Genomic DNA, 54,833 nt, shown 5'->3' on the forward strand with positions numbered 1-54,833 from the left:
ACGGCACCGTGTCGCTATGCCCGGCCAGCACCAGCCCACCGGGGCCGCTGCCGAAACTGGCGAGCAGGTTGAATTTTCCGGGGCTGACCTGCTGGATATCGCAACTGAAGCCCAGATCACCCAACCATCCGGCGAGCAAATCGATCACGGGCCGGTTGGACTGATCCAGGCTCGGTTGCGTGCAGCTGACCGACGGCGCAGCAATCAGCGCGGCGAACTGGTCTTTCATGGACGGCAAAGGCATCGCTGACTCCAACTCCCGAATTGAGGTCCATCATAGAACCATCCGGCGCCAGGAATAAACCGCCGCAGGGCGTAGGACGAATCAGTCCTGTACACTGCACGGCCTTGGCAGCCACACATTCCCCCGGCTGCGCTCCCGATCCTGGATTTTCCGGCCATGCAGAAAGAAACCGAAATCAAACTCCGCGTCAGCCGCGAAACCCTCGCTGCCCTGCGCGAGCACCCGTTACTGAAAAAACGCAACAAAAATGGCTGGGAACGCCGTGAGTTGATGAACCAGTACTTCGACACTCCAGAGCGTGACCTGGCCCAGGCCAAAGTCGCCCTGCGCCTGCGCAAGGATGGCGATGAGGTGATTCAGACCCTCAAAACTCGCGGCCAAAGCGTCGCCGGTCTGTCCGAGCGTAACGAGTACGACTGGAAATTGCCCAAAGCCAAACTCGACGTGAAGAAACTCGACGGCGAATGCTGGCCCGAGTCGCTGGCCGAGCTCGACAAGAAAACCCTGAAGCCGATCTTCACCACCGATTTCGTCCGCGAGCGCGCCGAAATCGCCTGGGGCCGCGGCAAGGCCAAAGTGGTCATCGAAGCCGCTCTGGATCTGGGCCACGTCGTGGTCGGCAAACAGAAAGAAGAAATCTGCGAGCTGGAACTGGAATTGCGCGAAGGCGAGCCTGCCGCGCTGCTGGAACTGGCTGCCGAACTGGCTGAAACCCTGGCCCTGATGCCGTGCGACATCAGCAAGGCCGAGCGCGGCTATCGTCTTTACGACGCCAACAGCTACTCGCTGAGCCTGCCGGCGCCACAACTGACGACCGAAACCCAGCTGGACGATGCATTCGCCGCCCTATGCTGGCATTTGCTCGGTAGCAGCCAGCGTCTGGCTGAGCAATACCGTTTCAACGGTCACTGGCGTCTGCTGCTGGACTGGGTCGAGAACCTCGCCGAAATGCGCGCCCTGCTCAGCAGCCTCGGCCAGGCCGCACCGCGTCCGTCGACCCACGACCTGCGTGTGGCCCTCGATGCACTGCTGGAAGACTGGCGCCCGCTGGTTCAGGCCGGTATCGAAGATGAAGACGTGCGCAAAGCCGCGCCGGAGCAATTTCTCGAAGAACTGGAAGACCCACGCTGGGGCCTGTTCTCGCTGAACGCGTCCCGCTGGTTACTGGCTCGCACCTGGACCGCCGAGCGCAACACTCGTGGCAACCGTCAGGGCGCCGCACAACTGCACAGTTGGTTGCCGCGCATGCTGGGCGAAGAAGCCACCTCCCTGCAATTGCAGCGCTATCAGCAGCAGCCGGAAGATCTGGCTGAGCAACTGCCGCGTATCGAGCGCATTCAGGTTTGGCTGCACCACGCGCGTAACGTGCTGGAGATCCCGGAAATGGATCGCCTGTACGGCGAGCTGAACAAACTGGCGCAACTGGCCAACGAGCCGACGATCACTGACGAACTGCTCGATGCGCGCAAGCAGCAGGCGATTGCCGTTTATCAGAATCGTGCGTGGAAAATGCTGCTGCGTATGTGATTACTTTGTGGTGAGGGGATTTAGCGAAACGTCGCACCGCCCCGATGGGTCGCGAAGCGGCCCGCTTTTATTAGAAAGCTGGGACTGCTCCGCAGTCCATCGGGGATAAATCCCCTCACCACAGTAAATCCCCTCACCACAAAGGCTTTCAGCGCAGTACCGGCAAACTGGTGGTCGACTTGATCTCCGACAACGCCACAATCGAATTCACTTCCTGTATCCCCGGCACCAGCGACAGCTTCTCGAAGAAGAACCGCTCATACGCCTCGATGTCCGCCGCGACGATGCGCAACAGAAAATCCACCGCGCCCATCAGCACATAACACTCCAGCACTTCCGGAAACCCACGAATCGCCTCGGTGAATTCGGTGAAGTTCGAACGCCCATGCGCATTGAGTTTGATCTCGGCAAAGATCTGCGTATTCAGGCCGATTTTCTTGCGATCCAGTAACGTCACCTGCCCGCGAATGATCCCCTCTTCCTTCATCCGCTGAATCCGCCGCCAGCACGGCGATTGCGACAGTCCCACCTGCTCGGCGATCTGCGCACTCGAAAGAGAAGCGTCCTCTTGCAGCAGGGCGAGAATCTTGCGGTCGTAGCTGTCCAGCTCGCTATGCATAGAAAAACCCCTAATCAAATATCCTGCGAATTGATCAATTCGATCATTCGCCAATAACGCCCATCATAGATAAGAAATACCCGGCACCGAATGTAAAAATTCCTCCAGTGATTTTGGAGACCCGCCATGCCCCACCTCGAAGCCGTCAACAGCAGCCCGACCCGCGCCGATGTCTGGAACGTCAGCAACCCCCACTGCCTTGCGCAGTATCAGATCCTCGCCGAAGCCGAGCCGGATGTGCTGGTGCGGGTGCTGAATTTATTCGCGCTGCAATTCCTCACGCCCGAGCAGGTCAACGTGCAGCGAATGGACGATCTGCTGTCTATCGACTTGGTCATGAGTGGCCTGAGCTGGCACCGCGCCCAAGTGATTGCGGAAAAACTTCGTAACCTGATCAGCGTCTGCTCGGTAAATCTGCAAAGCGCCGACACGGCGTGGGACGCGCCGGCGCAAGCGGCCGGCTGAAAAATCCGGCAACGGCTTCGTCGGGTAGTGGCCCAACGGTCTGCGGGGCCACGACTATCCTTTGCGCAATGTCGCTCAAAAGGAAGCCCGCATGTCCGTTCAACTCGCCACTCAGGACCGCTGGCTGGAACTCAACGATGTATTGCGTGAACTGGTCGCCCAAGGCTTTATCAGCCAGGACTCGGCGGAACAGGCGCTGAATGCCCGTCGTCGCCACGCCGCACATGGCCAGAAGCATCCGCTGGAGTTCATCGCCGGCCAACAACTGGACGACCTCAGCCGACCGGGCAAACACCTCGATCTGGAAAGCCTGACCCTGTGGCTGGCGCAACAGGCCGGGCAGCCGTATTTGCGCATCGACCCGCTGAAGATCAACGTCGCCGCCATCACGCCGCTGATGTCCTATGCCTTTGCCCAACGCCACAAGATTCTCGCCGTCGCCGTCGACCGCGACTCGGTGACCGTGGCCAGCGCCCAGCCCTACGTGAATGGCTGGGAAGCCGACCTGACTCACGTCCTGAAGCTGCCGGTCAAGCGGGTGGTGGCCAACCCGGCGGACATACAGCGTTTCAGTGTCGAGTTTTTCCGCTTGGCCAAATCGGTCAGCGGCGCCAGCAACGCCGATCAGCAGAGCGGCAATCTCGGCAACTTCGAACAACTGCTCAACCTCGGCGCCAGTGATCAGGAGCCGGACGCCAACGATGCGCACATCGTCAACATCGTCGATTGGCTGTTCCAGTACGCCTTTCAGCAACGCGCCAGCGATATCCATATCGAGCCGCGCCGCGAGCAAGGCACCGTGCGTTTTCGCATCGACGGCGTATTGCACAACGTCTATCAATTCCCGCCGCAAGTGACCATGGCGATTGTCAGCCGCCTGAAAAGCCTCGGCCGGATGAACGTCGCCGAGAAGCGCAAACCCCAGGACGGCCGGGTCAAGACCAAGACCCCGGACGGTGGCGAAGTCGAGCTGCGCCTGTCGACCCTGCCCACCGCGTTCGGCGAAAAAATGGTCATGCGGATCTTCGACCCCGAAGTGCTGCTCAAGGACTTCGATCAGCTCGGGTTTTCAACTGACGACCTGCGCCGCTGGCAAGACATGACCCGCCAGCCCAACGGCATCATTCTGGTTACCGGCCCCACCGGTTCGGGCAAGACCACCACGCTCTACACCACGCTGAAAAAACTGGCGACGCCGGAGGTCAACCTCTGCACCATCGAAGATCCGATCGAGATGGTCGAACCAGCCTTCAACCAGATGCAGGTCCAGCACAACATCGACCTGAGCTTCGCCGCCGGAGTCCGCGCACTGATGCGGCAGGACCCGGACATCATCATGATCGGCGAGATTCGCGACCTCGAAACCGCCGAAATGGCGATTCAGGCGGCGCTGACCGGTCACTTGGTGCTATCGACCTTGCACACCAACGACGCCCCCTCCGCGATCAGCCGCTTGCTGGAACTCGGCGTGCCGCACTATCTGATCAAAGCCACCGTTCTCGGGGTGATGGCGCAACGACTGGTGCGCACCTTGTGCCCGCACTGCAAGGCACCGCTGACCCTGGACGAAGAAGACTGGCAAACCCTGACCCGTCCTTGGCAGGCGCCGTTGCCGAACAATGCACAACGCGCAATCGGCTGCGTGGAGTGCCGCGACACCGGTTATCGCGGCCGCGCTGGGGTCTACGAAATCATGCAACTGAGTGACAGCCTCAAGGCCTTCATCACCCCCGACACCGACCTCACGGCGATCCGCCGCCAGGCGTTCAAGGAGGGTATGCGCAGCTTGCGTCTTTCGGGTGCACAGAAAGTTGCGGCCGGGCTGACGACGATTGAGGAGGTGTTGCGGGTGACACCGCAAAGCGAGCAGAAATGAGCAGAAACGGGACGGCAGGGAACCGGATCGGGGAACCACGATCCAACGCCCTAGTTAACCCCCAGGAGTCATCTCATCATGCGTCTCAAACTTGCTGTCGCCACCCTGGCCTTGCTGTCCCTTCCCGTTGGTTCAGCCATGGCCGACAGCTTTTGGCGTAACGTCATTTCGTCCGGCGCCACCACCGGCTCGACCTACCTGACCTTCAAGGATCACAAGCTGATCGTCGCCGCACAGGATGACGCCGGCAGTTTCGTTGCCAGCGACGGTGGCATTCGCGGTCCGTACCTGGAAGCGGCAATGCAGAAAGTCCGCGCCGACAACCCGGGCCTGCAAGCCACGGACATGGAACTGGCGAACGCGATTCTGGCGAAGAACGCGGTGGCTTCCGAATAACAAAAAATGCCGCTCAAACGAGCGGCATTTTTTTGCCCGATATTTCAAATCCACCACATAACCCTGTGGGAGCGAGCCTGCTCGCGAATGCGGTGGGTCAGATACACTTATGTTTTCTGACACGACGCTTTCGCGAGCAGGCTCGCTCCCACATTTGGATTGGAGCCCCCGGGGATATCAGCGGTAATCGTCCACCGGCACACAAGCGCAAAACAGATTGCGATCCCCGTAAACGTTATCCACCCGGTTCACCGCCGGCCAATACTTGTGAGCCTTGGTGTGCGCATCCGGCGTGATGCCTTGCTCGATGCTGTAGGGCCGCTCCCAGACTCCGGTGACATCCGCCAACGTGTGCGGCGCACGTTTGAGCGGGTTGTCTTCCGCCGGCCAGTTGCCGTTCTGAACTTCGGTGATTTCTGCACGAATGCTCAACATGGCGCCAATGAACCGGTCCAATTCAGCCTTCGATTCACTCTCGGTCGGTTCGACCATCAATGTCCCCGGCACCGGGAATGACATGGTTGGCGCATGGAAACCGTAATCCATCAAACGCTTGGCGACGTCCTCTTCGCTGATGCCGGTCTGTGCCTTCAACGGCCGCAGATCAAGGATGCATTCATGGGCCACCCGCCCGTTGCGCCCGGTGTAAAGCACCGGGAACGCTCCAGATAAATGCTGCGCCAGATAGTTCGCCGCCAGAATCGCCACTTCACTGGCGTCCGCCAGTTGCGGGCCCATCATGGCGATGTACATCCAGCTGATCGGCAGAATACTTGCGCTGCCCCACGGCGCTGCGCTGACTGCGCCGTTCTGCGCCAGCGGCCCGTCGATCGGTACCACCGGATGATTGGCGACGAACGGAGCGAGATGCGCGCCAACCCCGATCGGCCCCATCCCTGGCCCACCGCCGCCATGAGGAATGCAGAAAGTCTTGTGCAAATTCATGTGTGAGACATCGGCGCCAATATCGGCCGGGCGCGCCAGCCCGACTTGTGCGTTGAGGTTGGCGCCGTCCATGTAAACCTGACCGCCGTGCTGGTGGATAACCTCGCAGATTTCGCTGATGCCCTCCTCGTACACGCCGTGGGTCGATGGATAGGTCGCCATCAGGCACGACAACCTGGCCCCGGCCCCGGCGGCTTTGGACTTCAAATCCTCCAGATCGACGTTCCCCGCTTCATCGCACTCGACGATCACCACACGCATCCCCGCCATCTGCGCCGAGGCCGGGTTGGTGCCGTGGGCCGAGGACGGAATCAGGCAGATGTCCCGCGTACCCTGCTGGCGGCTCTCGTGATATTTGCGGATCGCCAGCAACCCTGCGTACTCACCCTGTGCGCCGGAGTTTGGCTGCATGCAGATCGCATCGAACCCGGTGATCGCGCACAGCCAACGCTCCAGTTCTTCGATCATCAACGTGTAACCGACCGCCTGCTCTCGCGGCGCAAACGGATGCAGATGGGCGAACTGCGGCCAGGTGATCGGGATCATCTCGCTAGTGGCATTGAGTTTCATGGTGCAGGAGCCCAGCGGGATCATCGACTGATTAAGCGCCAGATCCTTGTTCTCCAGCTGCTTGAGATACCGCAGCATCTCGGTTTCGCTGTGATGGGCGTTGAACACCGGATGGCGCAGATAAGGCGTCTTGCGCTGGAGGTTTTCGGGAATGCCGCAAACCAGTGCCTCAGCGTCAAGATCGTCGACGATCAGCCCATGATCAGCGCCGAGCAACACATCAAACAGCTTCACCACGGTGTTCTCATCGCACGTTTCATCGAGGCTCAGGCCGACTCGACCACGGCCCGGAATTCTCAGGTTGATCTGTGCGGCTTGGGCACTTTCGATAATCGCAGTTTGCGCGCCGCCAACCTCCAGCGTCAGCGTGTCGAAAAACTGCGCGTTGACCCGTTTGATGCCGTGGCGCTCAAGACCGGCAGCCAGAATGCAGGTCAGCCGATGCACGCGCTGGGCGATGCGTTTCAAGCCTTCCGGCCCGTGATAGACCGCATAGAAACTGGCAATGTTGGCCAGTAAAACCTGCGCCGTGCAGATGTTCGAATTGGCTTTTTCGCGGCGAATATGTTGCTCGCGGGTCTGCAGGGCCATGCGCAGCGCCACGTTGCCCCGAGCGTCTTTCGACACACCGATGATCCGCCCGGGGATTGCCCGTTTGTATTCCTCGCGACTGGCGAAAAACGCTGCGTGCGGCCCGCCGTAGCCCATCGGCACGCCAAAGCGTTGGGATGAACCGAACACCACATCCGCACCCAGTTCGCCCGGTGGTGTGAGCAACAGCAAACTCAGTAGATCGGTGGCAACACAGGCCAGCGCTTGCTGCGCATGCAAATGATCAATCAATGGCCGCAAATCCCGGATCTCGCCATGGCTGTCAGGATATTGCAGCAGCGCACCGAACACCTGGTGCTGCCTCAAGTTATCGACAGCGTCGACGATCACTTCGAAACCGAAGCCTTCGGCGCGGGTCTGCACCACGGAAATGGTCTGGGGATGGCAGTTCTCATCGACGAAAAACAGATTGCTCTTCGACTTGGCAACGCGCTTGGCCAGCGCCATGGCTTCGGCGGCGGCGGTGGCTTCATCGAGCAGCGAGGCGTTGGCCAGTTCGAGGCCGGTGAGGTCGATGGTCAGTTGCTGGAAATTGAGCAGCGCTTCGAGCCGGCCCTGGGCGATTTCCGGTTGGTAGGGCGTGTACGCGGTGTACCAACCGGGGTTTTCCAGCACATTGCGCAGGATGACGGTCGGCGTCAGGGTGCCGTGATAGCCCATGCCGATCAGGCTGGTCCAGACCTGATTCTGATCTGCATACCCGCGCAGTTTCGCCAGCGCGGCTTGCTCATCCAGCGCTGGCGGCAGATCCAGTGCGCGATTGAGGCGGATGCCCGGCGGTACCGTTTGCTCGATCAGCTCGGCCCGGCTGCCGAGGCCGAGGCTGTCGAGCATCGCCTGTTGCTCGGCGGCATCGGGGCCGAGATGACGGCGCAGGAAGGCTTCGGGATCACGTAACTGGCTCAGGGACGGCAACTGGGACATGACGGGCTCTCTCTAGGCTGGCGCTCGGCGTCAATGCAACACGGTCAAACCAGCATAGCAGCCACCCAAAATCCGAAACTCCCGGGCATAAAAAAGCCCCGACAGGTCGGGGCTTGGGGGCGCAGCGTTCGGCTTACTCGCCGATGGCAGCCTTGTAGGCGGCGGCGTCGAGCAGTTTTTCCAGATCAGCGGTGTTGCTTGGCTTGAGCTTGAAGATCCAGGCGCCGTACGGGTCGGAGTTGAGCAGCTCCGGGGAGCCGCTCAGCTCTTCGTTGACTGCAATGACTTCACCGGCGATTGGCGAGTAGATATCGGAAGCGGCTTTCACCGACTCGACCACACCGGCCTGATCTTCAGCAGCAAACACTTTGCCCACTTCGGTCAGCTCGACGAACACCACATCACCCAGCGCTTCCTGCGCGTGATCGCTGATGCCCACCGTGACGGTGCCGTCGGCTTCCAGACGTACCCATTCGTGACTTTCGGCAAAACGCAGTTCGGCAGGGATATCGCTCATCTTCGGTGTCCTCGAGAAATTGTCAGCGGTCGTGCCCGCCGGGAAAGGTTAGATCAAAGTTTTGCCATGGCGAACGAAGGTCGGTTTGACCACTCGTACCGGATACCACTTGCCACGGATTTCCACTTCGGCGCGGTCGGCGGTTGCCATCGGAACACGCGCCAGAGCAATCGATTTGCTTAGCGTAGGAGAGAAACTACCACTGGTGATCTCCCCTTCGCCAACATCGGCGATGCGAACCACTTGATGAGCGCGCAAAACACCCCGCTCTTCCAGCACCAGACCGACCAGTTTGTGCGCAACGCCGGCGGCTTTTTCCGCCTCTAGCGCGGCGCGGCCGATGAACTGACGCGAGACTGGCTCCCAGGCAATGCTCCAGGCCATGTTCGAAGCCAGCGGCGAAACATCCTGATGAATGTCCTGACCGTAGAGGTTCATCCCGGCTTCCACCCGCAGGGTGTCCCGAGCGCCGAGACCAATCGGGGAAATGCCGGCACCAACCAGATCGTTGAAGAACGCCGGCGCCTGATCGGCCGGCAGGGCGATTTCCAGACCATCTTCACCGGTGTAGCCGGTGCGGGCAATGAACCAGTCGCCGTCGGCGTGGGCTTCGAAAGGCTTGAGGTGCTGGATCAGCGCGGCGCGGGACTGGGTCACCAGCTCGGCAATCTTGTGCCGGGCCTGCGGCCCCTGGATGGCCAGCATCGCCAGCTCAGAGCGCTCGTGCAATTGCACGTCGAAACCGCCGAGCTGCGCCTGCATCCACGCCAGATCCTGATCGCGGGTGGAGGCGTTGACCACCAGGCGATAACCGTCGTCGAGGCGGTAGACGATCATGTCGTCGACGATGCCGCCACGCTCGTTGAGCATGGTGCTGTACAAGGCACGGCCGGGGCGGTGCAGGCGTTCGACGTCATTGGCCAGCAAATGCTGGAGCCAGGCTTTGGCCTGGGCACCGGTGACGTCGATAACGGTCATATGGGAAACATCGAACACCCCGCAATCGCGGCGCACTTCGTGGTGCTCCTCGACCTGCGAGCCGTAATGCAGTGGCATGTCCCAACCGCCAAAATCGACCATCTTCGCGCCAAGGGCGAGATGCAGGTCATACAGAGGCGTACGCTGTCCCATGGGTTTCTCCTTCCGGGCGTGGCGAGGGTGCGGACAGCCGCTGCACGGGTGAAAGCCTTGAAATAGAGGGCTTTCAGCCAATCCCAGCGAACAGATCTGTCAGACGAACCGCACCGAATGCCGCGCATTGTAGCCGCATGATTCAGGACTGACGACTAAGTGTTTCGATGCGCCGAGCGGCGGATCAGGCCAATGACCGGCAATAGTCCGACCAAGACAAGCGTCAATGCCGGCAGCGAAGCCCTCGCCCACTCGCCTTCGCTGGTCATTTCAAAGATGCGCACCGCCAGCGTGTCCCAGCCAAACGGGCGCATCAGGAGGGTCGCAGGCATTTCCTTGAGCACATCGACGAACACCAGCAACGCCGCACTCAGGGTGCCGGGTAGCAACAGCGGCAGATACACTTTGAAAAACAGTCGCGGCCCACTGACACCCAGGCTACGTGCCGCTTCGGGCAAAGACGGCCGTATACGCGCCAGACTGTTTTCCAGCGGGCCATATGCAACGGCAACAAAACGCACCAGATACGCCATCAGCAACGCCGCCAGACTGCCGAGCAGCAGCGGTTTGCCGGCACCACCGAGCCAGCCGGAAAGCGGGATCACCAGTTCGCGATCCAGATAACTGAACGCGAGCATGATCGACACCGCCAGAACCGACCCCGGCAAGGCGTAGCCAAGGTTGGCCACACTGACGCCTGAGCGGATCGCCCGGGTCGGCGCCAGCCGTCGGGCGAAGGCCAGCAGCAACGCGACGCTGACGGTGATCAGCGCAGCCATCCCGCCCAGATACAAGGTATGCAGGATCAACCCGGCGTAGCGCTCGTCCAGATCAAAGCGACCGCGCTGCCAGAACCACACGATCAGTTGCAGCAGCGGAATGAAGAATGCGCAGGCGAATACCAATCCGCACCAGCTCATTGCCGCGAACGCCTTTAATCCGCGCAGGTGATACAACGCCTTGACTCGCGGCCGCTCGTTGCTAGCCCGATTGGCCCCGCGCGCGCGACGTTCGCCGTAGAGCACCAGCATCACCACCAGCAGCAACAGGCTGGCCAGTTGCGCCGCGCTCGACAGGCTGAAAAAGCCGTACCAGGTTTTGTAGATCGCGGTGGTGAACGTGTCGAAGTTGAACACCGAGACCGCACCGAAATCCGCGAGGGTTTCCATCAGCGCCAGCGCCACACCCGCACCAATGGCCGGACGCGCCATCGGCAACGCCACACGCCAGAACGCTTGCCACGGTGACTGGCCAAGCACCCGCGCGGCTTCCATCAGGCCTTTGCCTTGAGCAAGGAACGCAGTGCGCGCCAGCAGGTAGACGTAGGGATAGAAAACCAGCACCAGCACCACGATCACACCGCCGGTGGAGCGTACGCGTGGCAGGCGCAGGCCAGTGCCGAACCATTCGCGCAGCAGGGTTTGCACCGGGCCGGCGAAGTCCAGCAGGCCGACGAAGACAAACGCCAGCACGTAGGCAGGAATGGCGAACGGCAGCATCAGTGCCCAGTCGAGCCAGCGTCGGCCGGGGAATTCGCAGAGGCTGGTGAGCCAGGCGAGGCTGACACCGAGCAGCGTCACACCGATGCCGACGCCGAGTACCAGCGTCAGAGTGTTGCCCAACAGGCGCGGCATCTGGGTTTCCCACAGGTGCGACCAGATCTGTTGATCGATGGTTTGCCATGAGAGCAGCAGAACGCTCAGGGGCAACAGCACCAACGCGGCGATGGCGAAGACGATGGGGTACCAGCGGCGTTGGGCGGGGTAGGCCAAGGAAACTATCTCGTTCAAATGATTGTGCCCACGCTCTGCGTGGGCACACATCCTGTGACGCTGCTCGTCACGGTTTCAGCGAATAGACGCGGAGCGTCGAGGGATGCGTTCCCACGCGGAGCGTGGGAACGATCAAATTATACGAAAAGCCTCAGTTCCAACCCGCCCGATCCATCATCCGGATCGCCTCGGCCTGACGCTTGCCCGCCACTTCCACCGGCAAGGTGTCGGCAATGAACTTGCCCCACGCTGCCACTTCTTCCGAAGGCGCAACCTTCGGGTTGGCCGGGAACTCCTGGTTCACGTCAGCGAAGATTTTCTGCGCTTCGGGCGTGGTCATCCACTCGACCAAAGCCTTGGCCGCTTCAGGGTGCGGTGCATGTTTGGTCAGGCCAATGCCCGATAGATTGACGTGCACGCCGCGATCCGCCTGGTTCGGCCAGAACAGTTTCACCGGCAGCTCCGGCTTCTGCTTGTGCAGGCGGCCGTAGTAGTAAGTGTTGACGATGCCGACATCGCACTGCCCGGCGTTGATCGCTTCCAGCACCGCGACGTCGTCGGAGAACACATCGGTGGACAGGTTGTTGACCCAGCCCTTGAGGATTTTTTCCGTCTTCTCGGCGCCGTGGACTTCGATCATGGTCGCGGTCAGCGACTGGTTGTAGACCTTTTTCGCCGTGCGCAGGCACAGGCGCCCTTCCCAGTTCTTGTCGGCCAGCGCTTCGTAGGTGGTCAACTCGCCCGGCTTCACGCGCTCGGTGGAGTAAGCGATGGTACGCGCGCGCAGGCTCAGACCGGTCCAGCCGTGAGTGGACGAGCGGTATTGCGCGGGAATGTTGGTGTCGATGGTTTTCGAGGTGAACGGCTGAAGAATGCCCATTTGCTCGGCCTGCCAGAGATTGCCGGCGTCGACGGTCAGCAGCAGGTCGGCGGTGGCGTTTTCGCCTTCGGCCTTGATGCGCTGCATCAGCGGCGCTTCCTTGTCGGTGATGAACTTGATCTTCACCCCGGTCTTGGCAGTGTAGGCATCGAACACCGGTTTGATCAGTTCATCGATACGCGAGGAGTAAACCACTACCTCATCGGCGGCCTGGGCGGCGGTGCTGCCAATCAGGGTCAGGGCCAGTGCGGTCAGAAGACGCTTGGGTGCCAACATGGGAGTGGTCTCTCGGTCGGGAAATGTGGGTCAAATGATAAGGACTCACATTTAGCTTCTCAATCGAACACTTTCCAAAGGAGTTACCAGATGTTGCACAAATGCAGACCTCAGGGTTTAGCGAGCGCCGGAAGGTCGCCGGTCAACCCGAGGGCTTCGCGCACAAACAACGCCTTGGCCTCAGGCATTTGCTCCACCAGCTTCAACCCGGCATTACGCAACCAGCGCACCGGCAGCGGATCAGCCTGGAACAAGCGCTCGAAGCCTTCCATCGCCGCCATCAGCGCCAAATTGTGCGGCATGCGCCGACGCTCGTAACGGCTCAGCACCTTCACATCCGCCAGTCGCTCGCCACGCTCGGCCGCTTGCAGCAGCACTTCCGCCAGCACCGCCGCATCGAGGAATCCAAGGTTCACCCCCTGCCCCGCCAACGGGTGAATGGTGTGCGCCGCATCGCCGATCAGCGCCAGCCCTTCGGCCACATAACGCTTGGCGTGACGCTGACGCAGCGGCACGCACAGTCGCGGATCAGCACTGATGACTTCGCCGAGGCGACCCTCAAAGGCACGCTCCAGCTCACGGCAGAAGTGCGCCTCATCCAGCGCCATCAAACGCTCGGCTTCGCTCGGCGTGGTCGACCAGACGATCGAGCACCAATCCTGCTGCCCGTCGCGTTCCAGCGGCAGAAACGCCAGCGGCCCGTGATCGGTAAAGCGCTGCCACGCAGTCATCTGATGCGGCTTGCTGCTGCGCACGCTGGTGACGATGGCGTGATGCAGATAATCCCACTCGCGGGTGGCGACGCCGGTCAGGCGACGCACTGCCGAGTTGGCGCCATCCGCCGCGATTACCAGCGGCGCGCGCAATTTGCGACCATCGGCCAATGTCAGCAGCCAGTCGTCACCGGAGCGGCGCATCTGCTCCAGCCGCGCGTTGGCCAGCATGCCGAGATCACAATCGTGCAAACGATCGAGTAAGGCATCCTGCACCACGCGGTTTTCGACGATATGGCCGAGTACCTCGGCATGCACACTGCTCGCCGAAAAGTGAATCTGCCCGGTGCCGCTGCCGTCCCAGACGTGCATGTCGGTGTACGGACTGCTGCGTCGCTGGGCGATGCCGTCCCACACGCCGAGGCGTTCGAGAATGCGTTGGCTGGCCGCCGACAGCGCACTGACACGCGGCTCAAATGGCGCTTGAGCATCGAACGGTTTGACGCTCAAAGGGCTGCCGTCGAGCAGCAGGACTTCCAGCCCGCTGTCCTGCAACGCCAGCGCCAGGGCGCTGCCGACCATTCCGGCTCCGACAATCAGCAGATCTGCGCGCATTTCCATGCTTTAAGCCTGTCTCGCTTGCGGCTTGAGCCGCACGTAAAGGGTTTTACCGACCCGCGCGACAAGGTTGCCGGCGCCGTCATGAATATCGACCTGCAACTGCGGCAGGTATTTCTCGCCATTGGCGGTCTGCCGGCGGATCTCGTCGAGCAAGGTCTCGTCGATGTTGAATCGGGCGAACACCGGGCCTTTGCCCGGCGCGATGAAATCGATGTCGGCGGCCTTGTCCCAGACGATGTAACGCGACCCGAGGTTTTCCATCAGCATCAGCATGAAAAACGGATCGACCATCGAGTACAGGCTGCCGCCAAACTGGGTGCCAACGTAGTTGCGGTTGTACAAGCCCAGGCCCATCGACACCTGTACATCGCGAAAGTCATCACTGATGTGCCGCACACGCACACCGGCGCCGAGGTAAGGCGGATAGAACGTCATGATCCAACGCATCAACCGCGCCTTGCCGAACGTACGGATCAGCCAGTTACGCATCCGGGCGTGTTCCCAGGCCCATGGCCTGACGGGCGAACCAGCGCTTGGCCGGCGGCAGCAGATCGAGACCGAGCAGGCCGATGTTGCGACCCAGCGAGACCAGCGGCTGGGTGCTGCCGAACAGGCGCGTAACCTGATCGGAGAAGCCCACGGTGAGGTCTTGATCCAGACGCTGACGCTCGCGATACGCCTGCAACGTGGCGAAGTCGCCGGGCGGTTTGTCGCTGGCGAGCAACGCGGCGGCCAGAGCATCGGCATCGCGCAGGGACAGGTTGAAACCCTGCCCGGCAATCGGGTGCAGGCTGTGCGCAGCGTTGCCGAGCACGGCCAGATGCGAACGCACTTGCTCTTCAGCTTCCACCAGCGACAGCGGATACAAATGCCGCGCGCCGACTTGTTTCAGGGTGCCGAGGCGGTAACCGAACACGCCCTGCAATTCACTGAGAAAATCGCGCTCACTCAAGTCGGCCAGACGTTGCGCGTCCATGCCCAAACGGGTCCAGACCAATGCGCAGCGGTTTTCCGGCAGCGGCAGCAGTGCCATCGGCCCGTCGTCGGTGAAGCGCTCGAAGGCCATGCCGTTGTGCGCTTCGCTCGGGGTGATGTTGGCGATCAGCGCACTCTGGTTGTACGGACGTTTGCGCACGTTGATGCCTAACTGCTCGCGCAGCCCCGAACGGCCGCCATCAGCGAGCACCGCGAGGTCGCACTCAATGGCGGTTTCATCGTTGAGGGTCAGGCGATAACCGTCAGGCAGCGGCTCCATGCGGGTGACTTCTGCCGGGCAGCGCCAAGTGATTACATCTTTATCAATGTGTTGCCACAGGCACTGGCCGAGCCAAGCATTCTCCACCACATAGCCAAGCGCCGGCACACCCTCTTCCATCGCCGACAAACGCGCGGTGGAGAAGCGGCCACGGTCGGAGACGTGAATCTGTTTGATCGGCTCGGCGCGGCGGGAGATTTCCTGCCAAACGCCCAACCGCTGATAGATTTGCCGCGAACCAAAGGACAGCGCCGACGAACGCGCATCGTAGCTCGGCTGCCAACTGTTGCCGGGGGCGAACGGTTCGATCAAGACGATTTTCCAGCCACGGGCCTTGGCCCCGGCCTGCAAGGCCAACGCCAGACTGGCGCCGACCAGACCACCACCGATGATTGCCAGATTGACTCGACTCATGCCGCGTGTGTCCGCGCTTGCGCCATCAGTGCTTCGATATCGGCGACGGTTTTCGGTACGCCGTTGGTCAGGATTTCACAGCCAGTCTTGGTCACTACCACGTCGTCCTCGATGCGCACGCCAATGCCGCGCCATTTCTTCGCTACGTTCTGATTGTCCGGGGCGATGTAGATGCCCGGCTCCACGGTCAGCGCCATGCCGACCTCGAGCACGCGCCATTCGCCGCCAACCTTGTACTCGCCGACGTCGTGTACATCCATGCCCAGCCAGTGGCCGGCGCGGTGCATATAAAAGGCTTTATAGGCTTCCGTCGCGATCAACTCGTCGACGTCGCCTTGCAACAGCCCCAGTTTCACCAACCCGGTGGTGATCACTCGCACCGTGGCTTCGTGCGCCTGGTTCCAGTGTTTGTTCGGGGCGATTTCGGCGAATGCGGCTTCCTGCGAAGCCAATACCAATTCATAGATCGCTTTCTGCTCGGGCGAAAACTTGCCGTTGACCGGCCAGGTGCGAGTGATGTCGCTGGCGTAGCAGTCGATCTCGCAACCGGCGTCGATCAGCACCAGATCACCGTCCTTGAGCAACGCGTCATTCTGCTGGTAATGCAGGATGCAGCTATTGCGCCCGGCAGCGACGATCGAGCCGTAGGCCGGCATTTTCGCGCCGCCCTTGCGGAACTCATAGTCGAGCTCCGCTTCCAGACTGTATTCGTAGAGCCCGGCGCGACTGGCCTGCATCGCGCGAATATGGGCCTGGGCCGAGATCCGTGCGGCTTCGCGCATCACCTTCACTTCTGCCGCCGATTTATACAGGCGCATGTCGTGCAGCAGATGATCCAAAGCAACGAATTCATTCGGCGGCTGGGCGCCGAGATGCGCTTTGGAGCGGATCACGTTGATCCAGTCCATCAGGTGCCGATCGAATTCCGGGTTACTGCCCATCGCCGAATACACCCGGTCGCGGCCTTCGATCAGGCCCGGGAGGATGTCGTCGATGTCGGTAATGGGGAAGGCGTCATCGGCGCCGAAGTCGCGGATCGCGCCTTCCTGGCCGGCACGCAGGCCGTCCCACAATTCGCGTTCGGCATTGCGTTCACGGCAGAACAGCACGTATTCCCCATGCTCGCGGCCGGGCATCAAAACGATGACGGCTTGCGGCTCGGGGAACCCGCTGAGGTACTGAAAATCGCTGTCCTGACGGTAGACGTGCTCGACGTCGCGGTTACGGATAGCAACCACGGCGGCGGGCAGGATCGCGATGCTGTTGGGTTCCATCTGCGCCATCAGGGCCTTGCGGCGACGGCTGTATTCCGCTTTCGGGATATGGGTCATGGGCAGATGGCTTTCCCTGGCTCGCGATTAATGCAGCGACGGCTTGGCGGCTGGCGGCACGTCGGCTTTTTTGGTTTCCGAGAACAGCAGCAGCGGCGCGACGCGCAGGTACTCCATGACTTCCATGTAGTCGGTTTCGCCGTCTTCGGATTCTTCCAGGGCGTCTTGCACTTGGGAAATTGCTGCCAGATCCTGCAGCACTTCGGTAGCTTCGGTGCTGAGCATGCTGCTGTCGCGGCAGTTCAGGCCGAACCCGCTGAGGAAGCCCTGGCACCATTCGCCCAGTGCAGCGGCGCGGTCAGCAAGAGGCGCGTCATCGGTTGGCAGCAGCAGGACGACAGTGACGTCGTCGCCGGTCAGCTCGCCTTTGACCATCTCTTGCAGGCCGATCAGGGCGTTGCGGACGTTGTCCTGGATGTCGCCTTCGAGCAGTTCGGCGGCGTCGATCAGCCAGCCTTCGTTATCGAAGCCGGCACCGGCGCAACTGCGTCCGAGCAACTGGCCATGCAGTTCGGCAGGCGAGACGTTGTGGCCGCTGGAGGTCAGCAGGGTGGCAAAGGCTTGGTACGGGGAATTCGCAATGGTCATGGGCAGCTAGGCGCCAGACGGCGCTATGTCTAGAATGAAGGCCTTGTATCCTACATCGACAGACTCGCCAAGACTATTAAAGGCTGTCCGCCAGCTAACCCATCAGACAGTGAACCCAATGGAAGACAACGACCTGCAAGCGCTGATGGCCAGACTCGAGCTGCTGATTGGCCGAGTCGAGCAACTAAAGAGTCAAAACGCACTCTTACTAGCTCAGGAAAAGACCTGGCGCGAGGAACGCGCTCACCTCATTGAAAAAAACGAAATCGCCCGGCGTAAGGTCGAATCGATGATTTCGCGCCTCAAGGCCCTGGAGCAAGACTCATGAGTTCAAGCAATAGCGTTACCGTGCAGATCCTCGACAAAGAATATTCGATCATCTGCCCGCAGGAAGAGCGCAGCAACCTGGTCAGTGCCGCGCGCTACCTGGACGGCAAGATGCGCGAGATCCGCAGCAGCGGCAAAGTCATCGGTGCCGACCGCATCGCCGTGATGGCCGCGCTGAACATCACCCACGACCTCTTGCACAAAGAAGAGCGTCCGGACATCCAGGCCAGCGGCTCGACCCGTGAACAGGTGCGCGACTTGCTTGATCGTGTCGATCTGGTCCTCGCCGACGATCCGGACATCAGCAAGGGCTGATTCGCCAGACCGCTTGAGGTATACTCGCGGCACTCCCTGGGGTGCTTGCCAGTTGACGATGTCCCTGAGCCGATTCGCACTACCCTGGAAGTTGCACGTTGGGCTGGTGTGCATGTCCGCCAGACGGAAAGCCTTAAAGTCTACTGCATCTTCCACCTTGAACTTTCGGGTTCAAGGGCTAAGTTGACAGCGGTTCATCCGGGGAGCCTGATTCGAATCCGATGTCGGTGAATGCCGACATCGGATTTTTTATGCGTACGTTTTTGCACCCACCCTGCCGAAGCCGAACCATGACCGAACCCTCGCTGCTGCCCCGCCCGCAACTCCGCCGCCTGCTGCGCAAGGCGCGCCGCTCACTGACTCCCGGTGAACAACGTCAGGCCGCCAAAGGGCTGTTTCGGCAATTGGCGCAAGACCCGCACTTTCGTCGGGCCAAACATATCTCCCTGTACCTGCCTACCGACGGTGAAATCGATCCGCGCTTGCTGCTGCGTGAAGCGCAGCGTCGGGGCAAGGCCACGTATCTGCCGGTGCTCAGCGCCTGGCCGCGAACCAAAATGGTCTTTCAGCGCATCCATCCAGGCGAAAAACTCAAACCCAACCGTTTCCGCATTCTCGAGCCTCGCGCCAATCTGGCTCGCCAGCGCAAGATCTGGACGCTGGATCTGGTGTTGTTGCCGCTGGTGGGATTTGACGACGTCGGCGGACGGCTGGGGATGGGCGGCGGTTTCTATGATCGTAGCCTGGCGTATCTGGCGCGGCGCAAGAACTGGCGCAAGCCGACGCTATTGGGCCTGGCCCATGAATGTCAGAAGGTCGAACGACTGGCGCAGGCGAGCTGGGATGTGCCGTTACAAGGCACGGTCACTGACAAGGCGTGGTATTTCGCGGGATAGACGCCGCAGGGTACAGCGGCGTCTGGAGAGCAGTTTCAGCGCTTGAAGGCTGTCGACTGTTGAACCTGTTGCGCCACTTCAATCGGCGCGTCGGTCTTGTTGGACCACAGGCTCTGCGCATAACCGGTGGTCACGACGCCCAAGCCGAACAAAATAACCAAAGTCCATAGCAAATCCGGTTTGCGTTTCATCGATTGCCCCCCTCAAGGCACATCATCACGATGACAGCAGCGGTTTCCGTTCGTAGGCCGTGCAGCAGCGTCAAGCTTTAAAGGCCGGCATTTTGCGACAACGTGAACCTGCGCGCAAACGCTGACGTCAACCGACTGTCGGTTTGTCATAAAATTGCCCGACAACTTGCCCAAAGAACGCTTCAGGAGCAAAGACCATGGCCTATTGGCTGATGAAATCCGAGCCGGACGAACTCTCGATCAAAGGTTTGGAAAAACTCGGTAAAGCGCGCTGGGACGGGGTTCGCAACTATCAGGCGCGCAATTTCCTGCGGACGATGGCGGTTGGCGATGAGTTCTTTTTCTATCATTCCAGCTGCCCGGAGCCGGGGATTGCCGGGATTGGAAAAATAATCGAAGCGGCGTACCCGGATCCCACCGCACTGGAACCGGAAAGCCACTACTTCGACCCGAAGGCTACCCCCGAGAAAAACGCCTGGAGTGCGATCGATGTGGCGCATGTCGAGACGTTTGGGCGGGTATTGAAGCTCGATTACCTGAAGCAGCAGACGGCGTTGGCGCAAATGCCGCTGGTGCAGAAGGGTTCGCGGCTGTCGGTGATGCCGGTGACGGCGGAGCAGTGGGCGGCGGTGCTGGGATTGCGGTAACGGCCACAAAAAAGATCGCAGCCTTCGTCAGCGCCTACAGGGGAACGCATTCCAATGTAGGCGCTGACGAAGGCTGCGATCTTTTGACTTTCAGAATTTGTATTACTGAATGATCAGGTTGTTGAACAACAGATCCTCGACCACCGGTTTGCCGGTCTCGTCATTCATCACTTGCTGAGTCTGCTTCAGCGCTTCCTGACGCAGCTTTTCCTTGCCCTCGATGCTGCCCATCGCCTCAGTGCTCTGCTGGGTGAACAGCGCCACCAGCTGATTGCGGATCAGCGGCTCGTTGGCCTTGACCAGTTTGGTCGCCTCTTCGCCAGTCACGCGCAGCGCCACGTCGGCCTTGTAGACCTTCAGTTTCGGCGTGCCGTCCAACCCGTAATTGCCCACGAACGGCGGGCTCAGGGTGATGTAGTTGACCTTCGGCGCCTCGCCTTCTTTGGCTTCTTCGGCCCTGCCGAATCGCTGGTGCTGGAAGACGTCGCCAGTCCTGTCGCCAAGAAGAACGAAATCCTGCTGGACGTGCACGCCGCCGGGGTCAACTTCCCGGACACGCTGATCATCGAGGGCAAATACCAGTTCAAGCCGCCCTTCCCGTTTTCTCCGGGTGGTGAAGCGGCCGGCGTGGTCAGCGCTGTGGGTGAAAAGGTCAGCCATCTGAAAGTCGGCGACCGGGTCATGGCGCTGACCGGTTGGGGCAGTTTCGCCGAACAGGTCGCAGTGCCCGGCTACAACGTGCTGCCGATTCCGCCATCGATGGACTTCAACACCGCCGCCGCTTTCAGCATGACCTACGGCACCTCGATGCATGCGCTCAAGCAGCGCGGCAACCTGCAACCGGGCGAAACCCTGCTGGTGCTCGGCGCTTCCGGCGGCGTCGGCCTGGCGGCGGTGGAAATCGGCAAAGCCATGGGCGCACGGGTCATCGCCGCCGCCAGCAGCGCGGAAAAACTCGCCGTGGCCAAGGCCGCCGGCGCCGATGAGCTGATCAACTACAGCGAAACCAATCTCAAGGACGAAATCAAACGCCTCACCGATGGCCAGGGCGCCGATGTGATCTATGACCCGGTTGGTGGCGACCTGTTTGACCAGGCCGTCCGTGCCATCGCCTGGAACGGCCGACTGCTGGTGGTCGGTTTCGCCAGCGGGCGCATTCCCGAACTGCCGGTCAACCTCGCCCTGCTCAAGGGCGCAGCGGTGGTCGGCGTGTTCTGGGGCTCGTTCGCCCAGCGTCAGCCGCAGGACAACGCGGCCAACTTCCAGCAGCTGTTCGGCTGGTTCGCCGAAGGCAAGCTGAAACCGCTGGTGTCGCAGGTGTACCCGCTGAGTAATGCGGCGCAGGCGATCAATGATCTTGGACAGCGCAAAGCTGTGGGCAAGGTCGTGGTGCAGGTGCGCTGAGTTTTCTTTTTAAAAAAGCCAGAACTGTCCGCGCGGTAGTTCTGGCCTCTCTTTAGATGCGCAGACCCGAGATCAAAGCAACTCCCGAATTTCCACCGGCAACAGGCTCATGTATTTACGTGTCGGACTGTCCCGACAGCCCCGCACAATCGCGGGCACGCGCTTGTTCATCTTGGCGATCATCGCCAGACGCTGCTCATCCGGTAGTTGTTTCTTGTGGAATACATTCGAAAGATAAGCGCGAGTCTGCGCAAACACCGGCGAATCGATCCACGAATACTCGTCAATGTTTGCAAGGTTTTCGTTAATCGCACGGCATCTCAGCGCCTTCAGCTGCTGGTTGACATGAATCGGCTGGTCCAGATCAAGCCGGAAAACCATCGGTGCGATGAGTGTCTTTTCAGCGGGCTTGCCCGCATCAACCGCCCAAGGCTTGAAACGCCACTGTGCTACCGCGACCCTGACCGCTTCGGCCATATCGGGGTGATCACTTTGCACAATGGCGATCTCGTTGACCGAGCCATCCGCCCTGACGATGAAACGGACCTTCACCTCACCCGTAACGCCCGCCCTAGACAGTGCTTTTGGATAAATCGGTACGGGATTGTTTTCGGGTATCAACAACACCTCTGAAGCCTGCGCAAAACCGGCAACCACCAACAAACACAAAGCAAAAATCCATCGCATGATCCCGCCCCTTCACTACTGAAATGCCCTTCCAGGCAACAGCTCAAAGGTTACGGAGCAATGGTTTTTAACTGAATGGCGCTGCTTCGCCTTTATGCGCAGGACATTTCCTAAACCCATACGGTAAAACGGGCAAAAACGCCTCGCGGCCGTTAGCAGGTAATTTTTCTGACGGACATTTAGCCTCCGCTGGTGGAGCCAACATCCCCCGGCAGCAGGTGTTCCTGAATCTTCTGACTGCGGGACTGCATCAGTTGTCCCTTGTCATCGAAGCGCAGCACGATGAGCCAGTCATAGGTATCCACTGGCCATTTCGCTTGGCCGATCAGTGCCGGGCCATCACCGCCGAAAGCTGCGATGAGTTTGTTGATGTGCCCATGGTGCCAGGCAATCAGCACTGTCTTGGCCTGATTGCTCTCGCGCAACAGACTCACCAGCTTATCGACCTTGCTATTGGCAAATGGCTGTTCGATCGGCAATTGCAGACGTTGTGACAGAGGGATCAGCGTCTGACGAGGGCGGATGCTTTCCGGGCTGTCGGCGGTAGCAATGAGGCGCTGGGGCGTGAGTGCCTCGCCAGCCAGTTTCAGCGGATTGAAGTAGTCGGAATAGGCGGCGGCGCGCTGTTCACCGCGGGCATTGAGCTCCCTGCCGACATCGGGTTTTTCCGCATGCCGGACGATCAGCACCGTGACATTGCGCAGCCCCGGTGCAGCAGAATCTTGCGCGAAACTCAATGCCAGAACAGAAACGGTAAGGGCTACTGCCACCAACAATCGCGGCAGCAACATGCGAACCTTCAAGTCCATTATTTATCTCGGTTGACTCAGTCGGAGTGACTGATCACGAGTCTATGACAGCCATCGTCGACCGCTTCAAAAACGCCCTGTTCTTACAGCTGAGCGACAGGTTCGTAAAGGAACATGCGAGTTCCAACATTTTCCGCTGTTTGGTCGATGCGAACCGGTGCTATTTTCGGTAACGAAACTGTAACATTCGCATCCGCAGTCAAAACAAGAAATCTGGAGCTCTTGAATGTTTGCTTTCTTTCGTCCTGCCGCACATCAGGCTCCATTGCCTGAAGAAAAAATAGACAGCACGTACCGACGCCTGCGTTGACAGATCTTCGCCGGCATTTTCATTGGCTACGCGGGTTATTACCTGCTGCGCAAAAACTTCTCCCTGGCCATGCCGTACCTGATCGACGAAGGCTACAGCCGCGGTGATCTGGGGCTGGCGATGTCGGCCATTGCCATCGCGTATGGCTTGTCGAAATTCCTCATGGGCCTGGTCTCCGACCGTTCCAACCCGCGTTACTTCCTGCCGTTCGGCCTGTTGGTATCGGCCGGGGTGATGTTCGTTTTCGGTTTCGCGCCTTGGGCGACGTCCAGCGTGACCATGATGTTCATCCTGCTGTTCATCAACGGCTGGGCCCAAGGCATGGGCTGGCCGCCGAGCGGACGCACCATGGTGCATTGGTGGTCGCAGAAGGAACGTGGCGGTGTGGTTTCGGTGTGGAACGTGGCGCATAACGTCGGCGGCGGCCTGATCGGCCCGCTGTTCCTGCTCGGCATGGGCCTGTTCAACGACTGGCACGCGGCATTCTACGTACCGGCAGCGGTGGCGCTGGGTGTGGCGGTGTTTGCCTTCATCACCATGCGCGACACCCCGCAATCGGTCGGCCTGCCGCCGATCGAGAAGTACAAAAACGACTATCCGGAAGGCTACGACGCCAGCCACGAAGACGAATTCAGCGCCAAGGAAATCTTCGTCAAATACGTGCTGCGCAACAAAATGCTCTGGTACATCGCCATGGCCAACGTCTTCGTCTACCTGCTGCGCTACGGCGTGCTGGACTGGGCGCCGACCTACCTCAAGGAAGCCAAGGGTTTCACCGTGGATAAAACCTCGTGGGCCTATTTCTTCTACGAGTGGGCAGGTATTCCGGGCACGCTGCTGTGCGGCTGGATGTCGGACAAGATCTTCCGTGGCAACCGTGGCCTGACCGGCATGGTGTTCATGGCGCTGGTGACTGTTGCGACGCTGGTTTACTGGCTGAACCCGGCCGGCAACCCGACCGTCGACATGATCGCGCTGTTCTCGATCGGCTTCCTGATCTACGGCCCGGTGATGCTGATCGGCCTGCAAGCGCTGGAACTGGCACCGAAAAAAGCCGCCGGCACCGCTGCGGGCTTCACCGGCTTGTTTGGTTACTTAGGTGGTTCGGTGGCGGCCAGTGCAGCCATGGGCTACACCGTCGACCATTTCGGCTGGGACGGCGGTTTCGTCCTGCTGGTGGGTGCTTGCCTGTTGGCGATGGCCTTCCTTGCCCCGACGCTATGGCACAAGCAAGTCGCCAGTCAGAGCCGCGAAGCCGTCGCCTGATCGGCTTGTGACTGACAGCGTTTGAGCCGCGCCTCCAGATTCCGGTCTGGCATGGCGTGGCTGCGCAGGGCGTGGGCGGTCTGCTCGACATAATCGCGAGTGGTGCCGTAACGCCCTCTTGCGCTTTCGAACACCTGGCTCAGCACATGATCCGGCAAGTTGCCGGCATAGCTGGGCAGGTGTCGCTCCAGAACAAATCCCAACGCCTGCACCTGAGTGCCATCTTCGAGCCGGCAGTTGAGCCAGTGTGGCCGATACGACGGCACCGGCATCTCGCGTTTCCACAGGGCATACAGCGCGCTATCGAGATTGTCTTCCGGCAACCGGTAGGCGAAGCCGCTGCACGAGCCGCCACGATCCAGACCAAACACCAGCCCCGGCATTTCCGGCGTACCCCGGTGCTCGTGCGACCACAGGTACAAACCGCGATGGTAGCCATGCACGCGTCCACGTACTCGCTCCACCGCTGAGCACTCCGGGCGCCAGATCAGCGAACCGTAGGCGAACAGCCACACCGGCCCGCCCTTATGGCGCGCCATTGTCGATTGCATCGAGGCGAGAAGTTGTTCGTGCGTCAGCTGCGGCCCAAGATCGAGCCGCGGAGGGTAATTCAAATTCAGAAAAGCGTTTTCAATGGCGCTCATGGCGAATAGCGTTCAGCTCCCCGCGGGTAAAGAATTACTTAATAGAACGCACCGCTGTAACAATAAGGCACATATGTTTTAAGGCAATTTAAGTGCCATGGCACAGTTCTTAATTAATTGCCTGATGGATATATAACCTACCGATATTTACGCCATTGCATAAATACCGATCGGCTATATAGGGAGTTATAAAGAATCAGCCACGCGGCTCAAGAGCGAGGTGCGTAGGCGAACACGTCGGCGCGCATTTGATGAGCATCCATCCCCGCTTCCACCAGCGCGTCCAACGTGCCGTAGACCATGGCCGGCGAGCCGCTGGCGTAGACGTGCAGAGGTTTGAGATCCGGGAAGTCTTCGCAGACCGCCTCGTGCAGCATCCCGCAACGCCCTTCCCAGCCGCATTGGTCGCTGACGACTTTGTGCAGGAACAGATTGGGCAGCTTCAGCCACTCGTCCCAATGTTCGATGTCATAGAAGTCTTCCGGACGGCGCACACCCCAATACAGATGCACCGGGTGTTTGAAGCCCGCAGCGCGGCAGTGCTCGATCAGGCTGTGAATCTGGCCCATGCCGGTGCCGGCGGCAATCAGCACCAGTGGCCCGTCGGGCAATTCGGCAAGGTGGGTATCGCCGAACGGCAGCTCGACGCGCACCATCGCGTTGCGTTGCAGCTGCTCGATCAGGCTCAGCGCACTGGCTTCGCGCGCCAGCACGTGGATTTCCAGGTCACGTCCACCGTGCGGGGCCGAGGCCATGGAGAACGCCGACTTCTCGCCGCTCTCGCGCTCGATCATCAAATACTGCCCGGCGTGATAGCGCGGAGGTTTACCGGCCGGGGCTCGCAGGCGCACACGCCAGGTGTCGCCACCCACGTCCCGGCATTCGATGACCTGACACGACAGGCTGTGCACCGGCAGTTCTCCCAACGCGAGCACGCCATCCCACAGCAGGATGCAGTCTTCCAGCGGCTCGGCTATGCAAGTGTAGAACTCGCCATGGTCATGCACCTTGCCAGCCTGTTCGACCCGGCCTTCCACCAGCAGCGCCGCACACACGTGGCAATTGCCGTTGCGACAGCTTTGCGGGCAGTCGTAGCCCAGGCGCCGTGCACCATCGAGAATTCGCTCACCGGGCTGTATCTCAAGCACCGCTCCGGAGGGCTGCAGGGTTACACGCATCAATCTATTCCTAACTGATTCCAGATGGCATCGATCCGTTGGGTGACGGCGTCGTCCTTGACGATCACGCGGCCCCACTCGCGAGTGGTTTCGCCCGGCCACTTGTGGGTGGCATCCAGGCCCATTTTCGAACCCAGGCCGGAAATCGGCGAGGCGAAGTCGAGGTAGTCGATCGGCGTGTTATCGATCATCACCGTGTCGCGCTTGGGGTCCATGCGCGTGGTGATGGCCCAGATCACATCGTTCCAGTCCCGAGCGTTGATATCGTCGTCACAGACAATAACGAACTTGGTGTACATGAACTGTCGCAAAAACGACCAGACACCCAGCATCACGCGCTTCGCATGTCCCGGATAAGACTTTTTCATGGTCACGATGGCCATGCGATACGAGCAGCCTTCCGGCGGCAGGTAGAAGTCGGTGATTTCCGGGAACTGCTTCTGCAGAATCGGCACGAACACTTCGTTCAGCGCCACGCCCAATATCGCCGGCTCATCCGGCGGACGGCCGGTGTAGGTGCTGTGGTAGATCGGCTTGATCCGGTGGGTAATGCGCTCGACGGTAAACACCGGGAAGCTGTCAACTTCGTTGTAGTAACCGGTGTGATCGCCGTAAGGGCCTTCATCGGCCATTTCGCCCGGGTGGATCACGCCTTCGAGGATGATCTCGGCAGTGGCCGGCACTTGCAGGTCATTGCCACGGCACTTGACCAGTTCGGTGCGGTTGCCGCGCAAGAGACCGGCGAAAGCGTATTCAGAAAGGCTGTCCGGCACTGGCGTCACAGCGCCAAGGATGGTCGCCGGATCGGCGCCAAGGGCCACGGACACCGGGAACGGCTGGCCCGGGTGCTTCTCGCACCACTCGCGGTAATCCAGCGCGCCGCCACGATGGCTGAGCCAGCGCATGATCACCTTGTTGCGGCCGATCACTTGCTGACGGTAAATGCCGAGGTTCTGCCGCTCTTTGTTCGGACCTTTGGTGACGGTCAGGCCCCAGGTGATCAGCGGGCCGACGTCGCCGGGCCAGCAGGTCTGCACCGGCAGCATGGCCAGATCGACGTCGTCACCTTCGATGACCACTTCCTGGCACACCGCGTCTTTGACGACTTTCGGCGCCATCGAGATGATCTTGCGGAAGATCGGCAGTTTCGACCACGCGTCTTTCAAGCCCTTCGGCGGCTCCGGCTCCTTGAGGAAGGCCAGCAGCTTGCCGATTTCGCGCAGTTCGCTGACCGACTCGGCGCCCATGCCCATGGCCACCCGCTCGGGGGTGCCGAACAGGTTGCCGAGCACCGGGATGTCGTAGCCCGTCGGCTTCTCGAACAGCAGCGCCGGGCCCTTGGCCCGCAGTGTGCGGTCGCACACCTCAGTCATCTCCAGCACCGGCGAGACGGGAATCTGGATGCGTTTCAACTCTCCGCGCTGCTCAAGTTGCTGCACGAAATCCCGAAGATCCTTGAATTTCATTGACGATGGCACCCTCAAAATAGGCGTACATCCTACCTGCTCTGACGGGCAAACAGCAGCCCGTCAGAGCCTGGCATCGCTCAATTTTGACTAGCACCCAACAGCAACGGCGCAAACAACGGGCTCAGTCGGGCGTGGATTGTCTTTGCGATCAAGCAGGAACTGCAGGTCGCCGTCTTCACGACCATAAACGTAAAGGCTCCAGTTCGCTGCCAGCACCACGTCCTTGATTCCCAGGCTGATGACGCGTTCCATATTGCGCTTATTGAAGTCTTTGCACTGCTGGCGCAGCTTGTCATCGATAATCGGCGGGCAACCCGTCAAGCTGTACAGCCACGCCGGCTGGACATTACGACCGGCGTTGCCTTCGATGGCCGGCAACAATGCGGCGGCGTGGCTGTCGCCCCAGAACAACTTTGTCGCCCCACTCTCCGGATCGCCGCCCACCAGACATGACTTGGTCAGCGCCTTGTCTGTGCTCAAGTGCATGCATTTCGACTGCCCGGCGTTCCACTCCCGGGCAGGAAGCCGGAAATGACGAAAAAGACGTCAACCCCGACAAAACCGCCACTGAATGTATTGAAGCCGAAATGAAACAGTACGACGGGGATAACCGCCAATGCCCGTAATCCGTCGATATCACGGCGATTGCCAAACGTATGTATGAAAAACCTTTCTTCTTTTGGATACAAAGTCCCTGAAAGCGCGAAAGTTATCAGCAGCGTCCATTTCAAGCCAGATACAAATAATCCGGCGCAAAAAAAAACGCCCCCTTTCGGGAGCGCTCTTTTTAAACAGCTTTCGTATTACTTGCGCTTCATCGACAAGAAGAACTCATCGTTGGTCTTGGTCGTCTTCAGCTTGTCGATCAGGAACTCGATGGCCGCCACTTCGTCCATCGGGTGCAGCAGCTTGCGCAGGATCCACATGCGCTGCAGTTCGTCATCGGCGGTCAGCAACTCTTCGCGGCGGGTGCCGGAACGGTTGATGTTGATCGCAGGGAACACACGCTTCTCGGCGATCTTGCGATCCAGAGGCAGCTCCATGTTGCCGGTACCCTTGAACTCTTCGTAGATCACTTCGTCCATCTTCGAGCCGGTTTCAACCAGCGCGGTGGCGATGATGGTCAGCGAGCCGCCTTCTTCGATGTTTCGCGCAGCACCGAAGAAACGCTTTGGTTTCTCCAGGGCGTGAGCATCGACACCACCGGTCAGTACCTTGCCGGAGCTCGGGATCACAGTGTTGTAGGCACGGGCCAGACGAGTGATGGAGTCGAGCAGGATCACCACGTCTTTCTTGTGTTCGACCAGGCGTTTGGCCTTCTCGATCACCATTTCGGCAACCTGTACGTGACGGGTCGGCGGCTCGTCGAAGGTCGAGGCAACCACTTCGCCGCGCACGGTGCGCTGCATTTCGGTCACTTCTTCCGGACGTTCGTCGATCAGCAGAACGATCAGGTGAACTTCAGGATTGTTACGGGCGATGTTCGCTGCGATGTTCTGCAGCATGATCGTTTTACCGGCTTTCGGCGGTGCAACGATCAGACCACGCTGGCCTTTGCCGATCGGGGCGCACAGGTCGATCACACGACCGGTCAAGTCTTCGGTGGAACCGTTGCCGGCTTCCATCTTCATGCGCACGGTCGGGAACAGCGGGGTCAGATTCTCGAAGAGAATCTTGTTTTTCGCGTTCTCGGGACGATCGAAGTTGATCGTGTCGACCTTGAGCAGGGCGAAATACCGCTCGCCTTCCTTCGGAGGGCGAATCTTGCCAACGATGGTGTCACCGGTGCGCAAGTTGAAACGGCGGATCTGGCTTGGCGAGACGTAGATATCGTCCGGGCCGGCCAGGTAGGAAGCGTCAGCGGAGCGCAGGAAGCCGAAGCCGTCCTGGAGAATCTCCAGCACGCCATCACCGGAGATTTCCTCGCCGCTTTTAGCGTGCTTTTTCAGCAGGGAGAAAATCACGTCCTGCTTGCGCGAACGGGCCATATTTTCTATGCCCATCTGTTCGGCCAATTCGAGCAGTTCGGTAATCGGCTTTTGCTTGAGTTCAGTCAGATTCATATAGGAATGACGTAATCATTTATGGAGGGGGGGGAAATTAAGCTTTTGGCTTAATGAGGCCGCGCCGCGGAGAAGGCGACAGGATCGCGAACTAATTCGAAAAGGAGTGCGTCGGCGACGGCTAGCAGGGGGCAATGGAGAAACCAGTGCGGGGCCGAATGTACCACCTGAATTTCGGAGCGTCTAGCCCTGAATACGCAAAAAGCCCCGCTGGTTGCGGGGCTTTTTTTCAGGCACTTTACTGCGACGCTTAGATGTTGGCGTCGAGGAAAGCCGCCAGTTGCGACTTCGACAGGGCGCCGACTTTGGTCGCTTCAACGTTGCCGTTCTTGAACAGCATCAGAGTAGGGATACCACGCACGCCGTGCTTGGCCGGGGTTTCCTGGTTCTCGTCGATGTTCAGTTTGGCAACGGTCAGCTTGCCTTTGTAAGTCTCGGCAATCTCGTCCAGAACCGGAGCGATCATTTTGCAAGGGCCGCACCATTCAGCCCAGTAGTCGACCAGTACAGCGCCTTCGGCCTTGAGTACGTCGGCTTCGAAACTAGCGTCGCTAACGTGTTTGATAAGATCGCTGCTCATGGAATTCTCCAGGTTGTAAGCAAAAAAACGTGGCCCATCATATCCGCCCTTCCCCCGTTCAGGAAGCCGCAGATGATTGAGTCTTGCTATGGTGCCCTATGAGTTTGGGTATAGCTCAAGTCACGCCGTGGCGGGGGCGATGAAGGCGATTCCGGTGCGCAACGCAGCGTTGCGCACGTGTTCCTGCATGGCTTTTTGCGCGGCACCGGAGGCTCGACGGGCCAAAGCACGAAGGATCTTGCGGTGTTCCTGCCAGGTTTCCATGGCGCGCTCGGCGCGGATGAACGGTAGTTTCTGGCTTTCCAGAAAGATTTCCGCGCTGGCGGTAAGGATGCTGAGCATCGCCTGATTGCCGCTGGCCAGCAGGATTCGCCGGTGGAATTCGAAATCCAGCTTCGCCGCCGCCTCGAAGTCGCCGGCCTTCAGTTGCTCGCGCATGGCCGCGACGTTGTCTTCCAGCGCATCCAGATCAAACGTGCTCAACGTTACTGCCGCCAGCCCCGCCGCAAAGCCCTCCAGCGCGTAGCGCAATTGAAAGATATCCAGCGGCGACGCCTGCGCTGCGAACGACCAGCCCGGCGCGCTCTCACCGCGCGACAATTCCACCGGCGACTGCACGAAAACACCCTTGCCCGGCTGAATGCTTATCACGCCGAGCGCACTCAACGACGACAACGCTTCACGCAGCGAGGCCCGACTGACGCCCAACTGCAACGCCAGATCCCGTTGCGACGGCAAGGCATCGCCCGCGCCGAAACCTTGTTCGGTGATCAGTTTGCGGATCGCTTGCAGTGCCACTTCGGGTACCGCGCGGGAGATCGAGTTCATGGTTTTTCAGACGCGCCAGGCCAATGTGCGGCTAGTTGTAAAGCTATTCGCCGAGTCCGGCAAGTCGTGCCCCAGCGGGGTTCGGCGATTTCGGCCGATGCGCCATCGCAGTGCGAAAAACAACCTGACTGTTCAGACCAGTAAGACCGAGCAAAACCGCTGAAACCGTGGCCTGCCGAGGCAACCCCACGTATTGGCACGGCCCATGCTCTGTCCGATCGCAGAAATCACTTCCCGTCGATCCGGAGATTGTCCATGACCCAGCGTTACAGCGCCCTCCTCGCTTCCCTGTTTGCCGGCCTGCTGTTGTGCCAAGCCCCCGCCCACGCCGACGGTCTGGACGACGTGGTCAAACGCGGCACGTTGAAAGTCGCCGTGCCTCAGGACTTCCCGCCGTTCGGTTCGGTCGGCCCGGACATGAAACCCCGCGGCCTGGACATCGACACGGCAAAACTGTTGGCCGATCAATTGAAGGTCAAACTCGAACTGACCCCGGTCAACAGCACCAACCGTATTCCGTTTCTGACCACCGGCAAGGTCGACCTGGTGATTTCCAGCCTCGGCAAGAACCCTGAGCGCGAGAAAGTCATCGATTTCTCCCGCGCCTACGCACCGTTCTACCTCGCCGTGTTCGGCCCACCAGACGCTGCGATCACCACCCTCGAAGACCTCAAGGGCAAAACCATCAGCGTCACCCGTGGCGCCATCGAAGACATCGAATTGAGCAAAGTCGCCCCCGAAGGCGTGACCATCAAGCGCTTCGAAGACAACAACTCGACCATCGCCGCCTACCTCGCCGGCCAAGTCGATCTGATCGCCAGCGGTAACGTGGTCATGGTTGCGATCAGCGAGAAGAACCCGAAGCGTGTGCCGGCCCTGAAAGTGAAGCTCAAGGACTCGCCGGTCTATGTCGGCGTAAACAAGAACGAAGCGGCGCTGCTGGCCAAGGTCAACGACATCCTGACCACCGCCAAGGCTGACGGCGCGCTGGAAAAGAACTCACAGACCTGGCTGAAAGAGCCGCTGCCGGCCGATCTCTGATCGACTGCGCGGGAGACCTTCATGGCTTATCAGTTCGATTTCATGCCGGTGGTGCAGAACACCGACCTGCTGTTGCGCGGGGCGCTGTTCACCCTTGAGCTGACGGCCATCGGTGCGGTGCTCGGGGTGGGCGTGGGCATCGTCGGGGCGCTGGTGCGGGCGTGGAACATTCGCCCGTTCTCGGCGATCTTCGGCGTCTACGTCGAGTTGATCCGCAACACGCCGTTTCTGGTGCAATTGTTCTTTATCTTCTTCGGTCTGCCGTCGCTCGGCGTGCAGATTTCCGAGTGGCAGGCGGCGGTGCTGGCGATGGTGATCAACCTCGGCGCGTATTCGACCGAGATCATCCGCGCCGGCATCCAGGCGATTCCCAAAGGACAACTGGAAGCCGCAGCAGCGCTGGCAATGAGTCGCTTCGAGGCGTTCCGCCACGTGGTGCTGCTGCCGGCGCTGGGCAAGGTCTGGCCGGCCCTGAGCAGCCAGATCATCATCGTCATGCTCGGCTCGGCGGTGTGCTCGCAGATCGCCACCGAAGAGTTGAGCTTTGCTGCCAACTTCATTCAGTCGCGCAACTTCCGCGCCTTTGAAACCTATGCGCTGACCACACTGATCTACCTGTGCATGGCGCTACTGATCCGCCAACTGCTCAACTGGCTCGGTCGCCGCTACATCTCCAGGAGCAGCCAATGAGCGACTTCACGTTCTGGGACATCCTGCGCAACCTGCTGATCGGCCTGCAATGGACACTGGCATTGTCGCTGGTGGCGTTTATCGGCGGAGGGCTGGTCGGGCTGCTGATCCTGATCATGCGCATCTCGAAAAACGCCCTGCCGAGCAGCATCGCGCGCACCTGGATCGAGCTGTTCCAGGGTACGCCGCTGCTGATGCAACTGTTTCTGGTGTTCTTCGGCGTGGCGCTGGCCGGGATCGAAATCTCGCCGTGGATGGCGGCAGCGATTGCGCTGACGTTGTTTACCAGCGCTTATCTGGCAGAGATCTGGCGCGGCTGCGTCGAGGCGATTCCCAACGGTCAGTGGGAAGCTTCGTCGAGTCTGGCGCTCAATCCGCTGGAGCAATTGCGCTACGTCATCCTGCCACAGGCCCTGCGCATCGCCGTGGCGCCAACCGTGGGCTTCTCGGTGCAAGTGGTCAAAGGCACCGCTGTGACCTCGATCATCGGCTTCACCGAGCTGACCAAGACCGGCGGCATGCTCGCCAATGCCACGTTTGAACCGTTCATGGTCTATGGCCTCGTCGCCCTCGGCTACTTCCTGCTCTGCTACCCCTTGTCCCTCAGTGCGCGCTACCTGGAAAGGAGACTGCATGCCTCTGCTTAGAATTTCCGCCCTGCATAAATACTACGGCGATCACCACGTACTCAAAGGCATCGACCTCAGCGTCGAAGAAGGCCAGGTGGTGGCGATCATCGGCCGCAGTGGCTCGGGCAAATCGACCCTGCTGCGCACCCTCAATGGTCTGGAGTCGATCAACGACGGGGTGATAGAAGTCGACGGCGAATACCTCGACGCCGCACGCGCCGACTTGCGCAGCTTGCGGCAGAAGGTCGGCATGGTGTTCCAGCAGTTCAACCTGTTCCCGCACCTGACGGTTGGCGAAAACGTGATGCTCGCGCCGCAAGTGGTGCAGAAAGTACCGAAGGCCAAGGCGGCGGAGCTGGCGCGCAAGATGCTTGAGCGTGTGGGGCTGGGCGAGAAGTTTGATGCCTTTCCGGATCGGCTGTCCGGCGGGCAGCAGCAACGGGTGGCGATTGCCCGGGCTTTGGCGATGTCACCGAAAGTGCTGCTGTGCGACGAGATCACCTCGGCGCTGGACCCGGAACTGGTCAACGAGGTTCTCAGCGTGGTTCGTCAATTGGCCAGGGAGGGCATGACGCTGATCATGGTCACCCACGAAATGCGTTTTGCCCGCGAGGTGGGGGATAAGTTGGTGTTCATGCATCACGGCAAGGTGCATGAGGTGGGGGACCCGAAGGTGTTGTTTGCCAATCCGCAGACGCCGGAGCTGGCGAATTTTATTGGGACCGTTGAAGCCGCCGGTTAACGATCATTCCCACGCTCCGCGTGGGAATGCAGCCCGGGTGCTCTGGATCAAGGCTTTGAGCTCTGCGCGTTGGCGCCAGCGTTTGATCGTGGCACGATGTCGGGGTTATCGACCGAGACCCCCTGACCATGCCGCAATCCCAAGCCAAGAATCTGTCCCTGATCGCCGCAATCGACCTGGGCTCGAACAGCTTTCACATGGTCGTGGCCAAGGCCCAGAACGGCGAGATCCGTATTCTCGAGCGCCTCGGCGAGAAGGTTCAACTGGCCGCCGGCATCGACGATGAGCGCAAGCTCAACGAAGAATCGATGCAACGTGGCCTCGATTGCCTCAAGCGTTTTGCCCAACTGATCAACGGTATGCCGCTGGGCGCCGTGCGCATCGTCGGCACCAACGCCCTGCGCGAAGCGCGCAACCGCCTCGAATTCATCCATCGCGCCGAAGAAATCCTCGGCCATCCGGTGGAAGTCATCTCCGGCCGTGAAGAAGCGCGCCTGATTTATCTCGGCGTTTCGCATACCCTCGCCGACACCCCTGGCAAACGTCTGGTCGCCGACATCGGCGGCGGCAGTACCGAGTTCATCATCGGTCAGCGCTTCGAACCACTGCTGCGCGAAAGCCTGCAAATGGGCTGCGTCAGCTTCACCCAGCGCTACTTCAAGGACGGCAAGATCACCCCGGCCCGTTATGCTCAGGCGTACACGGCGGCGCGGCTGGAGATCATGAGCATCGAACACGCCCTGCATCGCCTGACCTGGGATGAAGCCATCGGCTCCTCGGGCACCATCCGCGCCATCGGTCTGGCGCTGAAGGCCGGCGGGCATGGCACAGGTGAAGTGAATGCTGAAGGCCTTGCGTGGCTCAAGCGTCGACTGTTCAAGCTCGGCGATGTCGACAAAATCGACTTCGACGGCATCAAGCCCGACCGTCGGGCAATCTTCCCGGCCGGTCTGGCGATTCTCGAAGCGATTTTCGACGCGCTCGAACTGCAACGCATGGATCACTGCGAAGGCGCCCTGCGAGAAGGCGTGCTCTACGACCTGCTGGGTCGCCATCACCATGAAGACGTGCGCGAACGCACCCTGACCTCGCTAATGGAGCGCTACCACGTCGACCTGGAACAAGCGGCGCGGGTTGAACGCAAAGCCCTGCACGCCTTCGATCAGGTGGCCGTGGACTGGGAACTGGATGACGGTATCTGGCGCGAACTGCTGGGCTGGGCGGCGAAAGTGCACGAAGTCGGCCTCGACATCGCCCACTATCACTACCACAAGCACGGCGCCTACCTGATCGAACACTCGGATCTGGCCGGGTTCTCACGCGAAGACCAGCAAATGCTCGCCCTGCTGGTTCGCGGCCATCGCCGCAATATTCCCAAGGACAAATTCGCCGATTTTGGCGAAGACGGCGACAAGCTGATCCGCCTGTGCGTACTGCTGCGCTTTGCGATCCTGTTCCACCACATCCGCGGCACCCAGGCGATGCCGCAAGTGGTGCTGCATGCCAAGGGCGACAACCTTGATGTGGAGTTCCCCGAGAATTGGCTGGATGAGAATCAGCTGACTCAAGCGGATTTCGGCCTCGAAGCCGATTGGCTGATGCGGGTTGGCATCGCCCTCACCGTTCACTGATCACCCTGTGGCGAGGGGATTTATCCCCGATGGGCTGCGGAGCAGTCCCAGCATTCTTGGCGAAAAAGACCGGGGCCGCTTCGCGCCCCATCGGGGATAAATCCCCTCACCACGAATGACTGCATGCAGGTACAAAAAAGGCGATCCCATGGGATCGCCTTTTTTATTGGGCTGAAGGTCAGCTGCTCACCGGCAAAATCGGGCTACCCAACCGCTCCAGCAACGTCGCCTGCGCACTGCGCGGGTTCTGATTACCGGTTGGTGTGTTACGGATGTAACGGCCATCCGATTGCAGGCTCCAGCTGTGGGTGTTGTCGGTCAGGTACAGCTCCAGCTCCTTCTTCACACGGGTCAGCAGCTTCTTGCCTTCCACCGGGAAGCAAGTCTCGACGCGCTTGTCGAGGTTGCGCTCCATCCAGTCGGCGCTGGAGAGGAACATCTGCTCCTCGCCGCCGTTGAGGAAATAGAACACTCGGGTGTGTTCCAGGAATCGACCAATGATCGAGCGCACATGAATGTTGTGCGAAACCCCGGCAATGCCCGGCCGCAGGCAGCACATGCCACGCACCACCAGATCGATACGCACGCCGGATTGGCTGGCCTTGTACAGCGCGCGGATGATCTTCGGATCGGTCAGCGAGTTGAACTTGGCGATGATGTGCGCCGGTTTGCCTTCGACGGCGAACTGGGTTTCGCGGGCAATCATGTCGAGCATGCCCTTCTTCAGGGTGAACGGCGCATGCAACAGCTTCTTCATGCGCAGCGTCTTGCCCATGCCGATCAACTGACTGAACAGTTTGCCGACGTCTTCGCACAAGGCGTCGTCGGAGGTCAGCAGGCTGTAGTCGGTGTAGAGCTTGGCGTTGCCGGCGTGGTAGTTACCGGTGCCGAGGTGCGCGTAACGCACGATCTCGCCCTGTTCGCGACGCAGAATAAGCATCATCTTGGCGTGGGTCTTGAAGCCGACCACGCCGTAGATCACCACTGCCCCGGCCGCTTGCAGACGGCTGGCCAGTTGCAGGTTGGACTCTTCGTCGAAGCGCGCCCGCAGCTCGATGACCGCCGTCACTTCCTTGCCGTTACGCGCGGCATCCACCAGCGCATCGACGATTTCCGAGTTGGCGCCGGAGCGATACAGCGTCTGGCGCACGGCCAGAACATGCGGGTCTTTCGCGGCTTGACGCAGCAGATCGACCACCGGGGTGAACGACTCGAACGGGTGCAGCAGCAAAATATCCTGCTTGCTCACCACGCTGAAAATGTTCTCGCTGTTTTGCAGCAGTTTCGGGATCTGCGGGGTGAACGGCGTGTATTGCAGCTCCGGATGGCTGTCCAGGCCGGTGATGCTGAACAGTCGCGTCAAGTTGACCGGGCCGTTGACCTGATACAGCTCGGTCTCGCTGAGGTTGAACTGCTTGAGCAGATAGTCCGAGAGGTGTTTCGGGCAGGTGTCGGCGACTTCCAGACGCACCGCATCACCGTAGCGACGCGAGAACAACTCGCCACGCAGAGCGCGGGCCAAGTCTTCGACGTCTTCGGAATCGAGCGCCAGGTCGGCGTTTCGGGTCAGACGGAACTGGTAGCAGCCCTTGACCTTCATGCCTTGGAACAGGTCATCGGCGTGGGCGTGGATCATCGACGACAGGAACACATAGTTGTCGCCAGCGCCGCCGACTTCTTCCGGCACCTTGATGATGCGCGGCAGCAGGCGCGGTGCCGGGATGATCGCCAGACCGGAGTCGCGACCGAAGGCGTCGATACCTTCGAGTTCAACGATGAAGTTCAGGCTCTTGTTCACCAGCAACGGGAACGGGTGCGTCGGGTCGAGGCCGATCGGGGTGATGATCGGCGCGATCTCGTCGCGGAAATAACGACGAACCCAGGTCTTGAGCTTGGTCGTCCAGTTGCGGCGACGGATGAAGCGCACCTGATGCTTTTCCAGCTCTGGCAGCAGGATGTCGTTGAGGATCGCGTACTGGCGATCAACGTGACCGTGGACCAGTTCGCTGATCCGCGCCAGCGCTTGATGCGGTTGCAGACCATCGGCACCGGCCTGTTCACGGGCAAAGGTGATTTGCTTTTTCAGGCCGGCAACGCGGATTTCGAAGAATTCGTCGAGGTTGCTGGAGAAGATCAGCAGGAACTTCAGCCGCTCCAGCAACGGATAGGACTCGTCCAGCGCCTGTTCCAGCACGCGGATGTTGAACTGCAGTTGCGAGAGCTCACGGTGGATGTACAGGCTGCTGTCATCCAGGCCTGGAATCGCAATCGCCGGCACCGCCGCAGCGGGTTCGGTGACCGGCGCAGGTGGTGCAGGCTCCAGCTCCGGCGGAGTTTCGGTGATTTGTTCCACCACCGGCTGAGCTTCTTTTACTGCAACTTCAGTGAGTCCTTCGGTATTCATTGAATGTTCCTGGGAGGGCTATTTCTGCTCTCGTAACAATTGAGCGGCGCGGACAGCAAAATAAGTCAGGATGCCATCAGCACCGGCACGTTTAAAGGCGGTCAGTGATTCGAGAATCACCGCCTCGCTCAACCAGCCATTCTGGATCGCCGCCATGTGCATGGCGTATTCGCCGCTAACCTGATAGACGAAGGTCGGCACCTTGAAGGCATCTTTTACCCGGAAAAGAATGTCCAGGTACGGCATGCCCGGCTTGACCATGACCATGTCCGCGCCTTCAGACAAGTCCGCGCCGACTTCGTGCAGCGCTTCTTCGCTGTTGGCCGGGTCCATCTGATAAGAAGCCTTGTTCGCCTTGCCAAGGTTCGAGGCCGAACCCACGGCATCGCGGAAAGGCCCGTAATAGGCGCTGGCGTACTTGGCCGAGTAGGCCATGATCCGCACGTTGACGTGGCCGGCGATTTCCAGCGCTTCGCGGATCGCCTGAATGCGCCCGTCCATCATGTCCGACGGGGCAACGACCTGAGCGCCGGCCTCGGCGTGGGACAGCGCCTGGCGCACGAGCGCATCGACGGTGATGTCGTTCTGTACGTAGCCTTCCTCGTCGAGAATGCCGTCCTGACCGTGGGTGGTGAACGGGTCGAGCGCGACGTCGGTGATCACGCCCAGTTCCGGGAAGCGATCACGCAGGGCGCGAGTGGCGCGCTGGGCGATGCCTTCGGGATTCCAGGCTTCGGCGGCGTCGAGGGATTTGAGTTCTGCAGGCGTGACCGGGAACAATGCCAGCGCCGGAATCCCCAGTTCGACCCACTTGGCGGCTTCTTCAAGCAGCAAATCGATGGTCAAGCGCTCTACACCCGGCATCGAAGCCACGGCTTCGCGGCGGTTTTCACCGTCGAGCACGAAGACGGGCAGGATCAGGTCGTCGACCGTCAGTACATTTTCCCGCACCAGCCGACGCGAAAAATCATCACGGCGATTGCGACGCAGGCGGGTGGCGGGGAACAAACGGTTGGCAGGGGTAAAGCTCACGGCAGACTCCTGAGCCCGCGCAAACGGGCGAGCGTGACAGTTATAGACGGCCATTATGACGAACAGATTACAGTTGTGCGCACCCCGTGACATGTAGCCGCATTCCATTGTCTGTGTAGGAAATGTTCACGTCGAGACACATTTGGACACTTTCCTGAATGTGTTTGAAGGGTTAGGCTGCGCGTTCATTTCGCCAGCACCCAGACAATGCTCCAACAATTTCTGCATGACTTCGGCTACTTTGCCCTTTTTCTCGGCACGTTCTTCGAAGGCGAAACCATCCTGGTGCTCGCGGGTTTCCTCGCGTTTCGCGGATACATGGATATCAACCTGGTCGTGGTCGTGGCGTTCTTCGGCAGTTATGCCGGCGATCAGTTGTGGTACTTCCTGGGGCGCAAGCACGGGCGCAAATTGCTTGCACGCAAACCGCGCTGGCAATTGATGGGCGACCGGGCGCTGGAGCACATCCGTAAGCATCCGGACATCTGGGTTCTGAGTTTCCGCTTCGTTTATGGGTTGCGCACGGTGATGCCCGTGGCGATCGGCTTGTCGGGTTATCCACCGGGACGTTACCTGCTGCTGAACGGTATCGGCGCAGCGATCTGGGCCACCGCACTGGCTGCTGCCGCTTACCATTTCGGCGCTGTGCTCGAAGGCATGCTCGGCAGCATCAAGAAATACGAGCTGTGGGTACTCGGCGCGTTGCTGGTGCTGGGTGTTGGCCTGTGGCTGCGCCGCCGCTTCAAGAATGCCCGTTTGGCGAAGCAGGTTTACGCCGACGAGCAGGCAGCGAAAGCCGCGCACTTGCATCAGATCGAGCAGGCCAAAGTCGCCGACCCTAAGACGCCAAACGAGTAATTCGCTGGCGAACGCCATACAGCCCGATGCCACTGAGCAGGCTGTAACCGAGCAAGCCAGCCCAGGCCACCGGGCTGGCCGGCCATAGCCCGACCAGCGGCGCCAGCCACACCAGCGGCAGATTCGACGCCAACCGCAACAGCTCGACCTTCAGCGCCCACGGGCGATTCTCCAGGGCCACGCCCAACGCAAACAGACCGAACGCCACCGCCCCCCAACCGAGCACCAGCGCGGCGCTAGGCAGAGTGGTTTCCAGATTCATCAGGTAACTTCCCAGCGCGATATAGACGCAGAATTGCGCCGCCACGTACCACTGCTGTCGGCTCTCGAGCGGTATGTCGAATTTGCGAAACCGGGTCAGGTCCGGCTTGTTCAGCGGGTACTTCGCCGCCACATCCGCCGGACGCCAACCGGTGCGCATAAACCAGATCCGCAGCTTGTCCCACATGCTCTCCGTGCGCCGCGCGTCATCCCACAACTGCGCATAAAACTGCAGGTTGGCCCACAACGGATTCCAGCTCGCCAATGGCGTGGTCACGCCGAAAATCACCGGTTCGTTGTCGTCCTCTTCCTGGAACGAGCCAAACAGCCGATCCCAAATAATGAACACCCCGCCGTAGTTGCGATCCATGTAGAGAGCGTTCTGTGCATGGTGAGCCCGATGATTGGATGGCGTGACGAAGAACCATTCGAACCAGCCAAGCTTGGGAATGTGCTGGGTGTGCACCCAAAACTGATAGAGCAGATTCAGCGCCGCAACGCTGACGAACACCAGCAGCGGCACGCCAAGTACGGCCATCGGCAGGTAGAAGATCCAGCTCAGCAGAAATCCGGTGCTGGTCTGGCGCAACGCCGTCGAGAGGTTGTACTCCTCGCTCTGGTGATGCACCGAATGCGCCGCCCAGAGGATGTTGCGTTCATGGCCCATGCGGTGCAGCCAGTAATAGCAGAAGTCATAGAGAATGAAAGCGAACACCCAGACCCAGAGGCTCTGCGCCGGCAGCCTGAGCAACGCCAGATGTTCCAGGGCAAAGGCATAGGTCACAAGGCCGACGCCTTTGGTCAGCAGCCCGGTAGTGGTCGACAGCACACCGGTGCTGATGCTGTTCACCGCATCAGCCAGGCGATAGTGGCTGACCCCGCGCCAACGGTCGGCGATCAGCTCCACCACAATCAAAACAAAGAAAAACGGCACCGCATACAGAATGAAGTTCATGACGTGTTCCGAGCCAATTCCATGCAACAGATCGTAGGCCTGAGCGCGAATTTACCCTATGGCAACGCGCGACAAATTAGTGGACATTTAGCGCCATGAAACTGGAGAGAAACCCATGAGCAAAAAAGTTGCAGTGATCCTGTCCGGCAGTGGCGTTTACGACGGAGCAGAAATCCAGGAAAGCGTCATCACCCTGCTACGCCTTGATCAACGCGGCGCGCAGGTACAGTGCTTCGCCCCGAACATTGCGCAATTGCATGTAATCAATCACCTGACCGGCGACGAAATGCCCGAGTCGCGCAACGTGCTGGTGGAGTCGGCGCGCATCGCCCGGGGCAACATCAAGGACATTCGTGAGGCCGACGTCGACGACTTCGATGCGCTGATCGTGCCGGGTGGCTTTGGGGCGGCGAAGAACCTGTCGAACTTCGCCATCGAAGGCGCCGGCTGCACCGTGCAGCCAGACGTTCTGGCCCTGGCCGAAGCGTTTGCCGAAGCAGGCAAACCAGTGGGGCTGATCTGCATCTCGCCGGCACTCGCGGCAAAGATCTACGGCCCGGGCGTGACCTGCACCATCGGCAACGATGCCGACACCGCCACCGCGATGAACAAGATGGGCGCCACCCACGAAGAGTGCGCAGTGACCGACATCATCGAAGACAAGGCACGCAAACTGGTGACGACCCCGGCTTATATGCTGGCGCAGAACATCAGTGAAGCGGCTTCGGGGATTAACAAACTGGTCGACCGCGTCCTTGAGTTGACTCACGAGAACGACGCCTGATCCGATCATGCTGAAGAGCTTTTGTGGTGAGGGGATTTATCCCCTCACCACAGATATTCGGATGAATCAGGATTGGCGTGAAAGACGGGTGAGGATTCGGTCCAGCGCATTGGCAAACGCCTGCTTCTCGCGCTCGCCAAACGGCGCCGGGCCGCCGCTCATCTGGCCTTGTTCACGCAGATCGGTGAACAGATTGCGCACGGCCAGGCGCTCGCCCATGTTCTGCGCATCGAACTCTTTGCCTCGCGGATCAAGCGCCGCCACACCCTTTTTCACCAACCGATCGGCCAGCGGAATATCGCTGCAGATCACCAGCTCACCGGGCACGGCGTGCTCGACCAGATAATCGTCCGCCGCATCCGGGCCGCTGGGCACCACGATCAACTTGACGATGGCCAGCCCCGGTTTGGTCTGCGGCTGCCCCGCCACCAGCACCACTTCGAACTGGCGCTTGAGCGCGAACTTCACCACCAGATCCTTCGCCGCCCGTGGACAGGCGTCGGCATCGATCCATACACGCATGTTGTTTTCCTCAATTCAAAAAGCATCGCGGGCAAGCCCGCTCCCACAAGGTTAACGCTAAACCTGTGGGAGCGTGGCTTGCCCGCGAATGTGAGCGCAGCGAATGTCGTTAGGCGGCGACTCGCTTCTTCTCAGCCAGCCGACTACGGCTATACAGCACGATGATCGCCACAATCGCCACTGCCTGGGCCGTCAGCGAATAGGCATCGGCATGAATCCCCAGCCAGTCGAAATCGAAGAACGCCACCGGCCGCGTGCCGAAAATCCCCGCTTCCTGCAACGCCTTCACGCCATGCCCGGCAAACACCACCGACAGCGCGCACAGCAGCGCGGCGTTGATGCTGAAGAACAGCGTCAGCGGCAGTTTGGCCGACCCGCGCAGGATCACCCAGGCCAGACCGACCAGCAACACAAGCGCCGTCGCACCGCCTGCCAATACCGCGTTGTGTCCGGCAGGACCGGCCTGCAACCACAGGGTTTCGTAGAACAGGATCACTTCGAACAGCTCGCGATACACCGAGAAGAACGCCAGGATCGCGAAGCCAAAACGCCCGCCACCGCCGACCAGACTGCTCTTGATGTAATCCTGCCAGGCTGCTGCGTGACGGCGGTCGTGCATCCACACACCGAGCCACAACACCATCACACTGGCGAACAGCGCCGTAGCGCCCTCGAGCAATTCACGCTGCGAGCCGCTGACATCGATCACATACGCCGCCAGCGCCCAAGTCCCCAGGCCGGCCAGCAACGCCAGGCCCCAACCAACGTTAACGCTGCGCACCGCCGATTGCTGACCGGTGTTGCGCAGGAACGCGAGGATCGCCGCCAGCACCAGAATCGCTTCCAGGCCTTCGCGCAGCAAAATCAGCAGACCGGAGATAAAGCTCAGCGACCAGCTCAAACCATCGCTGCCGAGCAGACCGGCGGATTCCTTGAGTTTGGCCTTGGCCGCGTCCAGACGCTGTTCGGCCTGGGCCACCGGTAACCCGTCCTGCAACGACTGCCGATAAGCCATCAGGGATTTTTCAGTGTCCTTGCGCACATTCGCGTCGACGTTATCCAGCGAACTCTCGACCAGTTCGAAGCCTTCCAGATACGCCGCCACCGACAGGTCGTAAGCCTGATCGTGGTCGCCAGCGCGGTAAGCCGCGAGGCTCTTGTCCAGCGTTGCAGCGGTGTAGTCGAGCAACTGCGCCGGGCCACGCTTGACCTGCGGCGGCTGCGCACGCTGGGCACGGAACGTGGCGGCGGCTTGCGCGCCTTCGGCAATTTGCACTTCGGCCGGGGTCTGGCGGGCCAGATCGGCGATGTTGTAGGTCTGCCCGGATTTGGCTGCCGAGGCATTGGCGCTGAGCCCGGCGACGTATGTCGCCATGTCCCAGCGCTGGCGATCATCCAGTTGATCGGCAAACGACGGCATATCGGTGCCTTCGACACCTTGACCGAGGGTGCTGTAGATCGCGTAGAGGCTCAGGTGATCCAGACGGGCGGCGTCGCGCAGGTTGGCCGGGGGCGGTGTCAGGCCGACACCGGCCGGGCCATCGCCCGCACCGGTTTCACCGTGGCACACCGAGCAGTGCTGGGCGAAGAGTGGCGCGGCCCGCGCCGGATCGGGCGTGATGACCGGCGCCTGGCTGACCTCATAGGCCACGGCCAGTTTCGCCCCCAGTTGCCGCGCCTGACGGGCAACTTCCGCGCCGTCCTGCCGAGCGGTGACCGCCGCGCGCAAGGCAATCACACCTTGCTCCAGCCCGGCCTTTTCCGGTTTCGCTGGCAAATCCGCGATCAGCCCCTGCAACACCTGAATGAACTCCAGTTGCTCGCGGTATTCGGAGTCGTCGACGACCTTGCCCGCTTCCACCGTCGGCGGATAGTCGGCACTGATGTAATCGAGCATGTGCAGCGCTTGCGGCGCGCCTTCCACCGTATCGGCCAACAGGTTTGAGCAACTCAGGGCGCACAACGGGAACAACAGCCAGGCCAGAAAACGGGACGGCGCAGTCATGAACGAATCTCAATTGGTAATACGAAGTAACACATTGTTCACTTCCAATGAGATTCCCTCAAGCTTTGTCAGCGCGGCGGTCGTTTTTTTCAGCGTAACGGTGCAGCTTTTGTCCGGTAATGTGCGTGCATGAACTCGACGAACACCTGCACCTTGAGTGCGACATGCCGGGGCAAACAGCCCTTATACTGCGTCACCTCCCGCCCTTGCCGTTCAAGGAAGAACCTGTCTCCATGCGCCGTAGCCTGCCGTTTTTTCTGTTGTTCAGCGCCCTCATGCAACTGAACGGTTGCGCCGCTTACCGCGATTACGATGCAGAGATGCAGCAGACCATCGATCAGATGGCGGCGGGCAATCTCAACGAAGCGCTCTACCTGATGGAGCTGAATAATCCCTGGGAAGACAAGGATCTGCTGTATTACCTGGAAAGAGGCGCCATTCTCAGCGCCGGCACGGCCCTGCCAAAAAGTCAGGAAGCCTGGCGCGCGGCTGACCGGATGATTTTCCAGCGCGAAGAGGCCGATCCCTCCGCAGGCATGAAGCTGCTGGCCCGGTTCGGCAATGAAATGGGCACCATGCTGGTCAACGACAAGCTGTTGCGCTACGAAGGTTACGACTACGAAAAAGTCATGCTGACCACCGAGATGGCCCTCAACCAACTGGCGGAAAACGATTTCGACGGTGCCCGCGCCGACATCAAAAAGACCCACGAGCGCGAAACCCTGATTGCCCGCCAGCGGGAACGGCAATACGAAGAAGCTGAAGAACAGGCCAAAAGCCAAGGGATCACGTTGCGTTACAAGGATCTGCAAGGCTATCCGGTCACTGTCCTCGACGCCCCGCAAGTGGTTGAACTGAAGAACGGCTATCAGAGTGCATTCAGCCATTACCTGGCGGGCTTCACCTATGAAGCGTTGGGCGAACGCACGCTCGCGGCACCGGGTTATCGCCAGGCCATTGAGTTACGCCCGGGCGTACCGTTTCTCGAGAAAGCCTTGCGCAACCTGGACAAGCCCGCGCCGACAGCGGATGAAAGCGAGATCCTGGTCGTTGTCCAGGCCGGTTTCGCGCCGGTGCGCAGTTCGGTGCAAGTGCCGATCCCGGTGCGGCTGAACGAAAACCTGACGATTGTCGCGCCGATCTCGTTTCCGGTGATGGTGCCCGATACGATCACACCGCCTGTTCCGAGTGTGCTCGTCGACGGAAAACAATACCCATTGACGATGATCAACAGCGTTACTGACATGGCCATGCGTACTTTGCGCGATGACATGCCGGCGATCATCTCTCGCGCCATGTTCCGCGCCAACATGGCCGCCATCAGTCAGGCTCAAAAGAATGAACGCGATCCGGCCAAGGCTTCGCTGGTGGTTACTGAACACGATCCTTTCGAAGAGGCGGATACGCGCACCTGGCGCACCCTTCCGGACAAAACCCTGGTCGCCCGTCTACGCCTGAAAAAAGGTCTGCATCGCGTGAGCTTCCCGTACTTGCGCGCAGCGGACGGGTTCACCGTGCGTGTCGACCAGAACCATCAGGTGTTCAACCTGCGGGTATTCATGGGCGTGACCTACTACGTGGGGTCTTCGCTGGTGCTACCCGAAGTACCAGAGCCTGCTAACGCTGGCAGTCCCGGGCAGTAATGGCACCTAACTAACCGATGCAATTAAAAAGCTATTACATAGCCACTAGCACCCGCTTATAATGCCGCGCCCTCGCTATCGCGATGCGGCATAAAAGCTCCTCTGGTTATGAGGAATTGGCAGGAGGCCAACGCCACTGTCGATGGGTCACACCAGCCCGACCAGCATCCGCGGCTGTAGTTACTCCAGGGAAGAAGTACCCCCATGGCATTCCGCGCCCCCACTCTGATTGCGCTCAGCGCCGTCACTCTGCTGTCCGGCTGTTCGGCGTTTCGCAACTACGACTCCGAGCTGGCCCAGACCAACCAGCAACTGGCTTCCGGCAATGTCGATGCCGCGCTGACCCTGCTGGAAAAGAACAACACCAGCGCCGACAAAGACCTGCTCTATTACTTCGAGAAAGGTGAACTGCTGCGCGCCAAGGGCGACTTGTCCGGCAGCCAGAACGCCTGGACCAGCGCCGACCAGGTGGTGGGTCAGTGGGAAGACGCGGTCAAGCTCGACACCGGCAAATACCTGGCCCAGTTCGGCAGCTTCATCGTCAACGACAAGGTTCGCCGCTACGAAGGCTACGACTACGAAAAAGTCATGCTGACCACGCAAATGGCCCTGAACCTGCTGGCGGTCAATGACTTCGACGGCGCGCGCACTGCGATCAAGAAGACTCACGAACGCGAAGCGGTGATCGCCGACCTGCGCGACAAGGAATACCTCAAGAGCGAGGAAGAGGCCGAGAAAGAAGGCATCAAGACTCAGTACAAGGATCTGCAGGGCTATCCGGTCGCCAGCCTCGATGCGCCGGAAGTGGTCGGCCTGAAGAACAGCTACCAGAGTGCGTTCAGCCATTACCTGGCCGGTTTCGTTTACGAAGCCCTTGGCGAAAAAGACCTGGCTGCACCGGGCTACCGCAAGGCCGCAGAACTGCGCCCGAACACGCCGCTGCTGGAACAGGCGCTGGTCAACCTCGACAAGCCGACCAAGAGCGATGACAGCGACATCCTGATCGTGGTGCAAAGCGGTCTGGCGCCGTCCCGCGATTCGATTCGCGTGCCACTGCCGCTGCCAATCTCCAACAACGTGGTGATCACGCCGCTGTCGTTCCCGATCATCAAGCCTGACACCTCCACCGCGCCGTTCGCGCAGATCGGTGTCGACGGCCAGCAAGTCAACCTGACCGGCCTCAACAGCACCACCGCCATGTCTCGCCGCGCCCTGCGCGACGACATGCCGGGGATTATCCTGCGCACCACCGTGCGCGCGATCACCAAAGGCGTGGCGCAGAAGCAGATCAACGAAACCAATCCACTGGCCGGTCTGGCCGTGGGTATCTCTTCAGCTGTGCTCGAAGGTGCCGATACCCGTACGTGGCGCACGCTGCCGGACAACACCCAGGTGGTGCGTCTGCGCTTGAAGAAAGGTGAACACCAAGTCACTCTGCCGAGCGCTGTGGGCGGTTCGGTGGTCAAGGTCACCGTCGATCAGCGTTATCAGGTGATCAGCCTGCGTGCCGTGGGCAATCAGGTGTTTGCTGGCGGTCTCGCCGCCCACGTGATCCCGAGCGCCGCTGCGACCAACGTCGCCAGCCTCAAACAACCTTAAGAACGGAGTCTTTGCATGCGCTTCAAATTCATCGCCGTCGCCGCCCTCGCCATGCTGGCCAGCGGCTGCGCCACCCCGCCACCTCCTGAGCCGGGCAGCGCCGCGAGCAAAGTCGTGGCCATGGGGCCGCAAAAACACATCGTCGTCGGCGCCATGCGCGTCGCCCGCGAAAACGGCTTCATGACCGTCAATGTGCAGTTGAGCAACACCCTCAACAGCAACAAGATTTTCTACTACCGCTTCGCCTGGCTCGGCCCTGAAGGCTTCCCGGTCGCGGAAGAAGAAGTCTGGAAAAGCCAGATGATGTACGGCGCGCAGACCAGCTTCGTCCAGGCTATCGCCCCGACGCCGAAAGCCGTGGATTTCCGTCTGGAAATCAAGACGCCTTAAGTCCGCTTCCCCCTATTCCTGTTTTAGAGAGCACTGTCATGTTTGCACGCTTTTCCTGCATCGCCGTTATCGCCCTGCTGGCTTCCGGTTGCGCCAACACCTCGCCAACCCTGGGCAGCAAGAACATCAGCTACGGCGACACCAAGGCTGTTGAAACCGTCACCAACGAATTCGGTTCGACTGACCTGCAAATGATCGCCGAGTCGATGACCCGCTCCCTGGCCCAGTCCGGCATTCTGCAGGGCCGCCCGGTGGTTCAGGTCTACGACGTGAAGAACAAGACCAGCGAGTACATCGATACCCGCGAAATCACCACCAGCATCAAGACTCAGCTGATGAAAACCGGCGTTGCCCGCTTCGCCAGCGACAACAATGCGATGCAGAGCCAGGTTGACCAGCTCAAGCTGCAAAACCAGAGCGGCCTGTACAAGAAGAGCACCGTGGCCAAGACTGGCAACATGGTTGCCGCCAAGTACCGCATCGAAGGTTCGATCAGCTCGATCGTCAAGCGCAGCAGCGATTACAAGGACGTCTTCTACAAGTTCAGCCTGCAATTGATCGACGTTGAAAGCGGTCTGGCCGAGTGGATGGACGAAAAAGAGATCCGCAAAACCACGGAGCGTTAATCGATGCGCACATGGATTGGCATGATGGCCCTGGCTTGCGCGTTTGGCGCGCAAGCGGCCCCGAAAGTCGCGGTGACGGATCTGGCGTATCAGGAACGTGTGGAGCAATACATTCACATCGTTTCGGCGCAGAACAATTACCGCGAGGGTTACTACAGCTCCAGCGGTTCTTCGAGCTATAACGAGATCGAAGCGACCACCAGCTACATCGAGCAGACCGAGCTGCGCAAATTCACCGGCGACATCAAGGGTGAAATTCTGCGTACCGGTATGTTCCAGCTGGTGCAGGGCACACCGTACACCGCGTCGTCCAAGGGTGACATCTACGACGTGATCAAGCGGATCAAGGCCGGCAACTTCAAGGGTGCCGACTATGTTCTGTTTGGCACCGTGTCAGACATCGACTTCACCCAGGACATGAACGAGCTGGCGCACACCGACAGCTATTCGGCGGTACTGGGCCTGACGCTGGTGGCGGACTTCAGCCTGATCAACACCAAGACCTTCGAAATCACGTCGGCCTTCACGGCGATGGGTGAAGCGCAGGACACCAAATTGGTGAACCACCGCGACATCAAGATCTCGCTGAACCGCCCACGGGTGGTGCGCGAGGTGTCGAAGGCGCTGGGTGAGGACGTGGCCGGACAACTGAGCCAACAGCTCGGGGGCGGCGGTTACGAGCAGCCGCGCGAGCCGCAGCAGCGTAACAACCTGCCGCGCGATACCGCGCCGGTGATTCTGCGCTGATTGCAGGCCTGCATAAATCTGCAGTGGACTTTTGTGGTGAGGGGATTTATCCCCGATGGGCTGCATAGCAGCCCCCTTTCTTTCAAGATCAAGAGGGGCCCGCTTCGCGAGCCATCGGGGATGAATCCCCTCGCCACAAAAACATCCTCAGCACTAATAAAAAAGGCGACCTCATGAGGTCGCCTTTTTTGTGCCTGCGGGGTTTATACCGCCGCTTTACGCAACGTCGCCATAAACGCCGCCGCGCCGATGAACAGCCCGGCAAACGTGCGGTTCATGCGTTTCTGTTGTGTTGGCGTGCGCAGCAGGCGCAACACTTTCGACGCCAGACCGGTATAGCCAGCCATGACAATCAGGTCGACAAAGATCATGGTCGCGCCGATCACCAGATACTGGATCAGCAGCGGCGCGTGGGGATTGATGAACTGCGGCAGCACCGCCAGCATGAACACCAATGCCTTGGGGTTGCTGATATTCACCAGAAAACCGCGGAAGACCAGCGCCAACGGCTTGCCGATCGGCCGCACCGCTGCGTCATCGCTCATGTCCATGGGCAGCGCGCGCCATTGCTTGATCGCCAGATACACCAGATAGGCCACACCAAACCATTTGATCGCATGGAACGCAGTGGCCGAAGCGGTAAGAATCGCGCCGACACCGGCGCCGACAATCGCGATCTGCACGGCCAGGCCGATTTGCAGGCCCAAGGCATTCCAGTAACCACGCCAGAAGCCGTATTGCAGACCGCTGGACATCGACGCAATGGCGCCAGCGCCCGGGGAAAGACTGATCACCCAGCAGGCGGCGAAGAACGCCAGCCATGTTTGTAGCTCCATCGCACACCTCGACTCTGACTCGTGACAGACGTCCAAGCTAATGCGATCTATGGATCTTGAAAAGCCTTACTTCTCGAAACCGCTCGAAGGGAACACATCCGTCCCCCGCCAACGCCGCACCGAACGCTGGAAGAACAAGCTGTTCGGCACCTGCACCATCGCGCTGCCGGTGCCCAGTTCTTCAGCCTCGATCAACGTGGTGTAGAGCAGATTGATCGCCACCACCCGTCCTTTGACGCCGGGCTTGTCGGTGGTGTCGACCAGCTCGACCACATCACCGAGGCGAAACGGCCCGACGGTGAAGATCAGAATCGCGCAGAGCAGATTCGACAGCACACTCCACATCGCGAAGAACGCCACTGCCGCCACCGCGACGAAACCCGACAGCGCGGTCCACAGCACCGTGGCCGAGACGCCGAGGCGCTGCAGGACAAAGATCACCGCACTGCCCATGATCAGCCAGCGCAACACGCCACGCAGCGGCATCAGCAGTTGCGGCGGAAACGGGTAACGCTCGCCCAGACGGGTCAGGCATTTGGCGACAAAGCGCTGGGCAATGTAACCGGCCAGCAGGATCAGCAGAATCTGCACGCCGAGCCAGATCGGCTCGACCCACATGGCGGGCAGCGGCAGCTTGAACGCTTCCATCAGGACAACGCCTCCAGCTCCGCCTGCATGCTTTCCAGGGTTTCCAGGGCTTCCATCCACGCCTCTTCAAGTTCCGCTTCGCGCACTTTCAGCTTGGCCTGCTCGGCCAGCAGATCACGCAACTCGTTCTTGCGTGCCGGCTCGTAGATTTCGCTGTCGCCGAGACTGGCATCGACCTTGGCCAGTTTTTCGTGGAGCTTGCCCAGTTCAGCTTCAAGCTTGTCGGCTTCACGCTTGTGCGGTGCCAGTTGCTGACGCAACGCAGCAGCGGCCTGACGCTGAGCCTTCTTGTCGGTTTTGTCCGGGTTCACCGGGGTGTTGCTGACCGGCGCATTGCGTTGACGGTATTCCACCAGCCAACGCGCATAGTCTTCGAGGTCGCCGTCGAATTCTTCGACCTTGCCGTCGGCGACCAGATAGAAGTTGTCGGTAGTGCTCTTGAGCAAGTGACGATCGTGAGAGACCACGAGAACCGCGCCACTGAACTCCTGCAACGCCATGGTCAGCGCCAGGCGCATTTCCAGATCGAGGTGGTTGGTCGGTTCGTCGAGCAGCAACAGGTTCGGCCGCTCCCAGGCGATCAACGCCAGGGCCAGACGCGCCTTCTCGCCACCGGAGAAATTCAGTACCGGCTCGTCGAGCCGCGCGCCACGGAAGTCGAAACCACCGAGGAAGTCACGCAGGGTCTGCTCACGCTCGGTCGGCGCCAGACGCTGCAAGTGCAGCAACGGGCTGGCCTTGGAGTCCAGTGAGTCGAGTTGATGCTGGGCGAAGTAGCCGACCACGGTGTTCTCGCCTCGGGTCAGGCGACCGGCCAGCGGTTGCAGCTCACCGGCGAGGTTCTTGATCAGCGTCGATTTACCCGCACCGTTGGGCCCGAGCAGACCGATCCGCGCGCCGGGGGTCAGTTGCAGCTTGACCTTCTCCAGCACGGTTCGGTCGCCGTAGCCCAGGTTCGCATCGGACAAATCAATCAACGTGCTGGAGATCTTCGTCGACTCGCGGAACACGAAGTCGAACGGCGAATCGACGTGAGCCGCCGACAACTCTTCCATGCGCTCCAGCGCCTTGATCCGGCTCTGGGCCTGACGGGCCTTGGTGGCCTGAGCCTTGAAGCGGGCGATGTAGCTTTCCATGTGCGCACGCTGCGCCTGCTGCTTCTCGTAGGCCTGTTGCTGCTGGGCCAGACGCTCGGCACGGGCGCGTTCGAACGCGGTGTAGCCGCCCCGATACAGGGTGATTTTGCGTTGATCGACGTGGGCAACATGGTCGACGACTTCGTCGAGAAAATCGCGGTCGTGGGAAATCAGCAGCAAGGTGCCTGGATAGCTCTTCAGCCACTCTTCGAGCCAGATGATGGCGTCGAGGTCCAAGTGGTTGGTCGGTTCGTCGAGCAGCAGCAAGTCCGAGGGGCACATCAATGCCTGCGCCAGATTCAGACGCATCCGCCATCCACCGGAGAAATCTCCTACCTGGCGATCCATCTGCTCATTGGTGAAACCCAGACCGGCGAGCAACTTGCGCGCCCGCGCGTCGGCGGTGTAGCCGTCAGCGCTGTCGAGTTCGGCGTGCAGACGAGCCAGCGCCACGCCGTCATGGGCCGCTTCGGCCACTGCAAGGTCGCGTTGCACCTCACGTAGACGCAGGTCGCCATCGAGCACATAGTCGACCGCCAGGCGCTCGAGGGTATCGACCTCCTGACGCATGTGCGCGATCCGCCAGTCAGCCGGCAGCAGGCAATCGCCCGAATCCGGGTGCAACTCGCCGCGCAGCAAGGCAAACAGGCTGGATTTGCCGGCGCCGTTGGCGCCGATGAGGCCGGCTTTGTGGCCGGCGTGCAGGGTCAGCTCGGCGTCTTCTAGCAGACGTTGCGGGCCACGCTGTAAAGTCAGGTTCTGAAGTCGGATCATAATGGCGGCGGAGTCTACCAGCTTCGCTCACAACTGGCGCGAGTAGCACGATGTCCTCTGACCTGTGGAGCTTTTCCCTTGCCACCTACGCCCGCCCGGGCGTGGAAGACGCCTGCCTGCAACTGCAAACGGCGGGGGCCAACGTGTGCCTGCTGCTGTGCGGTTTATGGCTGGAACAACGTAGCGTGGCCTGCGATCAACAGCGCGTGCAACAGCTTCAGGCGTTGACCGAGCCTTGGGATATCGAGGTCGTGCAACCGCTGCGTGCATTGCGCGTGCAATGGAAGGCGGGGGCTGTGGAGGATGCGGTGTTGAAAGGCATGCGTGACCAAGTCAAGGCGCTGGAGCTTGAGGCTGAGCGTGCGTTGTTGTCACGGCTGGAGGGGATTGCGCAGATGTGGGCGCGCAATGTATCGGGGTCGATGGCATGGCTGGAGGCGCTGGCAGGCCCAAGGGCCAGCCCGAACCGCGATGCGCTGCAAGTGCTGCGCATCGCGGCGACCGGTACTTAGGAAGCGCTGGTCGGGTTGCTGGTGACGCTCGACGCAGCGGCTGGCGTTGGCGCAGTCGTAGAAGTCGAGGTAGTAGCGGCTGGCGCAGGTGCTGCTGGCGAGGCCGAGGTTGCCGGTGCGGCAGGCTTGGCAGCTGTCGCGGTGGCCGGTTTGGCAGCGGCTGGTTTGGCAGCAACTGGTTTTTTCGCGGCTGGTTTTGCAGCTGGTTTTGCTGCGGGCTTGGCAGCCGGTTTGGCAGCGGCGGCCGGTTTAGCGGCTGGCTTGACTGCTGGTTTTGCAGCAGGCTTGGCGGCGGCTTTCACTGCAGGTTTTGCAGCAGGCTTGGCAGCTGGTTTTGCGGCGACTCTGGTAGCTGGTTTTGCAGCCGCTTTAGCAGCAACTGGTTTGGCGGCGGACTTGGCGGCAGGTTTTGCAGCGGCAGTTTTAGCGGCTGGTTTTACTGCGGTTTTAGCGGCCGGCTTTGCAGCTGCGGTTTTAGCTGGGGTTGCTTTGACTGCGGCTGTTTTTGCAGCGGGTTTTGCCGCAGCAGTTTTGGCGGCAGCAGGTTTTGCCGCAGTGGTTTTAGCCGCCGGTTTCGCAGCGCTCGCCGCAGCCGGTTTTTTTGCCGCAGGCTTGGCAGCGGGTTTTGCTGCAGCTTTCACGGGCGCTTTGGCCACTGGTTTTGCGGCGGCTTTAGCGGCTGGTTTTGCAGCAGCGGTTTTCGCCGGTGCCTTGGCTGCAGCAGGTTTGGCTGCCGCTTTCTTGGCAGGTGCCGCCGCTGGTTTGGCCGAGCGGGACGACAATACTTTGCCCACTGCTTCCTGGACACGACCAACACCCTGGGCCAGTTTCAGGCTTTCCTGGGCATCGCGCTTGAGTTGCAGGATGTAGCTGCGAGTGTCGGACTGACGCTCTTTCAGCGCATCGAGCAGGTCTTCGAGTTCTTTCACTGCGCCTTTGGCTTTGGTCTGCGCCTTGGCTTTGCCGGCGGCAGCTGCGTCCTGCAATTTGGTGCGGGATTTGTGCAGTTTTTCTTGCGCCTTGCCGCGTTGCTTTTCCAGTTTGGCGAGCAGTTTTTCAGCATCAGCCAAGGCTTGGG

Annotated in this window: 54 protein-coding genes, 1 other RNA gene and 2 pseudogenes (1 of these 57 only partly in view); 24 read left to right on the forward strand and 33 right to left on the reverse strand. The window is 60.4% G+C overall.

Annotation, left to right across the window (positions count from 1 at the left end; translation table 11 throughout):
- Nucleotides 1-244: the start of an acetylornithine deacetylase gene (gene argE, locus ACIOVB_RS02270; RefSeq protein WP_401264470.1), read on the reverse strand. It extends 902 nt beyond the left edge of the window; 244 of the gene's 1,146 nt are visible here — the first part of the coding sequence; it begins with the start codon at nucleotides 242-244; its stop codon lies off the left edge, out of view.
- Nucleotides 245-400: 156 nt separating this feature from the next.
- Here argE and ACIOVB_RS02275 point away from each other — a divergent pair, with 156 nt between their 5' ends.
- Nucleotides 401-1,771 carry an inorganic triphosphatase gene (locus ACIOVB_RS02275; protein WP_187678191.1) on the forward strand — a complete coding sequence of 457 codons (1,371 nt, stop codon included), beginning with the start codon at nucleotides 401-403 and terminating at the stop codon, nucleotides 1,769-1,771.
- Nucleotides 1,772-1,919: 148 nt separating this feature from the next.
- On the opposite strand, the gene ACIOVB_RS02280 is transcribed toward ACIOVB_RS02275, so the two are convergent.
- Entirely contained in the window at nucleotides 1,920-2,390 is a 471-nt protein-coding gene (locus tag ACIOVB_RS02280) for an Lrp/AsnC family transcriptional regulator (RefSeq protein WP_007913818.1), read from the reverse strand.
- Between the two features lie 126 nt (nucleotides 2,391-2,516).
- Here ACIOVB_RS02280 and ACIOVB_RS02285 point away from each other — a divergent pair, with 126 nt between their 5' ends.
- From ACIOVB_RS02285 to ACIOVB_RS02295, 3 genes are all read left to right on the forward strand, one after another.
- Nucleotides 2,517-2,855: a hypothetical protein gene (locus ACIOVB_RS02285; RefSeq protein ID WP_401264472.1), complete on the forward strand. Its 339-nt coding sequence runs from the start codon at nucleotides 2,517-2,519 to the stop codon at nucleotides 2,853-2,855.
- 91 nt (nucleotides 2,856-2,946) lie between these two features.
- Nucleotides 2,947-4,731 carry a GspE/PulE family protein gene (locus tag ACIOVB_RS02290; RefSeq protein WP_401264475.1) on the forward strand — a complete coding sequence of 595 codons (1,785 nt, stop codon included), beginning with the start codon at nucleotides 2,947-2,949 and terminating at the stop codon, nucleotides 4,729-4,731.
- A gap of 75 nt (nucleotides 4,732-4,806) precedes the next feature.
- The gene (locus tag ACIOVB_RS02295) at nucleotides 4,807-5,127 is read left to right on the forward strand and encodes a DUF2388 domain-containing protein (protein ID WP_169843014.1); all 321 of its coding nucleotides are present in this window, start codon (nucleotides 4,807-4,809) and stop codon (nucleotides 5,125-5,127) included.
- A gap of 177 nt (nucleotides 5,128-5,304) precedes the next feature.
- Here ACIOVB_RS02295 and gcvP read toward each other — a convergent pair whose 3' ends face one another.
- The 10 genes from gcvP to ACIOVB_RS02345 form a co-directional block, all read right to left on the reverse strand.
- Nucleotides 5,305-8,178 carry an aminomethyl-transferring glycine dehydrogenase gene (gene gcvP, locus ACIOVB_RS02300; protein WP_401264477.1) on the reverse strand — a complete coding sequence of 958 codons (2,874 nt, stop codon included), beginning with the start codon at nucleotides 8,176-8,178 and terminating at the stop codon, nucleotides 5,305-5,307.
- Between the two features lie 133 nt (nucleotides 8,179-8,311).
- Nucleotides 8,312-8,695, reverse strand: a complete 384-nt coding sequence (gene gcvH / locus ACIOVB_RS02305; protein WP_401264480.1) for a glycine cleavage system protein GcvH — start codon at nucleotides 8,693-8,695, stop codon at nucleotides 8,312-8,314.
- Between the two features lie 48 nt (nucleotides 8,696-8,743).
- Nucleotides 8,744-9,826: a glycine cleavage system aminomethyltransferase GcvT gene (gene gcvT, locus ACIOVB_RS02310; RefSeq protein ID WP_187678198.1), complete on the reverse strand. Its 1,083-nt coding sequence runs from the start codon at nucleotides 9,824-9,826 to the stop codon at nucleotides 8,744-8,746.
- Nucleotides 9,827-9,981: 155 nt separating this feature from the next.
- Nucleotides 9,982-11,598 (reverse strand): ABC transporter permease, encoded by a 1,617-nt coding sequence (locus ACIOVB_RS02315; protein ID WP_401264483.1) that lies wholly within the window; start codon nucleotides 11,596-11,598, stop codon nucleotides 9,982-9,984.
- Nucleotides 11,599-11,749: 151 nt separating this feature from the next.
- Entirely contained in the window at nucleotides 11,750-12,754 is a 1,005-nt protein-coding gene (locus tag ACIOVB_RS02320) for an extracellular solute-binding protein (RefSeq protein WP_401264484.1), read from the reverse strand.
- Between the two features lie 110 nt (nucleotides 12,755-12,864).
- Entirely contained in the window at nucleotides 12,865-14,082 is a 1,218-nt protein-coding gene (locus ACIOVB_RS02325; RefSeq protein WP_401264623.1) for a 2-octaprenyl-3-methyl-6-methoxy-1,4-benzoquinol hydroxylase, read from the reverse strand.
- A gap of 9 nt (nucleotides 14,083-14,091) precedes the next feature.
- Nucleotides 14,092-14,577 carry a DUF4442 domain-containing protein gene (locus ACIOVB_RS02330; protein ID WP_187678201.1) on the reverse strand — a complete coding sequence of 162 codons (486 nt, stop codon included), beginning with the start codon at nucleotides 14,575-14,577 and terminating at the stop codon, nucleotides 14,092-14,094.
- Nucleotides 14,570-15,757 carry a 2-octaprenyl-6-methoxyphenyl hydroxylase gene (gene ubiH, locus ACIOVB_RS02335; protein WP_401264487.1) on the reverse strand — a complete coding sequence of 396 codons (1,188 nt, stop codon included), beginning with the start codon at nucleotides 15,755-15,757 and terminating at the stop codon, nucleotides 14,570-14,572. Before ubiH ends, ACIOVB_RS02330 begins: the two co-directional genes overlap by 8 nt.
- Nucleotides 15,754-17,088, reverse strand: coding sequence for a Xaa-Pro aminopeptidase (pepP, locus tag ACIOVB_RS02340; RefSeq protein WP_401264489.1), 1,335 nt, complete (start codon nucleotides 17,086-17,088; stop codon nucleotides 15,754-15,756). Before pepP ends, ubiH begins: the two co-directional genes overlap by 4 nt.
- Nucleotides 17,089-17,115: 27 nt before the next feature.
- On the reverse strand, nucleotides 17,116-17,676 hold the full coding sequence (locus ACIOVB_RS02345; RefSeq protein ID WP_187678204.1) for a YecA family protein: 561 nt from the start codon (nucleotides 17,674-17,676) through the stop codon (nucleotides 17,116-17,118).
- 118 nt (nucleotides 17,677-17,794) lie between these two features.
- On the opposite strand from ACIOVB_RS02345, the gene ACIOVB_RS02350 reads away from it, so the two are divergent.
- The 4 genes from ACIOVB_RS02350 to ACIOVB_RS02365 all read left to right on the forward strand — a co-directional run bounded on the left by ACIOVB_RS02350 (nucleotide 17,795) and on the right by ACIOVB_RS02365 (nucleotide 19,214).
- Nucleotides 17,795-18,004, forward strand: coding sequence for a TIGR02449 family protein (locus tag ACIOVB_RS02350; RefSeq protein WP_016985919.1), 210 nt, complete (start codon nucleotides 17,795-17,797; stop codon nucleotides 18,002-18,004).
- Entirely contained in the window at nucleotides 18,001-18,318 is a 318-nt protein-coding gene (locus tag ACIOVB_RS02355; protein WP_007967943.1) for a cell division protein ZapA, read from the forward strand. Before ACIOVB_RS02350 ends, ACIOVB_RS02355 begins: the two co-directional genes overlap by 4 nt.
- Nucleotides 18,319-18,348: 30 nt before the next feature.
- Nucleotides 18,349-18,527: non-coding RNA, 6S RNA (gene ssrS, locus ACIOVB_RS02360), on the forward strand.
- An 81-nt stretch (nucleotides 18,528-18,608) separates the two neighbouring features.
- The gene (locus tag ACIOVB_RS02365; RefSeq protein WP_401264492.1) at nucleotides 18,609-19,214 is read left to right on the forward strand and encodes a 5-formyltetrahydrofolate cyclo-ligase; all 606 of its coding nucleotides are present in this window, start codon (nucleotides 18,609-18,611) and stop codon (nucleotides 19,212-19,214) included.
- A gap of 35 nt (nucleotides 19,215-19,249) precedes the next feature.
- Here ACIOVB_RS02365 and ACIOVB_RS02370 read toward each other — a convergent pair whose 3' ends face one another.
- Complete coding sequence (locus tag ACIOVB_RS02370; protein ID WP_095186895.1) at nucleotides 19,250-19,405, reverse strand: hypothetical protein; 156 nt, start codon at nucleotides 19,403-19,405, stop codon at nucleotides 19,250-19,252.
- Nucleotides 19,406-19,602: 197 nt separating this feature from the next.
- On the opposite strand from ACIOVB_RS02370, the gene ACIOVB_RS02375 reads away from it, so the two are divergent.
- Complete coding sequence (locus tag ACIOVB_RS02375; protein ID WP_187678207.1) at nucleotides 19,603-20,052, forward strand: EVE domain-containing protein; 450 nt, start codon at nucleotides 19,603-19,605, stop codon at nucleotides 20,050-20,052.
- 102 nt (nucleotides 20,053-20,154) lie between these two features.
- Here ACIOVB_RS02375 and ACIOVB_RS02380 read toward each other — a convergent pair whose 3' ends face one another.
- The gene (locus ACIOVB_RS02380) at nucleotides 20,155-20,583 is read right to left on the reverse strand and encodes a flagellar basal body-associated protein FliL (protein ID WP_401264625.1); all 429 of its coding nucleotides are present in this window, start codon (nucleotides 20,581-20,583) and stop codon (nucleotides 20,155-20,157) included.
- On the opposite strand from ACIOVB_RS02380, the gene ACIOVB_RS02385 reads away from it, so the two are divergent.
- The gene (locus ACIOVB_RS02385; RefSeq protein ID WP_401264628.1) at nucleotides 20,521-21,456 is read left to right on the forward strand and encodes an NADPH:quinone oxidoreductase family protein; all 936 of its coding nucleotides are present in this window, start codon (nucleotides 20,521-20,523) and stop codon (nucleotides 21,454-21,456) included. The two genes, ACIOVB_RS02380 and ACIOVB_RS02385, sit on opposite strands and share 63 nt — an antisense overlap.
- 72 nt (nucleotides 21,457-21,528) lie before the next feature.
- Here the strand turns inward: ACIOVB_RS02385 and ACIOVB_RS02390 are convergent, their stop codons facing one another.
- On the reverse strand, nucleotides 21,529-22,143 hold the full coding sequence (locus ACIOVB_RS02390; RefSeq protein WP_401264495.1) for an energy transducer TonB: 615 nt from the start codon (nucleotides 22,141-22,143) through the stop codon (nucleotides 21,529-21,531).
- A 179-nt stretch (nucleotides 22,144-22,322) separates the two neighbouring features.
- Nucleotides 22,323-22,952, reverse strand: coding sequence for a flagellar basal body-associated protein FliL (locus ACIOVB_RS02395; protein WP_401264497.1), 630 nt, complete (start codon nucleotides 22,950-22,952; stop codon nucleotides 22,323-22,325).
- A 226-nt stretch (nucleotides 22,953-23,178) separates the two neighbouring features.
- On the opposite strand from ACIOVB_RS02395, the pseudogene glpT reads away from it, so the two are divergent.
- Nucleotides 23,179-24,528, forward strand: a pseudogene (glpT, locus tag ACIOVB_RS02400) (glycerol-3-phosphate transporter).
- On the opposite strand, the gene ACIOVB_RS02405 reads toward glpT, so the two are convergent.
- From ACIOVB_RS02405 to ACIOVB_RS02440, 8 genes and pseudogenes are all read right to left on the reverse strand, one after another.
- Nucleotides 24,504-25,172, reverse strand: a complete 669-nt coding sequence (locus tag ACIOVB_RS02405) for a gamma-glutamylcyclotransferase (protein ID WP_187678213.1) — start codon at nucleotides 25,170-25,172, stop codon at nucleotides 24,504-24,506. The pseudogene glpT and the gene ACIOVB_RS02405 sit on opposite strands and share 25 nt — an antisense overlap.
- A 209-nt stretch (nucleotides 25,173-25,381) precedes the next feature.
- On the reverse strand, nucleotides 25,382-26,350 hold the full coding sequence (locus ACIOVB_RS02410; protein WP_401264499.1) for a CDP-6-deoxy-delta-3,4-glucoseen reductase: 969 nt from the start codon (nucleotides 26,348-26,350) through the stop codon (nucleotides 25,382-25,384).
- Nucleotides 26,350-27,816 (reverse strand): 4-hydroxy-3-polyprenylbenzoate decarboxylase, encoded by a 1,467-nt coding sequence (gene ubiD, locus ACIOVB_RS02415; protein ID WP_187678215.1) that lies wholly within the window; start codon nucleotides 27,814-27,816, stop codon nucleotides 26,350-26,352. Before ubiD ends, ACIOVB_RS02410 begins: the two co-directional genes overlap by 1 nt.
- A gap of 90 nt (nucleotides 27,817-27,906) precedes the next feature.
- Nucleotides 27,907-28,305 (reverse strand): SGNH hydrolase domain-containing protein, encoded by a 399-nt coding sequence (locus ACIOVB_RS02420; RefSeq protein ID WP_401264501.1) that lies wholly within the window; start codon nucleotides 28,303-28,305, stop codon nucleotides 27,907-27,909.
- 32 nt (nucleotides 28,306-28,337) lie between these two features.
- A pseudogene (locus ACIOVB_RS02425) lies at nucleotides 28,338-28,481 on the reverse strand (acyltransferase family protein); the annotation flags it as partial.
- A 141-nt stretch (nucleotides 28,482-28,622) separates the two neighbouring features.
- Nucleotides 28,623-29,882, reverse strand: coding sequence for a transcription termination factor Rho (rho, locus tag ACIOVB_RS02430; RefSeq protein ID WP_042561678.1), 1,260 nt, complete (start codon nucleotides 29,880-29,882; stop codon nucleotides 28,623-28,625).
- Nucleotides 29,883-30,132: 250 nt separating this feature from the next.
- Entirely contained in the window at nucleotides 30,133-30,462 is a 330-nt protein-coding gene (gene trxA / locus ACIOVB_RS02435; RefSeq protein WP_003206727.1) for a thioredoxin TrxA, read from the reverse strand.
- Between the two features lie 120 nt (nucleotides 30,463-30,582).
- On the reverse strand, nucleotides 30,583-31,290 hold the full coding sequence (locus ACIOVB_RS02440; protein ID WP_401264503.1) for a FadR/GntR family transcriptional regulator: 708 nt from the start codon (nucleotides 31,288-31,290) through the stop codon (nucleotides 30,583-30,585).
- A 255-nt stretch (nucleotides 31,291-31,545) separates the two neighbouring features.
- Between ACIOVB_RS02440 and ACIOVB_RS02445 the strand changes: the two genes are divergently transcribed.
- The 5 genes from ACIOVB_RS02445 (at nucleotide 31,546) to ppx (ending at nucleotide 36,023) form a co-directional block, all read left to right on the forward strand.
- Entirely contained in the window at nucleotides 31,546-32,331 is a 786-nt protein-coding gene (locus ACIOVB_RS02445) for a transporter substrate-binding domain-containing protein (protein ID WP_401264505.1), read from the forward strand.
- A 21-nt stretch (nucleotides 32,332-32,352) separates the two neighbouring features.
- Nucleotides 32,353-33,021, forward strand: coding sequence for an amino acid ABC transporter permease (locus tag ACIOVB_RS02450; protein ID WP_187678219.1), 669 nt, complete (start codon nucleotides 32,353-32,355; stop codon nucleotides 33,019-33,021).
- A complete protein-coding gene (locus tag ACIOVB_RS02455; protein WP_187678220.1) occupies nucleotides 33,018-33,668 on the forward strand; it encodes an amino acid ABC transporter permease in 651 nt (216 codons plus the stop codon). The genes ACIOVB_RS02450 and ACIOVB_RS02455 overlap by 4 nt, the downstream gene beginning before the upstream one ends.
- Nucleotides 33,655-34,392: an amino acid ABC transporter ATP-binding protein gene (locus tag ACIOVB_RS02460; protein WP_401264507.1), complete on the forward strand. Its 738-nt coding sequence runs from the start codon at nucleotides 33,655-33,657 to the stop codon at nucleotides 34,390-34,392. The genes ACIOVB_RS02455 and ACIOVB_RS02460 overlap by 14 nt, the downstream gene beginning before the upstream one ends.
- 128 nt (nucleotides 34,393-34,520) lie before the next feature.
- Nucleotides 34,521-36,023, forward strand: a complete 1,503-nt coding sequence (gene ppx, locus ACIOVB_RS02465; RefSeq protein ID WP_401264508.1) for an exopolyphosphatase — start codon at nucleotides 34,521-34,523, stop codon at nucleotides 36,021-36,023.
- A 178-nt stretch (nucleotides 36,024-36,201) separates the two neighbouring features.
- Here ppx and ppk1 read toward each other — a convergent pair whose 3' ends face one another.
- Complete coding sequence (gene ppk1 / locus ACIOVB_RS02470; protein WP_187678223.1) at nucleotides 36,202-38,427, reverse strand: polyphosphate kinase 1; 2,226 nt, start codon at nucleotides 38,425-38,427, stop codon at nucleotides 36,202-36,204.
- Nucleotides 38,428-38,445: 18 nt separating this feature from the next.
- Nucleotides 38,446-39,459, reverse strand: coding sequence for a porphobilinogen synthase (gene hemB, locus ACIOVB_RS02475; protein WP_401264511.1), 1,014 nt, complete (start codon nucleotides 39,457-39,459; stop codon nucleotides 38,446-38,448).
- A 207-nt stretch (nucleotides 39,460-39,666) separates the two neighbouring features.
- Between hemB and ACIOVB_RS02480 the strand changes: the two genes are divergently transcribed.
- Nucleotides 39,667-40,317, forward strand: coding sequence for a DedA family protein (locus ACIOVB_RS02480; RefSeq protein ID WP_401264513.1), 651 nt, complete (start codon nucleotides 39,667-39,669; stop codon nucleotides 40,315-40,317).
- On the opposite strand, the gene ACIOVB_RS02485 is transcribed toward ACIOVB_RS02480, so the two are convergent.
- Nucleotides 40,298-41,533: a sterol desaturase family protein gene (locus ACIOVB_RS02485; protein ID WP_401264516.1), complete on the reverse strand. Its 1,236-nt coding sequence runs from the start codon at nucleotides 41,531-41,533 to the stop codon at nucleotides 40,298-40,300. The two genes, ACIOVB_RS02480 and ACIOVB_RS02485, sit on opposite strands and share 20 nt — an antisense overlap.
- Before the next feature lie 115 nt (nucleotides 41,534-41,648).
- On the opposite strand from ACIOVB_RS02485, the gene elbB reads away from it, so the two are divergent.
- The gene (elbB, locus tag ACIOVB_RS02490; protein ID WP_401264517.1) at nucleotides 41,649-42,317 is read left to right on the forward strand and encodes an isoprenoid biosynthesis glyoxalase ElbB; all 669 of its coding nucleotides are present in this window, start codon (nucleotides 41,649-41,651) and stop codon (nucleotides 42,315-42,317) included.
- A gap of 66 nt (nucleotides 42,318-42,383) precedes the next feature.
- On the opposite strand, the gene ACIOVB_RS02495 is transcribed toward elbB, so the two are convergent.
- Together ACIOVB_RS02495 and ACIOVB_RS02500 are read right to left on the reverse strand one after the other, a co-directional pair.
- Nucleotides 42,384-42,839, reverse strand: a complete 456-nt coding sequence (locus ACIOVB_RS02495; protein WP_187678228.1) for a YaiI/YqxD family protein — start codon at nucleotides 42,837-42,839, stop codon at nucleotides 42,384-42,386.
- A 109-nt stretch (nucleotides 42,840-42,948) separates the two neighbouring features.
- Nucleotides 42,949-44,844: an FTR1 family protein gene (locus tag ACIOVB_RS02500; RefSeq protein ID WP_401264519.1), complete on the reverse strand. Its 1,896-nt coding sequence runs from the start codon at nucleotides 44,842-44,844 to the stop codon at nucleotides 42,949-42,951.
- A 233-nt stretch (nucleotides 44,845-45,077) separates the two neighbouring features.
- Between ACIOVB_RS02500 and ACIOVB_RS02505 the strand changes: the two genes are divergently transcribed.
- The 5 genes from ACIOVB_RS02505 to ACIOVB_RS02525 all read left to right on the forward strand — a co-directional run bounded on the left by ACIOVB_RS02505 (nucleotide 45,078) and on the right by ACIOVB_RS02525 (nucleotide 49,849).
- A complete protein-coding gene (locus tag ACIOVB_RS02505) occupies nucleotides 45,078-46,487 on the forward strand; it encodes a COG3014 family protein (protein ID WP_401264521.1) in 1,410 nt (469 codons plus the stop codon).
- 204 nt (nucleotides 46,488-46,691) lie between these two features.
- On the forward strand, nucleotides 46,692-48,086 hold the full coding sequence (locus ACIOVB_RS02510; protein ID WP_401264524.1) for a COG3014 family protein: 1,395 nt from the start codon (nucleotides 46,692-46,694) through the stop codon (nucleotides 48,084-48,086).
- A 15-nt stretch (nucleotides 48,087-48,101) separates the two neighbouring features.
- Nucleotides 48,102-48,476, forward strand: a complete 375-nt coding sequence (locus ACIOVB_RS02515; protein WP_401264525.1) for a DUF1425 domain-containing protein — start codon at nucleotides 48,102-48,104, stop codon at nucleotides 48,474-48,476.
- A gap of 38 nt (nucleotides 48,477-48,514) precedes the next feature.
- Nucleotides 48,515-49,102, forward strand: coding sequence for a penicillin-binding protein activator LpoB (gene lpoB, locus ACIOVB_RS02520; RefSeq protein ID WP_016772610.1), 588 nt, complete (start codon nucleotides 48,515-48,517; stop codon nucleotides 49,100-49,102).
- 3 nt (nucleotides 49,103-49,105) lie between these two features.
- Nucleotides 49,106-49,849 (forward strand): penicillin-binding protein activator LpoB, encoded by a 744-nt coding sequence (locus ACIOVB_RS02525; RefSeq protein ID WP_401264528.1) that lies wholly within the window; start codon nucleotides 49,106-49,108, stop codon nucleotides 49,847-49,849.
- Nucleotides 49,850-50,052: 203 nt separating this feature from the next.
- Here ACIOVB_RS02525 and ACIOVB_RS02530 read toward each other — a convergent pair whose 3' ends face one another.
- From ACIOVB_RS02530 to ACIOVB_RS02540, 3 genes are all read right to left on the reverse strand, one after another.
- The gene (locus ACIOVB_RS02530; protein WP_187678234.1) at nucleotides 50,053-50,685 is read right to left on the reverse strand and encodes a LysE family transporter; all 633 of its coding nucleotides are present in this window, start codon (nucleotides 50,683-50,685) and stop codon (nucleotides 50,053-50,055) included.
- Nucleotides 50,686-50,751: 66 nt separating this feature from the next.
- Entirely contained in the window at nucleotides 50,752-51,333 is a 582-nt protein-coding gene (locus ACIOVB_RS02535) for a mechanosensitive ion channel family protein (RefSeq protein ID WP_187678235.1), read from the reverse strand.
- Nucleotides 51,333-53,243: an ATP-binding cassette domain-containing protein gene (locus ACIOVB_RS02540; protein ID WP_401264532.1), complete on the reverse strand. Its 1,911-nt coding sequence runs from the start codon at nucleotides 53,241-53,243 to the stop codon at nucleotides 51,333-51,335. The genes ACIOVB_RS02535 and ACIOVB_RS02540 overlap by 1 nt, the downstream gene beginning before the upstream one ends.
- A 50-nt stretch (nucleotides 53,244-53,293) precedes the next feature.
- Here ACIOVB_RS02540 and ACIOVB_RS02545 point away from each other — a divergent pair, with 50 nt between their 5' ends.
- Complete coding sequence (locus ACIOVB_RS02545; protein WP_401264534.1) at nucleotides 53,294-53,755, forward strand: TIGR02444 family protein; 462 nt, start codon at nucleotides 53,294-53,296, stop codon at nucleotides 53,753-53,755.
- On the opposite strand, the gene ACIOVB_RS02550 is transcribed toward ACIOVB_RS02545, so the two are convergent.
- A partial coding sequence (locus ACIOVB_RS02550) for an AlgP family protein (RefSeq protein WP_401264536.1) occupies nucleotides 53,752-54,833 on the reverse strand: 1,082 nt, incomplete at its 5' end. The two genes, ACIOVB_RS02545 and ACIOVB_RS02550, sit on opposite strands and share 4 nt — an antisense overlap.

This window comes from Pseudomonas sp. NPDC087639 (genome assembly GCF_044743385.1).
In the GTDB taxonomy this organism is placed as follows: domain Bacteria; phylum Pseudomonadota; class Gammaproteobacteria; order Pseudomonadales; family Pseudomonadaceae; genus Aquipseudomonas.

Bases quoted from the DNA above. Each gene is read 5' to 3' on its own strand.
- ACIOVB_RS02535 (WP_187678235.1), bottom strand. From the start codon at position 51,333: ATGGAAGCGTTCAAGCTGCCGCTGCCCGCCATGTGGGTCGAGCCGATC.
- gcvP (WP_401264477.1), bottom strand. From the start codon at position 8,178: ATGTCCCAGTTGCCGTCCCTGAGCCAGTTACGTGATCCCGAAGCCTTC.
- pepP (WP_401264489.1), bottom strand. From the start codon at position 17,088: ATGACCCATATCCCGAAAGCGGAATACAGCCGTCGCCGCAAGGCCCTG.
- ACIOVB_RS02390 (WP_401264495.1), bottom strand. From the start codon at position 22,143: ATGCGATGGATTTTTGCTTTGTGTTTGTTGGTGGTTGCCGGTTTTGCG.
- rho (WP_042561678.1), bottom strand. From the start codon at position 29,882: ATGAATCTGACTGAACTCAAGCAAAAGCCGATTACCGAACTGCTCGAA.
- gcvT (WP_187678198.1), bottom strand. From the start codon at position 9,826: ATGGGACAGCGTACGCCTCTGTATGACCTGCATCTCGCCCTTGGCGCG.
- ACIOVB_RS02460 (WP_401264507.1), top strand. From the start codon at position 33,655: ATGCCTCTGCTTAGAATTTCCGCCCTGCATAAATACTACGGCGATCAC.
- ACIOVB_RS02275 (WP_187678191.1), top strand. From the start codon at position 401: ATGCAGAAAGAAACCGAAATCAAACTCCGCGTCAGCCGCGAAACCCTC.
- ACIOVB_RS02545 (WP_401264534.1), top strand. From the start codon at position 53,294: ATGTCCTCTGACCTGTGGAGCTTTTCCCTTGCCACCTACGCCCGCCCG.
- ACIOVB_RS02455 (WP_187678220.1), top strand. From the start codon at position 33,018: ATGAGCGACTTCACGTTCTGGGACATCCTGCGCAACCTGCTGATCGGC.
- ACIOVB_RS02495 (WP_187678228.1), bottom strand. From the start codon at position 42,839: ATGCGTGTATGGATCGATGCCGACGCCTGTCCACGGGCGGCGAAGGAT.
- ACIOVB_RS02330 (WP_187678201.1), bottom strand. From the start codon at position 14,577: ATGCGTAACTGGCTGATCCGTACGTTCGGCAAGGCGCGGTTGATGCGT.
- ubiD (WP_187678215.1), bottom strand. From the start codon at position 27,816: ATGAAATTCAAGGATCTTCGGGATTTCGTGCAGCAACTTGAGCAGCGC.
- ACIOVB_RS02445 (WP_401264505.1), top strand. From the start codon at position 31,546: ATGACCCAGCGTTACAGCGCCCTCCTCGCTTCCCTGTTTGCCGGCCTG.
- ACIOVB_RS02450 (WP_187678219.1), top strand. From the start codon at position 32,353: ATGGCTTATCAGTTCGATTTCATGCCGGTGGTGCAGAACACCGACCTG.
- ACIOVB_RS02540 (WP_401264532.1), bottom strand. From the start codon at position 53,243: ATGATCCGACTTCAGAACCTGACTTTACAGCGTGGCCCGCAACGTCTG.
- ACIOVB_RS02345 (WP_187678204.1), bottom strand. From the start codon at position 17,676: ATGACCATTGCGAATTCCCCGTACCAAGCCTTTGCCACCCTGCTGACC.
- ACIOVB_RS02480 (WP_401264513.1), top strand. From the start codon at position 39,667: ATGCTCCAACAATTTCTGCATGACTTCGGCTACTTTGCCCTTTTTCTC.
- ACIOVB_RS02320 (WP_401264484.1), bottom strand. From the start codon at position 12,754: ATGTTGGCACCCAAGCGTCTTCTGACCGCACTGGCCCTGACCCTGATT.
- ACIOVB_RS02525 (WP_401264528.1), top strand. From the start codon at position 49,106: ATGCGCACATGGATTGGCATGATGGCCCTGGCTTGCGCGTTTGGCGCG.
- lpoB (WP_016772610.1), top strand. From the start codon at position 48,515: ATGTTTGCACGCTTTTCCTGCATCGCCGTTATCGCCCTGCTGGCTTCC.
- ACIOVB_RS02370 (WP_095186895.1), bottom strand. From the start codon at position 19,405: ATGAAACGCAAACCGGATTTGCTATGGACTTTGGTTATTTTGTTCGGC.
- ACIOVB_RS02290 (WP_401264475.1), top strand. From the start codon at position 2,947: ATGTCCGTTCAACTCGCCACTCAGGACCGCTGGCTGGAACTCAACGAT.
- ACIOVB_RS02405 (WP_187678213.1), bottom strand. From the start codon at position 25,172: ATGAGCGCCATTGAAAACGCTTTTCTGAATTTGAATTACCCTCCGCGG.
- ACIOVB_RS02350 (WP_016985919.1), top strand. From the start codon at position 17,795: ATGGAAGACAACGACCTGCAAGCGCTGATGGCCAGACTCGAGCTGCTG.
- ACIOVB_RS02410 (WP_401264499.1), bottom strand. From the start codon at position 26,350: ATGCGTGTAACCCTGCAGCCCTCCGGAGCGGTGCTTGAGATACAGCCC.
- ppx (WP_401264508.1), top strand. From the start codon at position 34,521: ATGCCGCAATCCCAAGCCAAGAATCTGTCCCTGATCGCCGCAATCGAC.
- ACIOVB_RS02375 (WP_187678207.1), top strand. From the start codon at position 19,603: ATGGCCTATTGGCTGATGAAATCCGAGCCGGACGAACTCTCGATCAAA.
- ppk1 (WP_187678223.1), bottom strand. From the start codon at position 38,427: ATGAATACCGAAGGACTCACTGAAGTTGCAGTAAAAGAAGCTCAGCCG.
- ACIOVB_RS02530 (WP_187678234.1), bottom strand. From the start codon at position 50,685: ATGGAGCTACAAACATGGCTGGCGTTCTTCGCCGCCTGCTGGGTGATC.
- ACIOVB_RS02440 (WP_401264503.1), bottom strand. From the start codon at position 31,290: ATGAACTCGATCTCCCGCGCGGTACCCGAAGTGGCACTGCAAGCGATC.
- ACIOVB_RS02395 (WP_401264497.1), bottom strand. From the start codon at position 22,952: ATGGACTTGAAGGTTCGCATGTTGCTGCCGCGATTGTTGGTGGCAGTA.
- ACIOVB_RS02485 (WP_401264516.1), bottom strand. From the start codon at position 41,533: ATGAACTTCATTCTGTATGCGGTGCCGTTTTTCTTTGTTTTGATTGTG.
- ACIOVB_RS02280 (WP_007913818.1), bottom strand. From the start codon at position 2,390: ATGCATAGCGAGCTGGACAGCTACGACCGCAAGATTCTCGCCCTGCTG.
- trxA (WP_003206727.1), bottom strand. From the start codon at position 30,462: ATGAGCAGCGATCTTATCAAACACGTTAGCGACGCTAGTTTCGAAGCC.
- ACIOVB_RS02510 (WP_401264524.1), top strand. From the start codon at position 46,692: ATGGCATTCCGCGCCCCCACTCTGATTGCGCTCAGCGCCGTCACTCTG.
- ACIOVB_RS02325 (WP_401264623.1), bottom strand. From the start codon at position 14,082: ATGCGCGCAGATCTGCTGATTGTCGGAGCCGGAATGGTCGGCAGCGCC.
- ACIOVB_RS02515 (WP_401264525.1), top strand. From the start codon at position 48,102: ATGCGCTTCAAATTCATCGCCGTCGCCGCCCTCGCCATGCTGGCCAGC.
- ACIOVB_RS02500 (WP_401264519.1), bottom strand. From the start codon at position 44,844: ATGACTGCGCCGTCCCGTTTTCTGGCCTGGCTGTTGTTCCCGTTGTGC.
- gcvH (WP_401264480.1), bottom strand. From the start codon at position 8,695: ATGAGCGATATCCCTGCCGAACTGCGTTTTGCCGAAAGTCACGAATGG.
- ubiH (WP_401264487.1), bottom strand. From the start codon at position 15,757: ATGAGTCGAGTCAATCTGGCAATCATCGGTGGTGGTCTGGTCGGCGCC.
- ACIOVB_RS02355 (WP_007967943.1), top strand. From the start codon at position 18,001: ATGAGTTCAAGCAATAGCGTTACCGTGCAGATCCTCGACAAAGAATAT.
- ACIOVB_RS02505 (WP_401264521.1), top strand. From the start codon at position 45,078: ATGCGCCGTAGCCTGCCGTTTTTTCTGTTGTTCAGCGCCCTCATGCAA.
- ACIOVB_RS02365 (WP_401264492.1), top strand. From the start codon at position 18,609: ATGACCGAACCCTCGCTGCTGCCCCGCCCGCAACTCCGCCGCCTGCTG.
- ACIOVB_RS02285 (WP_401264472.1), top strand. From the start codon at position 2,517: ATGCCCCACCTCGAAGCCGTCAACAGCAGCCCGACCCGCGCCGATGTC.
- elbB (WP_401264517.1), top strand. From the start codon at position 41,649: ATGAGCAAAAAAGTTGCAGTGATCCTGTCCGGCAGTGGCGTTTACGAC.
- ACIOVB_RS02420 (WP_401264501.1), bottom strand. From the start codon at position 28,305: ATGCACTTGAGCACAGACAAGGCGCTGACCAAGTCATGTCTGGTGGGC.